The organism is Streptacidiphilus melanogenes, from assembly GCF_000787835.1.
GTDB lineage: Bacteria > Actinomycetota > Actinomycetes > Streptomycetales > Streptomycetaceae > Streptacidiphilus > Streptacidiphilus melanogenes.
In genome coordinates, this window is sequence record NZ_BBPP01000038.1 from 38,603 (window position 1) to 84,051 (window position 45,449).

Sequence of the window (45,449 nt, forward strand, 5' to 3'; positions counted from 1 at the left end):
CCCTCGTCCCAGGGACCCGTGCGTCCGACGCCGCCGACGGTGCCCGCCGTGCCGGAGCCCGCGCCCGTGCCCGCGTTCCACCAGCAGCCCGCCTACGTCTCGGTCGCTCCGAGCGCGGCGCCTGCGCAGCCGGAGGAGCGGCGTCGCGGCAACCGCGCCGTGCTGACGGTCGTCGCGGCGGTCGTCGCCGTGGCCGCCATCGCGGGCACGGCGATCGCCCTGACCGGCGGCGGCAAGCCCGGCACGACCAAAACGACGGCGCAGCAGGGCGGCAGCACCACCGGCGTGGACGGCACGCCGGGAGCGTCCGGCACGTCGGGCGCTCCGAGCGCCCACGCGTCGTCCTCGGCGGCGGCGTCCGCGACGGCCGGCGCGCCGGACACCTCCGCGTCGGCGTCGGCGGCCGGCGCGTCGGGGACCCGTCCGGGCGCCTCGGCGAGCTCCAAGCCGGGCGGCGGGACGTCGACCAGCCCGGCCGGGTCCCAGACCACCCCGGCCGGCTCGCAGACGACGCCCGCCGCGCCGCACACGTCAGCTCCGCCGCCGCCGAGCACGCCGGCCTGGCTCCAGAACTGCACCTACTACTCCGGCAGCGCGGAGACCGACAAGTACGCCCCCAACAACGCCAACACCGCCGCGAACAAGGAGGTGCAGTGCCTGCTCTGGTACCGCGGCTCCAAGTACCAGGCCATCCTCGGCCCGGTCGGCGGCATCGACGGGCAGTTCGGCGACGGCACGGCGAAGGCCGTGGAGGCGTTCCAGAGCTGCATGGGCCTCAGCGCCGACGGCGGTGTGGGCCCGCAGACCTGGCCGGTGCTGCGCAGCCGCAGCAACTGCTAACGCGGTGCCCGCCCCGACAGGGCCAGGGCGCGGGTGAAGGGCGGGGCGTCGGCCGGGACGGCGATCGGGTCGGCGAAGCCGCTGTACTCGCGGAACATCTGCGCCCACTGCTCGACCTGGCCCAGCACCGCCGTGGCGGTCGCGTCGTCCAGGGTGTAGGTCTGGCCGGAGCCCTGCGCCGCCTCCCAGCCGTGGAGGGCGAACTCCAGCAGGATCATCCCGGCGATCGCCGCCGCAGGGACGGCGGAGTCGCCCATCGGCATCTCCCGCTCCCAGACCGACGGGTCGGACCAGGCCGCGAGGGCCTTGTCGACCTGCTGGGCGTAGGCCTCGGCCCAGCCGGGGTCCGCGGTGAAGTCGCGCTCGTACCACTCGGCGGGGACGGAGCCGCCCTCCGCACGCAGGGCGAAGTTGTGGGCGGTCCACAGGACCAGGTGGTTCACGACGGCGCGCAGGTCCCACTCGGCCGAGGGGGTCGGCGCGTCCAGGGCGGCCGGGTCGATGCCCCGCAGCACGCGGACGGTCTCGGCGGCGCAGGCGCGCAGCGCGCCGTACAGCTCGGGAAGCTCGGACGGGTCGTTCCTGTCGTTCGTGTCGTTCATGACCACGACGGTACGGACGGGACGCGGCGCGGTCTTGAAGAAACGCGACACGCACCGGCCTGTCCGGCGGAGCCTTCCGGGCCCGGACGGACCCGAGGAGTTCCGCCGGACAGGGCCTAGGGTGGTGGTCATGGAGCGGAACGGCGGCGGCCGCACGGCGCCCAGGGGCGTGCTGCACCCGGAGCAGGGCGCGAGCCGGTTCACGGTCACGACCGCGCCGCCGGGGCCCGCGCTCGCGCCGTACGTGGAGTACCACTGGATCGTCCGCTGGGACGTGACCGGACACCCTCCCTACGACTCGCAGGTGCTCTCCCACCCGAACGTGCACCTGGTCTTCGAGCCGACCGGGCCGCTGGTCTACGGGGTGATCCGCGGCGTCTACACCCGCCGTCTCGTCGACGCGGGACAGGTGCACGGGGTCCGCTTCCTGCCGGGCGGCTTCCGGGCCTTCGCGGACGGGCCGGTCCAGGAGCTGACCGACCGGGTGCTGCCCGCCGGGACGGTCTTCGGGCCCGACGCGGACGAGCTGTGCCCGCGCGTGCTGGCCGGTGCGGAGACGGACGCGATGGTGGCCCTGGTCGAGGACTTCCTGACCGCCCGCCTGCCGGCCGCGCCGGACCCGCAGGCGGCCCAGGTCGCCGCCGTCGTGAGGGAGATGACGGCCGACCACACGCTGGTCCGCGTCGAGCAGGTGGCGGCGCGGTTCGACCTCCCGCCGCGCACGCTCCAGCGGCTCTTCGCCGAGTACGTCGGGGTGGGCCCGAAGGCGGTGCTGCGCCGCGCTCGTCTGCACGAGGCGGCGCAGCGCGCCGACAGCGGGTCCGTGGACTGGGCGGCCCTCGCCGCCGATCTGGGCTACAGCGACCAGGCTCATCTGACCCGTGACTTCACGGCCGTGGTGGGCGTGCCGCCGTCCCGGTACTCCCGGGGGGAGCGTTGATCAGCCCAGCGCGAGGGCCTGGACGCGGGAGACGTCGCCGTTGAACTTGTCGTGGTCGCCGACGTAGGGGCCGGAGTCGGTGTACTGCCACATCGTGTAGTAGCCCCAGCCGGCCGGGAGGGTGCCGGGGGAGCCGTTGTAGTTGGCGATCCAGAGCGGGTCGTTGGCCGCGAACCCGCCGTAGTTGCCGGTGCACTGGACCCACCAGGAGGTCGCGGTGTAGATCACCGCCCAGCGGCCGGTGCGGGCGTGGTACTCGCCCAGGAAGCTCGAGATCCAGTTGACCATCGCACTCTGCGACAGGCCGTAGCAGGCGGCGCCGTAGGGGTCCCATTCGATGTCCAGGACGCCCGGCAGGGTCTTGCCGTCGGCGGACCAGCCGCCGCCGTGGTTGACGAAGTAGTCCGCCTGGACCGTGCCCGAGGTCGTGTCCGGGGTGGCGAAGTGGTAGGCGGCGCGGATCATGCCGACGTTGTAGGGGCCGTTGTACTGCTGCGCGAAGTCGGGGTTGGTGTAGTAGGTGCCTTCGGTGGCCTTGGTGTAGGCCCAGCGGACGCCGCTGTTCCACAGCGTCGTCCAGTTCACCGTGCCCTGGTAGCTGGAGACGTCCACGCCTTCGGTCTGCGTGACCATCGGCTGGACGCTCCCACCGGCTCCGCCGCCCCCGTGCGAGCGGACGCCGATGCCCATGTAGGCGTCGCCGCGCGGCAGTTTGGCGGCCGCGGCCTGCGCGGGGTCCGCGTGCGCGGGCGCGACGGGGATCGCGGCCGCCAGGCCGAGCGCCGCGAACAGGGTCGCGGCGGCGGTGAGTCTGTGGGGGAGAGAAAGGGAGTTCATTGCGTCGCGCCTCCGTGTTGTCCTCGTGCTGGACGGCAAAGGGCTTGCGAGAACGCTGAACTGACGGCCGGAAAGCTTCTTGTCCCAGCCATGCCACAGGCATGCTACGCATGTAGACCCGGATCGGGAAAGAGTTTTCATGGACTTGCGATGAACTCTTCCAGGGCCGCACCCGGAGCCCCGCGTGTGCCAGACTCGGTCGCATGCAGAGTGATCATCTGACCGTCGGCGACGGCGACCCGGAGCTCGCCGCGCGGCTCTCCGCCGGCCTCGACGAGGTCAACTTCCCGGCGACCGGCACCACGGCGGCCGACCAGGGTCGACTCTCCGTCAAGGTCGTGGACGGCGCGGGGGAGATCGTCGGCGGCCTGGCGGCCTGGACGTGGGGCGGACTGCTCGGCATCGAGATGCTGTGGGTCCGCGAGGACAGCCGCAAGGACGGCTGGGGCAGTCGGATTCTGCTCGCCGCCGAGGAGGAGGCCCGTCGCCGCGGCTGCGACCGGGCCGCCGTCTCCTCGTTCACCTTCCAGGCCCCGGGCTTCTACCAGCGCCACGGCTATCGCGAGACCGGCCGCACGCTCGGCATCCCCGGCGGCGCCGAGGACGTTCACATGTTCAAGGAGCTCACCTAACCTGGGCCGGTGGCAGGCGCATCGGACGAGGACGACGAGGCACGGCGCAATCCGCTGCTGGACCCACGGCTGGCCGGCGCGGGCGGACTGCTGATCACCGCTGCGGCGCTCGCGTTCGTGCTTGCGCACGGCGGCCACCACGCACCGGGGCCCGCGTCCGCGCCCAGCCCGAAGGCTGCCCCGGCGAGCGCGAGCGGGTAGGCCGAAGGCCGGCGTCCGCCCCCGGAGGGGAGTCGGCACCGGCCTTCGGAGTGGGGCGGGGGCTCAGTCGACCTCGGCGACCGCCTGGGCGAACTGGGCCTTGTAGAGCCGGGCGTAGGCGCCGTCCTGGTCCAGCAGCGAGGCGTGGTCGCCCTGTTCGACGATCGCGCCGTTCTCCATCACCAGGATGGTGTCCGCGTCGCGGATCGTGGAGAGGCGGTGGGCGATGACGAACGCCGTGCGGCCCGAACGGAGCTTGGCCATGGCGCGCTGGATCAGCACCTCGGTACGGGTGTCGACGGAGCTGGTCGCCTCGTCCAGGACGAGGATCGACGGCTCGGCCAGGAATGCCCGCGCGATGGTGATCAGCTGCTTCTCGCCCGCGCTGACGCCGGTGCCCTCGTCGTCGATGACGGTGTCGTAGCCGTCCGGCAGGGTGCGCACGAAGCGGTCGACGTGGGCGGCCTTGGCCGCCGCGACGATCTGCTCGCGCGTCGCTCCCGCGGACCCGTAGGCGATGTTGTCGGCGATGGAGCCGCCGAACAGCCAGGTGTCCTGGAGCACCATGCCGATGTTCCCGCGCAGTTCCTCGCGGTTCATCCCGGCCACGTCGACGCCGTCCAGCGTGATCCGGCCGCCCGTCGGCTCGTAGAACCGCATCAGCAGGTTGACCAGCGTGGTCTTGCCGGCACCGGTCGGACCGACGATGGCCACGGTGTGGCCGGGATCGGCCAGCAGCGACAGGTCCTCGATGAGCGGCTTCTCCGGGTCGTAGCGGAACGCGACGTGCTCGAACTCGACCCGCCCGCGCACCACGTCCGGACGCGCCGGCTGCTCGGGCTCGGGCGACTGCTCGTCCGCGTCCAGCAGCTCGAAGACGCGCTCGGCCGAGGCCACGCCGGACTGCACCAGGTTGGCCATCGCCGCGACCTGGGTCAGCGGCTGGCTGAACTGGCGCGAGTACTGGATGAACGCCTGCACGTCACCGATCGACAGCGCGCCCGAGGCGACCCGCAGACCGCCCACGACCGCCACGATGACGTAGTTCAGGTTGCCGATGAACATCATCGACGGCTGGATCAGACCCGAGATGAACTGCGCCTTGAAGCTGGACTGGTAGAGCTTCTCGTTCTCCGCGTGGAACTGCTCGACGGCCTCCTTCTGGTGGCCGAAGACCTTGACCAGCGAGTGGCCGGTGTACATCTCCTCGATGTGCGCGTTCAGCTTGCCGGTGGACTTCCACTGCTGCACGAACTGCGGCTGCGCCCGCTTGCCGACCTTGGCCGCCAGCACCGCCGAGGCGGGGATGGAGACCAGCGCGATCAGGGCCAGGATCCAGGAGATGTAGAACATCATCGTCAGCACGCCGACGACCATCAGCAGCGAGGTGATGATCTGCGACATGGTCTGCTGCAGCGTCTGCGCGATGTTGTCGATGTCGTTGGTGACCCGGCTCAGCACCTCGCCGCGCGGCTGCTTGTCGTAGTAGCTGAGCGGCAGCCGGGCCAGCTTGTCCTCGACGTCCGCGCGCAGACGGTTCGCGGCGCGCTGGACGGCCACGTTGGCCAGGCGCGCCTGGACGATGCCGCACAGGCCGGCGAACAGGTAGATCAGCGCGACCCAGAGCAGCACGGTGCCCACCGCGCCGAAGTCGATCCCCTTGCCGGGAGTGAAGTGGATCGACGACAGCATCTGCTGCTGCTGGTGGTTCAGGTGCGCGTTCAGGGCCGCCGGGTTGGTCCCTGCGGGGATCTTCTTGCCGAAGACGCCGCCCAGGATCAGGTCGGTCGCGTGACCGAGCACCTTGGGGCCGATGACCGAGAGCGCGACGCTGACCGTGGCCAGCGCCAGCACGCCGATGATCAGCGGGCGTTCGGGCCGCAGCCGGCCCAGCAGCCGCTTGCCGGACGCCTTGAAGTCCATCGACTTCTCGGCGGGCTGGCCGCCGCCCATCCAGCGGGCGGGGCCCGTCGCGGCCCCGGGACGGCGCTTGGCCGCCGCCTTCGCTTCGTCGCCGCCGGAGCTCATGCCGCCTCCTCCTCGGTGAGCTGAGACAGCACGATCTCTCGGTACGTCTCGTTGTCGTCCATCAGTTCACGGTGGGTGCCCTCGCCGACGATCTGGCCCTCGTCGAGAACGATGATCCGGTCCGCGTTGCGGATCGTGGAGACGCGCTGCGCGACGATGACCACCGTCGAGTCCTGCGTCTCCTGCTCCAGCGCGGCGCGCAGCCGCGCGTCGGTCGCGTAGTCGAGCGCGGAGAAGGAGTCGTCGAAGAGGTAGACCTCGGGCTTGCGCACCAGGGCGCGGGCGATGGCCAGGCGCTGGCGCTGGCCGCCGGAGACGTTGGTGCCGCCCTGCGCGATCGGCGCGTCCAGGCCCTCGGTGAACGTCGAGACGAAGTCCTTGGCCTGCGCGGTCGCAAGGGCCGCCCACAACTCCTCGTCCGTCGCGTCGGGGTTGCCGTAGCGGAGGTTGGAGGCGACGCTGCCGCTGAACAGGTAGGGCTTCTGCGGGACGAGGCCGATGGACTTGGACAGCACCGCCTCGTCGAGGTCGCGCACGTCGACGCCGTCGACCAGCACGGAGCCGTCGGTGACGTCGGAGAGCCGCGGGATCAGGTTGATCAGCGTGGTCTTGCCGGAGCCGGTCGAGCCGATGATCGCGGTGGTCTCGCCGGGCCGGGCGGTGAAGGAGATGTCGCGCAGCACGGCCGCCTCGGCGCCCGGGTAGCGGAACTCGGCGCCGCGGACCTCGAGGAAGCCGCGGGCGGACAGCTCGCGGACCGGGGTGGACGGCGGGGCGACGGTGGTGTCGGTGCCGAGCACCTCCTGGATGCGCTCGGCGCAGACCTCGGCGCGCGGCACCATCATGAACATGAAGGTGGCCATCATGACCGACATCAGGATCTGCATCAGGTAGCTGAGGAACGCCGTCAGCGCGCCGATCTGCATGCCGCCGGAGTCGATCCGGTGCGCGCCGAACCAGATGACGGCGACGCTGGAGAGGTTGACCACCAGCATGACCAGCGGGAACATCAGCGCCATCAGCCGGCCGACGCGCAGGCCCACATCGGTCAGGTCGTCGTTGGCGGAGCGGAAGCGGTCGCGCTCGTGGGTGTCCTTGACGAAGGCGCGGATCACGCGCAGGCCGCTGATCTGCTCGCGCAGCACGCGGTTGACGGTGTCGATGCGCTCCTGCATGGAGCGGAACAGCGGGCGCATCCGGCTGACGGTGAAGCCGATGATGACGCCCAGGATCGGCACGATGACGACCAGCAGGCTGGAGAGCGGCACGTCCTGGTTGAGCGCCAGGATGATGCCGCCGACGCACATGATCGGCGCGGAGACCATCAGGGTGAAGGTCATCAGCACCAGCATCTGCACCTGCTGCACGTCGTTGGTGCTGCGGGTGATCAGGGAGGGGGCGCCGAACTGCCCGACCTCGCGCACGGAGAAGGACTGGACCCGGGTGAAGACGGAGGCCCTGACGTCCCGGCCCAGCGCCATGGCGGTCCGAGCGCCGAAGTACACGGCGCCGACGGAGCAGACCACCTGGGCCAGCGAGACGCCGATCATGATCCCGCCGGTCGCGAGGATGTAGCCGGAATCGCCCTTGATGACGCCGTTGTCGATGATGTCGGCGTTGAGGGTGGGAAGGTAGAGGGTCGCGATCGTCTGGACCAGCTGGAGCAGGACCAGCAGGGTGATCGGCCTGGAATACGGCCTCAGATGGGCGCGCAGGAGTCGGATCAGCACAACGGATCTCTCAGAGGAGGAGAGGAGCTGGTGGGCGAAGGATGGTGAAGGTATCTGCGTACACCGTACCCGGTTGCGGGGGCGCGGGCCATCCATTTGGAGGCGCGCCATGGTATGGAGCTTACCTGCCGACCGGCAAGTTGTGTGAGCGCCCTCACCTTCTCCCTCTTACGCCCGAGCCCCTAACGTCCTACGCTGATCGTTGCCCGCTGGTTACTCGTGAGTTAAACAGTGGGTCGGAAGTGACGCCCGCAGTCTGCCCGCACCGCAGTCCGCCGTCACCCACCCCCGCAGTCAGCCCCGCCGTCCGCACCGCTTTTCGCCCCTCGGCCGCCCCACACCGGCCGTCCGGGCACCGGAGGTAGCCGTGAGCTTGAAGCCGCTCGTCGCCGAGCCCCTGCTGGACAATCGCCCGGAGTCCGTGGCGCAGCTTTTCCTCGCCCGTGTCGCCTCCACCCCCGACCGGGTGGCCTACCGCTACCCCGTGCCGGTCGACGAGCACGCCGCCGACGGCACGCCCGGCGCCGAGCAGTGGCGTTCCATGACCTGGGGACAGGCGGCCGAGCGGGTCCAGGACATCGCGGCCGGTCTGATGAGCCTCGGCGTCGTCCCGGAGGAGCGCGTCGGGATCTCCTGCTCGACGCGGATCGAGTGGATCCTGATCGACCTCGGCATCATGTGCGCGGGCGCGGCCGTCACCGCCGTCTACCCCAGCACCAACGGCGAGGAGACCGCGTTCATCCTCTCCGACTCCGGCAGCCGCGCGATCTTCGTCGAGGACCGCAAGCAGCTGGTCAAGGTGCTCGGTGTGCTCGGCGAGGCGCCGGAGGTCCGGGTCGTGATCACCGTCGACGGCAGCAAGCCGGAGCCGGGCGCGGAGCCGGACGGCGTCCAGGTGCTCTCGCTCGCCGAGCTGGAGGAGCGCGGCGTCGCCCACCTGAAGGAGCACGCCGACGCGGTCGCCGTGACCGTCGCCTCCCTCAAGCGCGAGCAGCTGGCCACCCTCATCTACACCTCCGGCACCACCGGCCGCCCCAAGGGCGTCCGCCTGCTCCACGACTGCTGGGCCTACCAGGCCGCCGCGCAGACCTCCCTCGGGCTGACCGACGACACCGACGTGCAGTACCTGTGGCTGCCGCTGTCCCACGTCTTCGGCAAGACGCTGACCTCCGGTCACATCCAGCAGGGCTCGGTCATCGCGGTCGACGGCCGGATCGACAAGATCATCACCAACCTGCCGCTGGTCCAGCCGACCTACATGGCCGCCGCGCCGCGCATCTTCGAGAAGGTCTACAACGGCATCGCCGGCCGGGCCCGGGCCGAGGGCGGCGCCAAGTACAAGATCTTCATGTGGGCGGCCGGCGTCGCCCGCGAGTACGCCGAGACGGCGCAGAAGAACGAGATCACGACGGGTTCGCGGACCGTCCCGTTCCCGCTCCAGCTCAAGCACGCGGTCGCGGACAAGCTCGTCTTCGCCAAGATCCGCGCGGCCTTCGGCGGACGGCTGCGGGCGTGCGTGTCCGGGTCGGCGGCGCTGGCCCCGGACATCAACTACTTCTTCTCCGGCGCGGGCGTCCACATCCTCGAGGGCTACGGCCTGAGCGAGACCTCGGCGGGCTCCACGGTCAACCCGGGCGAGAGCTACCGCGTCGGCACCGTCGGCCGCCCGCTGCCCGGCACCGAGGTCCGCATCGCCGAGGACGGCGAGATCCTGCTGCGCGGCCCCGGCGTCATGCAGGGCTACCACAACCAGCCCGAGAAGACCGCCGAGGTGCTGGAGGCCGACGGCTGGTTCCACACCGGCGACATCGGCGAGCTCGACAACGACGGCTTCCTGCGGATCACCGACCGCAAGAAGGACATGTTCAAGACCTCCGGCGGCAAGTACGTCGCCCCGAGCGAGGTCGAGGGCCGCTTCAAGGCGGTCTGCCCGTTCGTCAGCAACATCCTGGTCATCGGCAACGGCCGCAACTTCTGCACCGCGCTGATCACCCTGGACGAGCCGGCCATCATGCAGTGGGCCGGCAGCAACGGTCAGGCCGGCAAGGACTACGCCGATGTCTGCACCTCCGCCGAGACGCACCAGCTCATCTCCGGCTTCGTCGACCAGCTCAACGGCGGGCTGCAGCGCTGGCAGACGGTCAAGAAGTTCACCGTCCTGCCCCGCGACCTCGACGTCGAGCACGGCGAGCTCACCCCGAGCCTCAAGGTCAAGCGCCCGGTCGTCGAGCGGGAGAACGCCGAGCTGATCGAGGCGATGTACGCGGGCGCACGGGAGGCGTAGTTTCCGGAGCGGTCAGGGCGTACCGGACAATAGGCGGTATGCCCTCCGCTCTGCCCGACGGCGAAGCCGTCCCCGCCGACGGCGCGCTGCCCGAGACCGCCCTCGCCGGGCTGGGCGCGCGCCCCTTCGGCTTCTACGTCCACGTCCCGTACTGCGCCACCCGCTGCGGGTACTGCGACTTCAACACCTACACCGCCACCGAGCTGCGCTCCTCCGGCGCCGTCGCGTCGCAGGACACCTACGCCGACCACCTGATCGCCGAGATCCGCCTCGCGCGGCGGGTCCTCGGAGACGCGGACCTGCCGGTTACGACGGTCTTCCTCGGCGGCGGGACGCCGACGCTGCTGCCCGCCCGCGACCTGGTGCGGATGCTGGCCGCGATCCGCGACGAGTTCGGCCTCGCGGCGGGCGCGGAGGTCACGACGGAGGCCAACCCGGAGTCCGTCGACCCGGCCTACCTGAGCGAACTGCGCGAGGGCGGGTTCACCCGCCTCAGCTTCGGCATGCAGAGCGTGCGCCCGCACGTGCTGCAGCTGCTCGACCGCCACCACACCCCGGGCCGCCCGCAGGCCTGCGTCGCCGAGGCGCGCGCCGCGGGCTTCGAGCACGTCAACCTCGACCTGATCTACGGCACCCCGGGCGAGTCCGACGACGACTGGCGCGCCTCGCTGGACGCGGCCCTGGCCGCCGAGCCGGACCACGTCAGCGCCTACGCCCTCATCGTCGAGGAGGGCACCAAGCTGGCCGCCCGCATCCGCCGTGGCGAGATCCCGATGACCGACGACGACGTCCACGCCGACCGTTACCTCATCGCGGAGGAGCGGCTCCGCGCGGCGGGCATGGAGTGGTACGAGGTCTCCAACTGGGCGACCTCGGACGCCGCGCGCTGCCGCCACAACGAGCTGTACTGGACCGGCGCCGACTGGTGGGGTGCGGGCCCCGGCGCGCACAGCCACGTCGGCGGCGTGCGCTGGTGGAACCGCAAGCACCCGGCGGCGTACGCGCAGGCGCTGGAGGCGGGCGCGACCCCGGCCCAGGGCCGCGAACGGCTGGAGGACGAGGACCGCCGCGTCGAGCGCGTCCTGCTGGAGCTCCGCCTCTCCGAGGGCTGCCCGCTGGACCTGCTGCGCGAGGCCGGTCGCAAGGCGGCCGACCGGGCGCTCGCGGACGGACTGCTGGAGGCCGGGCCGTTCGCGGCGGGCCGGGCCGTGCTGACGCTGCGCGGACGCCTGCTCGCGGACGCGGTGGTCCGGGACCTGGTCGACTGACCGGTATCGGCGGGGCCGTGGGTCGGCGGGGCCGCGGCGCGGTAGCGTCTGCCGGGTGACCCCACTCACCCCGAGCGTCCTCGACGCGCTGACCCGCGCGCGCTACGTCAGCCTCACCACGTACCGGAAGGACGGCACGCCGGTGGCCACCCCGGTCTGGCACGCCATGGACGACGGTCGGCTCTACGTCTGGACCGAGGCCGGCAGCGGCAAGGTCAAGCGCCTTCGCCGGAGCGGCGCGGTCAAGGTCGTCGTCTGCGACGTGCGCGGCCGGATCGCGCCGGGCGCGGCCGAGGCCGAGGGCACCGGGCGGCTCCTCGACGCCGAGGGCACCGAGAAGGTGCGCCGCCTGATGGGGCGCAAGTACCTGATGTTCCGACTGGGCGACTGGTGGTCGAGGTTGACGGGCCGTCGGCGCCGGCACCCGATCGCCACCGTGGAGATCGACTTCTGACGGTCCTGACCTGTCGCCCGGGTCTTCTACGATGTCCGCCATGGACACGGGGGGACAGCCGCCGACTCGGCTGATCGACGGTCGCTTCGAGCTGCTGGAGCGGCTGGGCGGCGGGGGCATGGGGCTGGTCTGGCGCGCCCGCGACATCGCGCTGGAGCGCGAGGTGGCGCTGAAGGAGGTGCGCTCGGGCGACCCGGCCCTGGACGCCGCCGATCCGACGGCGGCTGCGGAGCTGCGCGAGCGGGTGCTGCGCGAGGCCCGGGCACTGGCCCGGCTGCACCACCCGAACGTGGCGGTGATCCACCACATCGTCGACAGCGCCGAGTACCCGCACCCGTGGCTGGTCATGGAGCTGGTCACCGGCGGGAGCCTCGGCGACCGGCTGGACCGCTCGCCGCTCTCCGCGACGGAGGCCGCCCGGATCGGCCGGGGCCTGCTGTCGGCCCTGCGGGCCGCGCATGCGGCCGGGATCATGCACCGCGACGTCAAGCCGGGCAACGTGCTGCTGCGCCCCGACGGCACACCGGTCCTGACGGACTTCGGGATCGCCGCGTTCGACGACGCCACCGGCCTGACCAGGACCGGCTCGCTGGTGGGATCGCCCGAGTACATCGCGCCCGAGCGGATCCGCGGCCGGGAGGGCGACCCCTCCTCGGACCTGTGGTCCCTGGGCATGCTGCTCTACGTCGCCGTCGAGGGCCGCCACCCGCTGCGCCGCAGCACCGCGCTGGCCACCCTCGCGGCCGTGCTGGACGAGCCGCTGCCGCCCCCGACGCGCGCGGGCCGTCTCGGCCCGCTGCTGATGGCGCTGCTGTCGAGAGACCCTGCGTTGCGCCCGGACGCCGACCAGGCCGACCGCGCCTTGGCCGAGGCGGAGGCCGGAGTCGAGGTCGGGAACCAGACGCAGGCCTGGGCGGCACCGTCGGCCGACCGGGCGTCGGACGGCGGCACCCGCGTCCTGTCAGGGGCTCCCGCCGCCCCCGCGGACCGTGTGCCCGAGGGCCTCGGCGGCTTCGCTCCGCCGCAGCCGCCGGGCATGCCGCCTCTGGGCACGCCGTCTCTGGGCACACCGCCTCTGGGAAGCCCGTCGCCGGGCATACCGTCGCCGGGCACACCGCCGTTCGGCACGCCCCCGTCCGACGCGCTGCCGTTCGGCACCCCGCCGCTCGGGACCACCCCCTACGGCACACCGCCCTTGGGCACGACACCACCCCTTGCTCCGCCGTTCGGCACGACGCCCTACGGCACGGTGCCGTTCGGAACGGCGCAGACAGGCGCCGTCGCCAGACCTCGGCGACGTGCGCCCATGGCCGCCGTCATGGGCGTCGTGGTGCTCGCCGCGGGCGGCACGCTCGCCTGGGGCCTGCTCGGCTCCGGCCTCGCGGCGGGGAACGGCGGCAGCCCCTCCGGGCTCACCGCCTCCCACACGTCGTCCGCCACGGCGCCGACCGGTACCGCGCCGACCGGGCCGGCCGATGCCGGACCCTCGGGAGCCGACCTGCTGACCCCCGCCGGCCTGCGCCACGCCGTCGCGGCCATGCGGCCGATGATCCCCGGTGACAAGGTCTTCCAACTCGTCGTCTATTCGGGCTACGTGGTCGCCCAGGTGCCCACCGCGGGCGGCCGGGAGTTCGACGAGATCGAGTACAGCGGCGGCCATGTGACCCGCCTGACCGGCGGCGTGGCCGTCGACGAGAAGCAGGTCGACCTGGGGGTCTACGACTGGAACGTGGTCCCGGCACTGCTGCGCAAGGCGCAGGACACGCTCAAGGTGCCGAACGCGACGAGCCGTTATCTCATCGTCGAGCCGGACATGTTCGACGGCACGCCCGTCATCGCCGTCTATCTCTCCGACGCCAACGGCGGGAGCGGCTACCTCACCGCCGACACCAAGGGCGTCGTGCAGCGCACCTACCCCTTCGGCTCCTGAAGCGGATTGGTAGGCTCGCGCTTTCCTGACGGCCCGGCGTGAGGGGAGCGGGTGACGGGCTGGAATCCGGCCGCCGAGCAGGCCTACCACGCCTTCTTCGAGCGCCACCACGCCGAACTGTCGCGGCTCGCCTACCTGCTGACCGGTGAGCCGGACGCCGCCGACGACCTTGCGGCCGACGCCCTGCTGGAGGTGTGGCGCCACTGGGACCGCGTCAGCGCGGCGGACTCGCCCGCGGCCTACGCGCGCGGCGTCCTCGCGAACCTGTGCCGCAACCGCGCCCGGCGGCTGGGGCGTGAGCGTCGCGGTTGGCGTGCGCTGTGGAACGAGAGCGCTCACACCGCGCGGGGTACGGACGTCCCGGCGGTCGTGGACGTGCGCGGTGCGTTGCGGCGGCTGCCGTACCGGCGGCGGGCCTGCGTGGTGCTGCGGTACGCCTTCGACCTGTCGGAGAAGGAGACCGCGCAGGCGCTCGGGATCAGCGTCGGTACTGTGAAGAGTCAGACGTCGCGGGGTGCCGCGCAACTGGCCGCGCTGCTGCGCGGGGTGGACGGGAAGCCGGACGGGGATGCGGACGGGTGGCTCGTGACGGTCGGGGAGGAACGGTGACGGACGATCTGCGCGACGCGCTGCGCGCCGAGGCCGCGCGGCACCGGCCCGACCGGGAGGCGATCCTGGCGCGCGTGGCCGCCGGGCAGGCGCCGGAACGCCGCGCGCGCAAGCGCCGCACCCCGCTGCGGGTCGCCGGTCTGGCGACGGCGTGCGCGCTGCTGCTCGGCACGAGCGTGGCCGGGACCTGGGCGGCCGTCGGCCACTACCTCACCCCTGCGCCTGCGGCCGCGCCGACGACCACGGTGAGCACGCGCCCGTCCACGCCCGTTCCCGGCCCCTCCGGAACCGGGGCCACGGCAAGCCCTGCCCCGAGCGGGGGGTCCGCCGCCGCGGGGGGCCCGCACACCCCGTCGGGCCCGGCCTCCGCCTCCGCCGCGGGCACCGCCGCGGGCTCCACCTCGGTCGCGCCGGGGCAGTCTCCCGGCCCGACCCGGGTCCAGCAGGGTTTCCTCTGGTCGGACGGCTCCGTCGACCCGGGCAGCAGCGACTCCTGGGCGCAGAGCGACGTGACGCTGCAGACCGCGTTCACCGTCACCGCCCTCGACGTGACCCTCCGCGTCGCCCTCACCGCAGGGGTGACCACCACGGGCCAGTGGTCCACCGTCCCGGCGCAGGACCTCGACGTCACGGTGAGCCGCCAGGGCGGGTTCCTGCTCTACGAGTGGACCCTCAAGCCCGGCGCGACGCTCGCCCCGGGGACGTACGCGTTCGCCGGGCAGTACGACCACGCCCCGGGCGGCCGCGACGCCGGCCGGGACAGCTACGCCGCGAAGGCCACCGGCCACGGCCAACCGGCCTCCGTCTACGGGAACTTCTACCCGACGCCTCACTGATGAGGGCGCAGCAGCCCGCGGTTGAACGCCTCGGTGACGGCGGCGGCCCGGTCGGAGACGCCGAGTTTGGCGTAGATGTTGAGCAGGTGGGACTTGACCGTGGCCTCGGTGATGAAGAGCTTGCCCGCCGCCTCGCGGTTGGTGGAGCCGGAGGCGACCAACTGCAGGACCTCCAGCTCCCGCTGGCTCAGCGGCCCGGTGTCCGCCGGGGGAGGTACGGAGGCTGACGGTGCGGGGGCGCGGACCCGCCGCATCAGCAGCGCCGCCGCGGAGGAGGCCAGCACCGACTCGCCCCGCGCCGTCGCGCGGACCGCGCGCACGAGCTCGTCGCGCGGAGCGTCCTTGAGCAGGTAGCCCGCCGCCCCCGCCGCGATCGCGGGCAGCACGTGCGCGTCGGTGTCGTACGTCGTCAGCACCAGTACCCGGGCCGTGCTGCCGCGGCGCACGAGCTCGCGGATCGCGGTGACGCCGTCGGTGCCGGGCATCTGCAGATCCATCAGGACGACATCCGGTCCGTGCGCCTCGGCCAGCCGCACCGCCTCCGCGCCGTCGGCGGCCTCGCCGACCACCTCGAAGCCCGGCTCGCGGGCGAAGAGCCCGGCCAGGCCGTCCCGCACCACCGGATGGTCGTCCGCGACCAGCAGTCTGATCGCCCGGCCCTCCGCGGTGCCCGCGCCCGCGTCCCCGCTCATCTCTCCACCTCCGTCGGTCCGGCCGCCGGCACGCGCGCCGAGATGCCGGTGCCGGAGCCCGGCTCCGACTCGATCTGCAGCGTCCCCGCGACCGACTCGATGCGTTCCCTCATCCCGACCAGTCCGAACCCGCCGTCCGCACGCGGCACGGCGACGGCCAGGCGGGCGGGGTCGAAGCCCTCGCCGTCGTCGACCACGTCCAGGGCGACCTCGGCCTCCAGATACGACAGCGTCAGCGCCACCTGTGACGCGCGGGCGTGCTTGGCCACATTGGCCAGCGCCTCCTGCGCGGTGCGCAGCAGCGCCAGTTCGGTCTCGGGGGAGAGCGGCCGCGCGGTGCCGGTCGTGGCGAGCCGGACCGGCGTCCCGTGGAGGGTGGTCCAGCGTTCGGTCACGCCCGCCAGCGCGTCACCGAGCCGCGCCGTCCGCAGCGGCTCGGGGCTCAGCGCGTGCACGGAGCGGCGCGCCTCGGTCAGGCTCTCCTTGGCCAGCCGTGCGGCCAGGTCGACATGGCGGCGCCAGACAACCGGGTCGGCCTTCGGCCCCTCCGCGGCCTGCTCGGCCGCCCGCAGCTGCGCGATGATGCCGGTGAAGCCCTGCGCCAGGGTGTCGTGGATCTCGCGCGCCATCCGGCGGCGCTCGTCCTGCACCCCCGCCTCCCGCGCCCCGGCCAGCAGCTGCTCGTGCAGGGCGGCGTTCTCCGCGAGGCTCGCCTCCAGCCGCCGGTTGGTCGCCTGGACCTCGGCGAGCGCGCGCTCCCGCTCCTGCTGGTAGCGGTTGCCGCGCTGGGCGTACCAGGAGAAGCCGCACATCGGCGCGATGTTGGCGAGAAGCACGGCGAGGTACTCCGCCGCGCCCAGCGGTGTGCCCTTGTCCACGCCGTAGGCCTGGGCCGTGCCCGCGACCGCCGCGACGAGGCCCACCGCGAGGGGCTCCCAGGGCCACGGGACCACCCGGAACGCGTAGACGTAGCAGGCCGGGGTGAAGAAGCCGAACCACGGGTCCCGGACCACCAGCACGGCCACCACGGCCATCAGGACCGTGAAGAAGACCGCCATCACCCGCGGGCGTTCCCGCCACTGCGGGTGGAGCGTGAAGACCGCGAGCATCCACGCCGCCGCCAGCGCGCACAGCGCCAGGTCGACGGCGAGGGCGCCGCCGCTGCCGCCCTTGTCGGCCACGGTCACCAGGGCGAGTAGGCCGAGGAGGAGGTAGGGCATCACCGTCGCCGCCCACGGCCACCGCCGCGCGGGATCCTCCATGCCCTCCTCCTTCCTCCTGCCGGGCCGCCGCCAATCTATCGGCGCCGCGCGCCGCGTACCGGTGGTCCGGCCGCTCCGGCTCACGCCGCGGCGAACGCGCCGCGCAGGTGCCGGCCGTTCGCAATGGCCACGACGCCCACCAGCAGCACCCCGCACAGGCCCTGCTCGATCCGCATCCACACGGGCAGGAATCCGGGGAGCGAGACGATGACGGTGATGGCCACGACCATCGCCGCCGAGGTGATCCGCAGCCGGCGGAACGCGCGGCGGCTGCCGCGGGCGCTGCGCACCACGAACGACAGCATCAGCAGCGAGGTGACCGCGACGATCCCGCCACGGACCCACACGGTCGCGGTGACCAGGTCGCTGTGACCGCGCATCAGGTAGGCGGCGCTGAGGGTCGCCACGCTCAGTCCGGCGTATCCGGCGACGAGGGTCTTCAGGGTCCGGAACGCCGTGAGGCTGAGCGGGTGCGCCAGTGCGTCGTCGCCGATCGTCCGGGTGGAGGCGGAACGGGGAGCGTTGGTGCTGATCATGACCGGGTCCTTCCGGGGTCGTGTCCTGGCCTTTTCGGCTCCCTTCCAGGGTCGTCACGCGGGGCGCCGCACACATCGACCGGTCCACGGGGTGCGGGGCTGATTCCGTCGGCCCACCGAACGGCTGATCCGCCTCCACCGATCGGCTGGTTGAGCCCTTCAAAAAAGTTCGCGAGCCCGGCAACCTTTCCGGAGCGCCGGACCACCAAGGGTCGTATCTGTTCTTCCGCCAGCACACAACAGGACTGACTCGGTGTCACAGACTCGACGACCTTCCGCCCACCGCCGCTCCGCGCTCGCCCGGCGCTGGCTCGCCGCCGCGGCGACCCTGACCGTGACCGGGGCCGGCATCGCGGCGGTACCGCTCTTCGCGGGCGCCAGCACGGCCTCCCCGGCGGCGACCGCCGCCCACCGCACGCTCGCCGTCGCCGCCGACGGCCACGCGCAGTACCGCACCGTCCAGGCGGCGGTGGACGCCGCCGCGCCGGGCGACACGATCCGCATCGCCAAGGGCACCTACCACGAGGTGGTGACCGTCCCGGCGAGCAAGACCGGACTCACCCTCGCGGGGGCGACCGGCAACCCCGCCGACGTGGTCATCACCTTCGGCAACGCCTCCGGCACACCCAAGCCCGGCGGTTCGACCTACGGCACCCTCGGCAGCGCGACCGCGACCTTCGCCGCGCCCGGCATGACCGTGGCGCACCTCACCGTCGCCAACTCCTTCTCCAGGGCGGCGCAGCCCGGCGTCGCGAACACCCAGGCGGTCGCGCTGGCCGCCGAGGGGGACCGGCAGGTGTACCTCGACGACCGCTTCCTGGGCCACCAGGACACCCTGCTGGCCTGGTCGCCCAAGTCCACCGCGCAGACCCGCCAGTACTTCCGCGACGACTACGTCAGCGGCGACGTGGACTTCCTGTTCGGCAACGCCACAGCGGTCTTCGACCACGACACCCTCGACGCGCTGGACGACGGGGCCCGGCCCGGCGGCGTGAACGGCGTGCTGACGGCGGCGAACACCGAGGCCTCGAAGAAGTACGGCTTCCTGGTCACCGACAGCACGGTGCTGAGCACCGCCAAGGCCGACACCTACTGGCTGGGCCGCCCCTGGCACCCGACGGCCTCGGCCGTGGCCCAGGTGGTGGTCCGGAACACCGTGCTCCCGGCGGCGGTCAGGAGCGCCGCGCCCTGGACTGACATGGGCGGGTTCAGCTGGACGTCCGCGCGGTTCCGCTCCTACGCGAACACCGGCGCGGGCGCCGCTGTGAGCGCTCACAGCGGCGACAGTCCGCAGCTGACCGCCGCTCAGGCCGCGCAGTACACCGCTCAGGCGTACCTCGCGGGCACCGACGGCTGGAACCCGACCGCGACCACTCCGACCACCGCGACCACGACCGCCCCGACCGCCACCACACCCGCCGGGACCCTCGCCACCGGCGACGCCCGCCGGGTGAGCGAGCCGAAGGTGCCGACGACCGTCTGCGCCACCGTCCAGGCCACGCTGGCGATGCCGAACCGCGTCGCGTCGAGCGGCGCCGAGACCACCCCTCCGGACACCGGCCGGATCCAGCGCGCGCTGGACGCCTGCACGCAGACCGGCTCCGGCACCGTCGCGGTGAAGCTCGCCGCCGCCGACGCCTCGCACACCGCATTCCTGAGCGGGCCGCTGACCGTCCACCGCGGCGAGGTGCTGCTGCTGGACCCGACCGTCACCCTCTTCGGCTCCCGCAACCCCGTGAACTACCAGGTCAGCGGCAAGGGCAAGCCGACGTGCGGCACGCTCTCCGCCTCGTCCGGCGACTGCACGCCGCTGATCACCGTCGCGGGCGCGAACGCGGGCATCGAGGCGGTGCGCGCGGCCAGCGGGGCCCAGGGGCGGATCGACGGCCGCGGCGACCAGGCCGTCCTCGGTGGGAGCACGACCTGGTGGGGGCTGGCCACCGCCGCGCAGAAGGCCGGCAAGAACCAGAACAACCCCCGCCTGATCCAGGCCAACAGCTCTGACAACTTCACCCTCTACCACCTGGACCTGCTCAACTCGCCCAACTTCCACGTGGTCTACAACGGCGGCACCGGCTTCACCGCCTGGGGCGTCCGGATCAAGACCCCGGCCACCGCCCGCAACACCGACGGCATCGACCCGGCCGGCGCGACGAACGTGACGATCAACGACAGCTTCGTCATGGACGGCGACGACGGCGTCGCCATCAAGGGCGGCAGCGCCGCGAGCCGCAACATCACGATCGAGAACAGCCACTTCTACGGCACCCACGGGATCTCTGTCGGCAGCGAGACCAACAGCGGCGTCAGCAACGTCCTGGTCCGCGGCAACACGGTCACCGGCACGGACGACGAAGGGAACGTCAGCGGCAGCAGCAGCGGTATCCGGATCAAGTCCTCGCCCGCCAACGGCGGCACGGTCAGCGACGTCAGCTACCTGGACACCTGCGTCACCGCCGTCCGCGCGCCGATGGTCTTCGACACCCACTACTCGGGCGGCTCCGGCTCCTACGTCCCCTGGTTCACCCGCATCACCGTCGACGGCTTCCGCGCGACCGCCTCACCGTCCGGCGCCAGGTCCACCTTCGTGGGCCTCGACGCGGGCCACCCGCTCGGGCTCGCGCTGTCGAACGTCAGCGTGGACACCGGCGCGAACACCGCCTCCTACGCGGCGATCACGGCCTACGACGACAACCTGAAGCCGTCCGGGACGGGTGTGCGGGTCGTCGCCGTCGGCGGCACCGGTTCGCTGCCGTCATGCGCCTTCCCGGCCTTCCCGACCCTCTGACCTGGCGGTCCTTCAGTCCGGCTGCGTGACGAAGTCGATCAGTTCCTCGACCCGGCCGAGCAGGGCCGGGTCGAGGTCCTTGTAGGAGCGGACCGAGCCGAGGATGCGCTTCCACGCCGCCGGGGTGTCCAGCGGCCACCCCAGCCGGGCGCAGACGCCCTTCTTCCAGTCCTCCCCGCGCGGCACCTCCGGCCAGGCGGCGACCCCGACGGAGGCGGGCTTCACGGCGGCCCAGATGTCGATGAACGGGTGCCCGACCACGAGCACGTGTGCGCCGGTGACCTGTGCCGCGATCCGCGCCTCCTTGCTGCCCGGCACCAGGTGGTCCACCAGCACGCCCAGCCGCCGACCCGGCTCCGGGGCGAACTCCGCGACGATCGCCGGGAGATCGTCGACGCCCTCCAGGTACTCGACCACGACGCCCTCGATCCGCAGGTCGTCGCCCCAGACCCGCTCGACCAGCTCGGCGTCGTGCCGCCCCTCGACGTAGATCCGGCTCGGCAGCGCGACGCGCGCCTTCACGCCCTGCACGGCGATCGACCCGGACGCCGTCCGCGCCGGGCCCTGCGGCTTCACGGCCGCGCCCGGCTGTGGGCGCACCAGCGTCACCGGCCTGCCGTCCACCAGGAACCCACGCGGCGTCATCGGGAAGACCCGGAGCTTGCCGTGCCGGTCCTCGAGGGTGACGGTGAACCCCTCGGCGGTCTTCTCGCAGCGCACCACCGCGCCGCAGAAGCCCGTCGTGGCCTCCTCCACCACCAGGTCCCGCTCCGCGGGCACCTCCGGCACGGCGGAGGGTCGCTTCCACGGCGGCGTCAGGTCCAGCGCGTCATATCGGCTCACCCGCCGATCATCGCAGAGGCGGGGCCGGTGGGCGTGGGGGACGGCGGCGCGCGGGTTGATTGGCCATCATGGGCGGGTGGCCGCACCGTATGGCGAGACGACGCTCGAACCCCTCCGGGGTCCGCTCACGGGTTACTGCTACCGGATGCTCGGCGCCGCCGGCGAGGTCGACGACGCCGTGCAGGAGACGCTGCTGCGCGCCCACCGCAACCTGCACCGCCACGACGCGAGCCGGGCGAGCCTGTCCACCTGGGTGCACAGCATCGCCACCAACGTCTGCCTCGACCTGCTGCGCAGCGCGCGCCGCCGGGCGCTGCCGTGGGATCTGGGCCCGGCCTCGACCAGCGGCGAGCTGGGCGCGCCGCTGCCCGACGCGCAGTGGGTCGAGCCGCTGGCGGACTCGCGCCTGCCGCACGTCGCCGACCCGGCCGAGCTCGCCGTGCGCCGCGAGTCGGTGCGGCTGGCCTTCGTCGCCGCGCTGCAGTGGCTCCCGCCCCGGCAGCGGGCGGCCCTGGTGCTGCGCGACGTGCTGGGCTTCAGCGCGGCCGAGACCGCCCAGATCCTCGACTGCACCACCGCCGCCGCCAACAGCGCGCTCCAGCGCGCCCGCGCCACCCTCGAGGAGCACCGGCCCCCGCCCGCCGACGCCACGGCCCCGGACGACGCCGAGCAGCAGCGGCTGCTGCGCGACTACGTGGACGCCTTCGAGTCCCACGACGTGGACCGCCTGATCGGCCTGCTCGCCGACGACGTGCGCTCCGGCATGCCGCCGTTCCTGTGGTGGCTGCACGGTCCGGCTGCCATCGGGGTGGCCGTCGAGGCGGGCGCGGAGTACTGCGCCGACGACCGCATGCTGCCGGGCGCCCCCGCCAACGGCAGCCCGACCATCGGCCAGTACCGGCCGGACGCGGACGGGGTGCTGCGGCCGTTCGCACTGCTCGTGCTGGAGGTGCGGGGCGGCCGGATCAGCGAGATCGTCACCTACCTCGGCGCGGGCGAGCGCTTCGCCGAGTTCGGCCTGCCGCCGCATCCGTGAACCGGTTCTGCGGAGAGCGATGAATTCCCGGCCTCCCCGTCGTACCAGGAGTGACAGAAGGCCGTTTTCGGGAAGCGAAGGTACGACCATGACCAGTCGGCAGACTGACCGGAAAGCCCCGACGTATCTGAAGGCCCAGACGCATCTGAAGGCCCAGACGTATCTCAAGGCCCAGACGTATCTCAAGGCCCAGACCTACGCCGAGCGCGAGCGCCTCGCCGCGCTCCTCGCCGAGCTCACCCCCGCGCAGTGGGACGCACCGTCGCTGTGTGCGGGCTGGCGGGTGCGCGAGGTCGTCGCGCACATCACGTTCCCGTTCCGGACCAGGCCGCTGCGCTTCTTCGCAGGCTTGGCGGCGGCGGGCTTCTCCTTCAACCGCTACTCCGACACGGCCGCCCGCCGGGACGCCTCCCGCATGTCCGCGGACGAGCTGCTGCGCTCCCTGCGCGACAACATCCGCGACCCCTGGCGGCCCCCGCGCGGCGGCCAGGCGGGGGCGCTGAGCCACGACGTGATCCACGGCCTCGACATCACCGAACCGCTCGGCCTCCCGGCTGCCCCGCCGGACCGCGTCGCCCTCGTCCTCGCCGACACCGACACCGACGCACGCTCACTGGCCTATTTCGGCGTCGACCTCACCGGCTTCACGCTCCGCGCCACCGACGCCGAGGTCGCCATCGGCACGGGAGCGCACGTGGTGGAGCTCCCGGCCAAGGACATCCTGCTGACCGTCACCGGCCGCAGCCCGCTCCCTGCCGTCAGCCCATGACCGGGTAGTCGCGCGGCTTGCCGGTCCAGTCGTTCTCCGGGTTCTTCGGTGACACCAGCTCGACCGCCGCCAGAGCCCTGCTGTTCCAGCACCTCATCGTCGGGCGGACGGGGGCTACAGCCCCGGCGCGCCCCACACGGGGAACCAGCGGTTGAGGTCCTGCTCGATGCGGAGGTCGTTGGCGAGCATCGCCTTGATCTGGAGCTCGAGGGGGTTGTCCCGCTTCTCGCCCGGGAGGGGGGCGAAGGGGTAGAAGCTGCCGCGCTTGTAGAGGTAGACCAGGGCCAGGCGGCGGCGCTGGGCGTCGGTGAAGTTGACCAGCGTGCACAGCAGCTGGGGGCCGAAGCCCTGGGACTCCAGGCCCGAGTTGACCGCGTGGACGTCGTTGACCAGGGAGACGATGTCGTCGGGCGACTGGCGGGCGGTGATCCAGCTGTAGCCGTAGGAGTCCCGCTGGGTCACCTCGATCGGCTCGCCGCCGCGGTTGGTGTCCGCGTCCAGCAGGGCCTGGATGTCCTGTTGGACCTGGGCGAAGGCGCCGCCCTCGGCCGCGGCGAAGCAGACGGAGCCGACGCCGGTCGGCTTGAACCCGGCCGCGGCCTCCAGGGTGATCGCGGCCGAGGGGAGGCCGAACAGTTGGTCGAGATCGGGCTTGACCGGCTTGGTGCGGCCCAGCAGGGCGTCCAGGAAACCCATCGCTACGTCTGTCCTCTCGGCCTTGCGGCGCTGCTTCTTCTGCTGCTGTTCTAGCGCATCGCTCAGCTCTTGCCGAGCTCGGCGGAGATCTTGCCCAGCTGCTCCAGCCGCTGCTCCAGCGACGGGTGGGTGGAGAAGGCGTTCGCCGCGACCTCGCGGGCCGACAGGGCCGGGGCGAAGTAGAAGGCGTTGTACGGCTGCGCCTGGCGCAGGTCCTTGGTCGGGATCGCGGCGATGTCGCCGGTCACCTTGGTCAGCGCCGAGGCCAGCGCCGAGGGGCGGCCGGTCAGCAGCGCGGCCGAGCGGTCCGCGGACAGCTCGCGGTAGCGCGACAGAAGCCGGGTGAGCAGGAAGCTGATCGCGTAGACGACGGCGCTGACCGCGATGACGACCAGAGCCGCGACCGCCGCGTTGTCGTTGTCGCGGTTGTCGCGGTCGTTGAAGCCGCCGAACATGCCGAACTGGATGCCGACGCGGGTGATGATGCCCGCCAGCACGCCGAGGAAGCCGGCGATGGTCATCACCATGACGTCGCGGTGCGCGACGTGCGAGAGCTCGTGGGCGAGCACGCCCTCCAGCTCCTCCGGCTCCAGCCGGCGCAGCAGGCCCGTGGTGACGCACACCACGGCGTTCTTCTCGTTGCGGCCGGTGGCGAAGGCGTTCGGCATGTCGGTGTCGGCCACGGCGACCCGCGGCTTCTCCATGTCGGCCAGCGCGCAGAGGCGGTCGATGGTGCCGTGCAGCTCGGGGTATTCCTGCGGGGAGACCTCACGGGCGCCCATGCTGAACGCGGCGATCTTGTCGCTGAACCAGAACTGGGCGATGAAGAGCCCACCGGCGACGATCACCACGATCGGCCATGCGCCGCGCAGCAGCACCAGCAGCAGGCCGACGAAGGCCACGAACAGGAGGCCGATCAGGAACATCGTGATCAGCATGCGCGTGGTCAGCCCGCGGTCCGGAGCGAAACGAGTCCTGGACATGAGGTCCCTCCTGGGCGGTGAACTGCCGATCGCAATTCTGCCGTGCCGCCTTCGGTATGTGGTACGTCTGACGAGGTCCAGACGTTCCGGTCGCGGACCGTCGCGCTTTACACTGACAGCTGACGGAGGCTGGCACTCGAATGTCCAGAGTGCCAGAGCCGAGGTAGGGACGGGATCAAGGTCCGGCTGGAGGTGCGTGCCCGTGCGTGAGGAGCGTCAGCTCGACGAGCGCAAGCTCGCGGTGCTTCGCGCCATCGTGCAGGACTATGTGGGCACGGAGGAGCCGGTCGGCTCCAAGGCCCTGGTCGAACGCCACAACCTGGGCGTCTCCTCGGCGACGGTCCGCAACGACATGGCCGTGCTCGAGGACGAGGGGTTCATCCACCAGCCGCACACCAGTGCCGGCCGGGTGCCCACGGACAAGGGCTACCGCCTCTTCGTGGACCGGTTGACGGAGGTCAAGCCGCTGTCGGTCGCGGAGCGCCGGGCGATCACCAGCTTCCTGGACCACGCCGTCGACCTCGACGACGTGGTGGCCCGTACGGTCCGGCTGCTCGCGCAGCTGACGCGTCAGGTCGCGGTGGTCCAGTACCCGTCGCTGACCCGGTCCACGGTGCGGCACGTCGAACTGGTCGCGCTGAGTCCGAGCCGGGTCATGCTGGTGCTGATCACCGACACCGGCCGGGTCGAGCAGCGCCTGGTGGACTGCCCGCAGCCGGTCGGCGAGGCGATGCTCCAGGACCTGCGCACCCGTCTCAACGCGGGCGCGGGCGGCCGGCGGTTCGCCGAGGTGCCGCGGCTGCTCCAGGATCTCCCCGAAAGTTTCACACCTGCGGACCGCCCCGCCGTGTCGACGGTGCTGTCCACTTTGTTCGAGGCGCTGGTGGAGCAGACCGAGGAGCGCGTCGTCCTCGGCGGCACCGCCAACCTGACCCGGTTCCCGCACGACTTCCCGCTCACCATCGCCCCCGTGCTGGAGGCGCTGGAGGAGCAGGTCGTCCTGCTTCGGCTGCTGGGTGAGACCGCGGATCCGGGCGTGATGGTCAGAATCGGTCACGAGAACGCCTACGAGGGCCTCAATTCCACCTCCGTCGTCTCGGTGGGCTACGGTTCGGGCGACGAGACCGTCGCCAAACTCGGCGTGGTCGGCCCGACTCGCATGGACTATCCGGGAACCATGGCCGCCGTCCGGGCGGTTGCCCGGTATGTCGGCCAGATCCTGGCGGCGTCCTAGGCGGCAGCGACGACGCGACGAGCGACCCAGCAGGGACCGACGACAACGGCCCGACGACCGGCACGAGCCTCAGACGGAACTAGCGGAGCATTTTGGTGGCCACGGACTACTACGCGGTACTCGGCGTCCGACGGGACGCGAGTCAGGACGAGATCAAGAAGGCTTTCCGCCGTCTGGCGCGCGAGCTGCACCCTGACGTCAACCCGGACCCGAAGACGCAGGAGCGGTTCAAGGAGATCAACGCCGCGTACGAGGTCCTCTCCGACCCGAACAAGCGGCAGGTCTACGACCTCGGCGGCGACCCGCTCTCCGCGTCCGGCACGGGTGCCGGCGCGGGCGGCTTCGGCCAGGGCGCGGGTTTCGGCTTCAGCGACATCATGGACGCGTTCTTCGGCGCGGCCGGCGGCCAGCGGGGCCCGCGTTCGCGGACCCGGCGCGGCCAGGACGCCATGATCCGGATCGACATCGATCTGGAGGAGGCGGCCTTCGGCACGACCAAGGAGATCCAGGTCGACACCGCCGTCCGTTGCAACACCTGCAACGGCGAGGGCGCGGCCCCCGGCACCTCGGCGCAGACCTGCGACATGTGTCGCGGCCGCGGTGAGATCTCGCAGGTCACCCGGTCCTTCCTGGGTCAGGTCATGACCTCGCGCCCCTGCCCCCAGTGCCAGGGCTTCGGCACCGTCGTGCCGACCCCCTGCCCCGAGTGCGCGGGCGACGGGCGCGTGCGCGCCCGTCGGACGCTGACGGTCAAGATCCCGGCGGGTGTCGACACCGGCACCCGGATCCAACTGGCCGGCGAGGGCGAGATCGGCCCCGGCGGCGGCCAGCCCGGCGACCTGTACGTCGAGATCTCCGAGAACCCGCACAAGATCTTCCAGCGGCGCGGAGACGACCTGCACTGCACGGTCACCCTGCCGATGACGGCGGCGTCGCTCGGCACGAAGGTCCCGCTGGAGACGCTGGACGGCGCGGCGGAGATCGACATCCGTCCCGGCACGCAGTCCGGCCAGTCCATCCCGCTGCACGGGCGCGGCATCACGCACCTGCGCGGCGGCGGCCGCGGCGACCTGATCGTCCACGTCGAGGTCCTCACCCCGAGCAAGCTGGACGCGGAGCAGGAGAACCTGCTGCGCCAGCTGGCGAAGCTGCGCGGCGAGGAGCGGCCGTCCGGGCAGTTCGCGCCGGGCCAGCAGGGGCTCTTCTCGCGTCTGAAGGACGCGTTCAACGGGCGGTAGTCGCACTATCCAGGGGCGCGAGGAACTGCGCGACAAGCCACTGAGGTGGTTGGTCGCCGAACGCGCAAGGCCATCCGCATAGGGTGGTTCTCGCGCAGTTCCCCGCGCCCCTGGGTTGTCTCCTTCCGAAAGCTGAGCGCACACCGTGACCGCACCCGTCTTTCTCATCCCCGCTGACCGTCTCTCGAACGCGCGGGTCGGCGGGACGGTGCGGCTCGACGGTGCGGAAGGGCGGCATGCCGTCTCCGTGAAGCGGCTGAACCCCGGCGAGGAGGTCGTGCTCACCGACGGCGAGGGCGCCGGGCTGCGCGGGACCGTCGCCGCGGTCGAGGGCAAGGACATCCTCGACGTCACCGTTGCCGAACTCCTCTCCGAGCCGGAGCCGGACCTGCGGATCGTCGTGGTGCAGGCGCTGCCCAAGGGGGACCGCGGGGAGCTCGCCGTGGAGCTGATGACCGAGGTCGGGGTGGACGAGATCGTGCCCTGGCAGGCGTCCCGCTGCATCACGCAGTGGAAGGGCGAGCGCGGCGAGAAGGCCCTCGCGAAGTGGCGCGCGACAGCGCGCGAGTCGGGGAAGCAGTCGCGGCGGCTGCGCCTCCCCGTGGTGCACCCGCCGATGAGTAGCCGTCAGGTCGGCACCCTGCTGGCCTCGGCCACCCTCGCGGGGGTCCTGCACGAGGAGGGCGCGGCCCGCCTCGCCTCCGCGGACCTGCCGTCGTCCGGCTCCGTCGTCCTGGTCGTCGGCCCCGAGGGCGGCGTCTCCCCGGACGAGATGGACGCGTTCACCACGGCCGGCGCCGGCGCGTACCTGCTCGGACCGTCCGTGCTGCGCACCTCGACCGCGGGCGTCGCGGCCGCCTCGCTGCTGCTCGGCCGCAGCGGCCGCTGGGGCTGAGGCCTGCCCTGGTTCGACCACGGAAAAACATCTCGAATCTCGGAGGCCCGCTCGATAGCGTGCGCGCGTGACAGAGACGCAGACGCACACTCAGCAGCAGACACCGCGCACCGACGGCTACCTCCGGCATCCCGACATCCACGGCGACCTGGTCGCCTTCGTCGCCGAGGACGACGTGTGGGTCGCCCCCGTCGTCGGCGGGCGGGCCTGGCGGGTGAGTGCCGACCATGTGCCGGTGGCCGGCGTCCGGTTCTCGCCGGACGGGACGATGCTGGCGTGGGCGTCGACGCGGGACGGTGCTCCCGAGGTGCACGTCGCGCCGGTCGACGGCGGGCCCGCGCGGCGACTGACGTACTGGGGGAACCCGAACACCGTGGTGCTCGGCTGGACCGCGGACGGCGAGGTCGTCGCCGCGAGCGCCCAGGGCAGGCGGTCCCGGGCACAGGTGTGGGCGCACGCGGTGCCACTGGACGGCGGCCCCGCGCGGACGCTGCCGTTCGGGCGGCTCGGCGGCCTCGCACGGCAGCCGGACGGGGACGGTGTGCTGCTCAGCTCCTCCGGCGCGCGGGAGGCCGCGCACTGGAAGCGCTATCGCGGCGGCCGCGCCGGCAAGCTCTGGATCGGCGCCGAAGGCGGTGAGTTCACCCGCCTCCACGCCGCTCTGGACGGGAACCTCGAATCGCCGCTGTGGGTGGGCGAGCGGGTCGCTTTCCTCTCCGACCACGACGGCGTCGGCCGCCTGTGGTCCAGCCTGCCGGACGGCTCCGACCTGCGCGCCCACGGCCGGCACGACTTCTACGCCCGCAACGCCGCGACCGACGGCGAGCGCGTCGTCTACCACGCGGGCGGCGACCTGTGGCTGCTGGACTCGCTCGCCGAGGGCGCCTCGCCGCGTCGGCTGGAGATCCGCCTCGGCGGGCCGCGCAGCCGGCGGCAGCCGTATCCGGTCGAGGCCGGGGCCCACCTCGGCGCGGTCGCCGTGGACGGCGACGGACGGTCCAGCGTCGTCGAGGTGCGCGGCACCCTGCACCGGGTCACCCACCGTGACGGGCCGGTGCGGGAGTTGGCGGCGAAGCCCGGCGTGCGGCACCGCCTGCCGGTCGCGCTGCCGGACGGCGCCTCGGCATGGGTGACGGACGCCGAGGGTGACGACGCCCTGGAGTTCTCCGACGGCCGCCGCGTGCTGGCCGGCCGCCTCGGACGCGTCGAGGAGCTGGCGGCCTCGCCCGACGGGCGGCTGCTCGCGGTCGCCGACCGGCAGGGCCGGATCCTGCTCATCGCGACCGGCGACCCCGAGGGCGAGGCCGGGCTGCGTGAGCTGGACCGCAGCGAGCACGCCCAGGCGTCCGGCCTGGCCTTCTCGCCCGACTCGGGCTGGCTCGCCTGGTCGCACTCGCTCAGCGTGGAGGAGACGATCACTCAGATCCGGCTCGCCCGCGTCGACACCGGCGAGGTCGTCGAGGCGACCCCGGCGCGGTTCCGCGACTGGTCGCCCGCGTTCACCGCGGACGGCCGCCACCTCGCCTTCCTCTCCGCGCGCGACTTCGACCCGGTCTACGACGAGCACGCGTTCGACCTGTCGTTCCCCGCCGCCTCCCGTCCGTACCTGCTCACCCTCGACGCCGAGAGCCTCTCGCCCTTCGGGCCGCTGGCGCAGGGCCGTTCCGTCGGCGGGTCCGCCGACGGCGAGCCGGCTGCGGACGCGGCCCCGGGGACCCTGACGACGGACGTCGACGCCGACGGCCTCGGCGCCCGGGTGCTGGCCTTCCCCGTCCCCGCCGGCCGCTACGGCCACCTGCACGCCGTCAAGGGCGGCGTCGCCTGGCTGCACCACCCGCTGGTCGGCAACCTCGGCCACGGCCGCGCCACCCCGGAGACCGCACCCGAGCGCAGCGCCCTGGAGTACTACGACCTGACCGCCCGTCGCCTGACGGTGCTCGTCGACGCGCTCGACGGGTACGCGGTCTCCGGCGACGGCGGCCGGGTCGTGGTCCACGACGGCGAGTCGCTGACCGTGCTGCCCGCCGACAGCCGCGTCGAGAAGGACGACAAGGACGACACCCGCGTCGAGGTGGACCTGTCCCGGATCCGGGTCACCGTCGAACCGGCCGCCGAGTGGCGGCAGATGTTCGACGAGACCGCCCGCCTGATGCGCGACAACTTCTGGCGACCCGACCTGGGCGGCATCGACTGGGACGCGGTCCAGGCCCGCTACCGGCCGCTCGTCGAGCGCCTGGGCAGCCACGGCGACCTCGTCGACCTGCTCTGGGAGCTCCAGGGCGAGCCCGGCACCTCGCACGCCTACGTCACCCCGCCCGCGTCCGGCCACGGCGCCTCGCGCGGCCTCGGCTTCCTCGGCGCGGACCTCGCCCGGGACGACCAGGGCGTGTGGCGGGTGACGAGCGTGCTGCCCGGCGAGTCCTCCGACCCGCAGGCGCGCTCGCCGCTGGCCGCGCCCGGCGTGGCGGTCCGTACCGGCGACGCGCTGCTGGCCGTGGACGGCCGCCCCGTCGACACCCTCACCGGGCCCGCACCGCTGCTCGTCGGAACGGCCGGCAAGCCGGTCGAGCTGACGGTCGCCCCGGCGGACGGCGGAGCGCAGCGCACCGTCGTCGTGGTGCCGCTGGCCGACGAGGCGTCCCTGCGCTACCACGTCTGGGTCGCCGGCCGTCGCGCCCACGTCCACACCGCGTCCGGCGGCCGCCTCGGATACCTGCACGTGCCGGACATGGTCAGCAACGGCTGGGCCCAACTCCACCGCGATCTGCGGACCGAGATCCGCAACGAGGGCCTGGTCGTGGACGTCCGCGAGAACCGCGGCGGGCACACCTCGCAGCTGGTCATCGAGAAGCTGAACCGCCGCGTCATCGGCTGGGACATGCCCCGCGACAGCGTCGCGGTCACCTACCCCTCGGACGCCCCGCGCGGCCCGCTGGTCGCCGTGACGGACGAGTTCGCGGGCTCCGACGGCGACATCGTCGGCGCGGCGTTCCAGGCGCTGCGCCTCGGCCCGGTGGTCGGGGTCCGCAGCTGGGGCGGGGTGGTCGGCATCGACATGCGCTACCACCTGGTCGACGGCACCGCGGTCACCCAACCGCGTTACGCGACCTGGATGGAGGGCTACGGCTTCGGCCTCGAGAACCACGGCGTCGACCCGGACGTCGAGGTCGTCTGCCCCCCGCACGCAGCAGCGGCGGGCCGCGACCCCCAACTCGACGAGGCCATCCGCCTCGCGCTCACCGCGCTCGAATCCCACCCGGCCGCGAACCCGCCGTCCATCCCGGAGCTGTGACCATCCGGGGGCGCGGGGCTCTGCTCGATCAACTGCGTGCACGACAACCCACCCAGTGTGGTGAGTCGCCGCGCGCGCAGGGCCATTCGCACAGGGTGGTTGCTCGCGCCCACGCGGCGGAGCCGCACATCGGGCACAGCCCCGCGCCCCTGGGAGCTGCAACTTCGTCATCGGGCGAGGTCGTCGCGCCCACGCGGAGCCGCACATCGGGCGCGGCCCTGCGCCCCTGGACGGTGCAACGGCATCCATCAGGGCATCGGTACGATTCCGTTCTGAGACCCCCAGACTTCAGGAGCGTGTGATGGCCGGCGAGGCCCAGGCGGACTGCGTGTTCTGCAAGATCGTGGCCGGGGAGATCCCCTCCACCAAGGTGCGCGAGACCGAGCACACGCTCGCCTTCCGCGACATCAACCCGCAGATGCCGACGCACGTCCTCGTCGTGCCGAAGGCGCACTACCCCGACGCCGCCGCGCTCGCCGTCGCGGACCCGGGGCTCGCGGGGGCCGTGCTCGCCGAGGCGGGGCGGGTCGCGGAGGAGGAGAAGGTCGTCGACAGCGGATACCGGCTGATCTTCAACACCGGTTCCGGCGCGGGCCAGACGGTGTTCCACGCCCACGTGCACGTGCTCGCCGGGGGCGGGCTGCACGAGAAGCTGGTCTGAGCCGCGTGTCCGCACGCGAGCTGGTCGTGCTCGGCACGGCCAGCCAGGTCCCGACGAGGCATCGCAACCACAACGGCTACCTGCTCCGCTGGGACGGCGAGGGCCTGCTCTTCGACCCGGGCGAGGGCACCCAGCGGCAGATGCTGCACGCCGGGGTGAGCGCGCACGACATCACCCGGATCTGCGTCACGCACTTCCACGGCGACCACTGCCTCGGCCTGCCGGGCGTGATCCAGCGGATCAACCTGGACAAGGTGCCCTACCCGGTGCCGGTGCACTACCCGGCCTCGGGCGAGCAGTTCTTCGAGCGGCTCCGGCACGCCAGCGCGTTCTTCGAGTCCGTCGAGCTGCGGCCCGAGCCCGTCTCGGGCGAGGGCGGGCCACTGAAGGCCACCGGCCGCGAGCGGACGCCGTTCACGCTCGAGGCCGCGCGCCTGTCGCACCCCGTCGAGTCCTACGGCTACCGCCTCGTCGAGCCCGACGGGCGGCGTCTGCTGCCGCACAAGCTGCGCGAGCACGGCATCTCCGGCCCGGACGTGGGACGGCTCCAGCGCGAGGGACGTCTGGGCGACGTCACCCTCGGCGACGTGAGCGAGACGCGGCGCGGTCAGCGGGCGGCGTTCGTGATGGACACCCGGCTGTGCGAGGGCGTGTCGGCCCTCGCCGACGGCGCGGACCTGCTGGTCATCGAGGCGACCTTCCTCGACGCGGACGAGCACCTCGCGCAGGAGCACGGCCACCTGACCGCCGCGCAGGCTGCGCGGGTGGCGGCCGAGGGCGGCGTGCGGACGCTCGTGCTGACGCACTTCTCGCAGCGCTACCCGGACCTGGAGGCCCACCTCACGGAGGCCCGACGGCACTTCGACGGCGAGATCGTGGTCGCCGCGGACCTGATGCGCGTCCCGGTGCCGCCCCGCCACTGAAATGAACAGCGGAACAAATCACTGGCGCATCCCCGCTGACCCGCGCAGCATCGTTGTCCCAGGCCGTATCGTCCGTCGTACCCTTTTCCTATCCGAATCGGTGGGAACCGATGGACCCGACAGAGAAATGGGATGAGGCAGGCCCCAGCGCCGACCTATGACTTCTCAAACGCAGACTCAGACGCCTCAGTCGCAGACCCAAGCGCGCATCGTCATCCCTGAGAAGCACCCGATGGTGACGGTGCTCGGTACCGGGGACTCACTCCTCCGCGTGATCGAGAACGCCTTCCCCTCCGTCGACATCCACGCCCGTGGCAACGAGGTCACCGCGACCGGTGAGCCGCGCGAGACCGCGCTGGTGCAGCGTGTGTTCGACGAGATGCTGCTGGTGCTCCGCACCGGGCAGCCGCTGACCGAGGACACCGTGGAGCGTTCCATCGCGATGCTGCGCAAGGCCGCAGAGGATCCGAACAGCCCCGAGGCGCACGAGAGCCCCTCGTCCGTCTTCACGGCGAACATCCTCTCCAACCGCGGCCGCTCGATCCGTCCCAAGACGCTGAACCAGCAGACCTACGTGGACGCGATCGACCGTCACACCATCGTCTTCGGCATCGGCCCGGCCGGTACCGGCAAGACGTACCTGGCCATGGCCAAGGCCGTGCAGGCGCTGCAGGCCAAGCAGGTCAACCGGATCATCCTGACCCGCCCCGCCGTCGAGGCCGGCGAGCGGCTCGGCTTCCTGCCCGGCACCCTCTACGAGAAGATCGACCCGTACCTGCGCCCGCTCTACGACGCGCTGCACGACATGATCGATCCGGACTCGATCCCGCGCCTGATGGCGGCCGGGACGATCGAGGTGGCCCCCCTCGCCTACATGCGCGGTCGCACCCTCAACGACGCGTTCATCATCCTCGACGAGGCGCAGAACACCAGCGCCGAGCAGATGAAGATGTTCCTGACCCGTCTCGGCTTCAACTCCAAGATCGTGGTCACCGGTGACATCACGCAGATCGACCTGCCGGGTGGCACGGTCAGCGGTCTGCGCGTGGTCCAGGACATCCTGGCCGGGGTGGACGACATCCACTTCTCGCGCCTGACCAGCGCGGACGTCGTCCGGCACAAGCTGGTCGGCCGCATCGTGGACGCGTACAGCCGTTACGACGCGCACACCGCGCACACCGCGCACGGCTCCGCGGCCCCGCCGCAGCAGCACCGCAAGTGAACCCGCACCGCCCCGCAGACAACTGATCAGGAAGCCGAGAACCCCACTCGCCATGGCGATCGACATCAACAACGAATCCGGTACGGACGTCGACGAGGAGGCGCTCCTCGACGTCGCGCGCTTCGCACTGGACCGGATGCGCATCCACCCGCTCTCCGAGCTCTCCGTCATCGTCGTGGACGAGGAGGCCATGGCGGCGCTGCACGTGCAGTGGATGGACGAGCCCGGGCCGACGGACGTGATGTCGTTCCCGATGGACGAGCTGCGGCCCGGCAAGGAGGACGAGGAGCCTCCGCAGGGCCTGCTCGGCGACATCGTGCTGTGCCCGGAGGTCGCGGCCAAGCAGGGTGCGGCCAACGGGCACTCCATGGACGCCGAGCTCCAGCTGCTCACCGTCCACGGCGTGCTGCACGTCCTCGGCTACGACCACGAGGACCCGGAGGAGGAGCGGGAGATGTTCGGCCTGCAGAAGCGCATCCTGGACGACTGGCGCGCCGCCCGCGGCGAGACCGGACCGTCCCCGGCCCCCACCACCCGCTGAGCGCGTACAAGCCGAAGACGAAGAAGACGAAGAAGAGAAAACGCCACAGAGATGAGCGGCAGTAGTACCAGCTTCAGCACCTCCTTTCTCATCGGGGCGGTGCTGCTCGTCATCTGCGCGTGGCTGGCCGCCTGCGCCGAGGCGGGCATCTCGCGCGTCTCGCGCTTCCGCGCCGAGGAGGCCGTGCGCAACGGCAGGCGCGGCGCCGAGCGGCTGCTCGCCCTGGCGAGCGACCCGATCCGCTACCTGAACCTGGCGACGCTGATCCGCGTCACCTGCGAGATGGCCGCGACGGTCATGGTCGCCGTCGTCTGCCTGCGGAACTTCCCGCACACCTGGCAGGCGGTCCTGGTCGCGATCGGCGCGATGGTGCTGGTCTCCTTCGTCGCCGTCGGAGTCTCGCCGCGGACGATCGGCCGACAGCACCCGCTGAACTCCGCCACCGCGGCCTCCTACCTGCTGCTGCCGCTGGCCCGCGTGATGGGCCCGGTCCCGCGCCTGCTGATCCTGCTCGGCAACGCGCTCACCCCCGGCAAGGGCTTCCGCGAGGGCCCCTTCGCCTCGGAGGCGGAGCTGCGCGCCCTGGTCGACCTGGCCGAGAAGGACGACCTGATCGAGGACGACGAGCGCCGCATGGTGCACTCCGTCTTCGAGCTCGGCGACACCATCGTCCGCGAGGTGATGGTGCCCCGGACCGACCTGGTGATGATCGAGCGCAGCAAGACCATCCGGCAGGCGCTGACGCTCGCGCTGCGCTCCGGCTTCTCCCGCATCCCCGTGGTCGGCGAGAACGAGGACGACGTCGTCGGCATCGCCTACCTCAAGGACCTGGTGCGGCGCACCCACACCAACCGCGACGCGGAGTCCGAGCCGGTCGGCTCGGTGATGCGACCCGCGACCTTCGTCCCCGACAGCAAGCCGGCCGCGGACCTGCTGCGCGAGATGCAGCGCGACCGCATCCACGTCGCCGTCGTCATCGACGAGTACGGCGGCACGGCCGGGCTGGTGACGATCGAGGACGTGCTGGAGGAGATCGTCGGCGAGATCACCGACGAGTACGACCGGGAGACCCCGGCCGTCGAACCGCTGCCCGACGGCTCCTACCGGATCACCGCACGCCTGCCGGTGGAGGAGCTCGGCGAGCTGTTCGGCCTGGAGCTGGAGGACGAGGACGTCGACACCGTCGGCGGCCTGCTGGCCAAGGCCCTCGGCCGGGTCCCGATCCCGGGCAGCGACGCGGAGGTCCCACTGCCGGACGACGAGGACCTGCCGATCGCCGCTATCCGCCTCACCGCGGAGAGCACGGCCGGCCGCCGCAACCGGATCGGGACGCTGCTGGCGTCCCCGGTCCCGCGCGTCGACCGCCGCGAGGAGCACGAGGCCGAGGAGCCGCACGCCGAGTCGGCGTGATCCTCCGTCCGGTGACGTCTGCCGGTGACGTCTAGGGGTGCATCCGCGCGCCCTTGAGCACCTTGTCGACGACGTTGCGCGGCCCGTACACGGCGATCCCGACCAGGTCCAGGTCCTCGCGGCGCACGGCGCGGACCGCCGCGCGGTTGTCGGTGTCGTTGCCGGTGACGAACAGGTCCGAGGTGAACACCGCCCGCGGCAGCGCGCGGGCCAGGGCGCGGCCGTGCGCGGCGGTGAGCGTCTCCTTCGACCCCTCGAAGACCAGCACCGGCTGGCGGAACATCCGCAGGTAGGGGGTGTCGTCGGCGTCGGCGTAGGGCTCCCCGATCACCTCGGGCGCCTCCGTGCCCAGGCCGCTCACCAGGAACGCGGTCACGTTCAGGCGCTGCCAGGTCTGCAGGTCGTCCCGGAGCAGCACGGCGATCTTGGTGTCGAAGCGGGCGGGGGCGTTCTCTCGGTCGCTCATGGACTGAGACTGCCGCTCGTCCGCCGGTCCGGTCTTGTACGTTCTTTGCATGGCCGCACGCGAGGAGGTCTTTGCGTGGCGCCCGCGGGTCCCGGGTGTCACCGAGGTCTTCCACGCCCACTTCACCGAGCACGCCTACCCGATGCACGTCCACGACGTCTGGACGCTGCTGATCGTCGACTCCGGTGCGGTCCGCTACGACCTGAACCGGCACGAGTGCGGCACGTTGCACGAGACCGTCTCCCTGCTGCCGCCCCACGTGCCCCACAACGGCTCCCCGGCGACGCCGGAGGGATTCCGCAAGCGGGTGCTGTACCTGGACGCCTCCGTGTTGGACACCGCCCTGATCGGCTCGGCGGCGGACAGCCCGGACGTGACCGATCCGCTGCTGCGCCGCCGGGTCGGCCAGCTGCACGCGGTGCTGGCGCACCCGGGCGACGAGTTCGAGGCGGAGAGCCGCCTCGCCTTCGTCGGCGAGCGCCTGCGGCAGCACCTGCGGGCGCGGTTCGAGCCGACGGCCCGGCGGCAGGGCGTGGCGGACCGGCTGCGGGAGCTGCTCGACGAGCGCGTGCTGACCGGCGTCACCCTGGCCGAGGCGGCCGAGCTGCTGCAGGCCCACCCGACGCATCTGGTCAGGGCGTTCAGCACGACGTTCGGCCTCGCCCCGCACCAGTACCTGACGGCCCGCCGGGTGGAGCGCGCCCGCTCGCTGCTGCTGGACGGCCTTCCGCCCGCCACGGCGGCCACCGCGGCGGGCTTCTACGACCAGGCCCATCTGGGCAGGCACTTCAAGCGAGTTGTCGGCGTCTCCCCGGGACGGTTCCGCTCGAAGCGCTAGTTCCTCGCACCCCTCAGCGCCGCTTCGCGGCGGTCAGTCCGAGTGCGACCGTCACGGCCAGCGCCGCGACCGCGATCGCGTCCGCCGCCAGGCCCAGCCGCACGCCGCTGAGGACGTCACCGCGGGTGGAGGCCAGCGCGGCGAGGAGCGGGATGCCGACGGTGATGCCGACCTGCTGGGTCGTGGTGGTCAGGCCCGTCGCCTGGCCCTGTTCGTCGTTCGGCAACCCGGAGGTCGCGGTGACGTTGTAGGAGACCATCGCCGCCATGTGGCCGATGCCCGCCAGGGAGATGACGACCAGGAAGATCCACGTGCCCGTGGTGCCCGCGCCGATCGCGAGGAGGCCGAAGGTCAGCGCTGCCTGCAGCAGCAGCCCGCCCGCGAGGACCTTCGCCGAGCCGACCCGGGCGACCCAGCGCGGAGCCAGCGTGCCGGTGACCGCGCAGCTGACGCCGAGCGCGCCGAAGACCAGCCCGGTCAGGACCGGGGAGAGGTGGTTGACCTGCTGGAGGTAGAGCGTGCCGAGGAAGACCGCGGCCGTCATCGTGGCGATGGTGGTCAGCCCGCCGAGGTTGCCGAAGGCGACGGTGGGGCGGCGCAGGATGCGCAGCGAGACCAGCGGTTCGGCCGTGCGGGCCTCGATCGCCACGAACGCGGTCAGCAGCACCGCGGCCGCGATCAGCGTCACCAGCACCGGGACGTCCCCGAAGCCGCGCTGCGCCGCCGTGGACAGGGCGTAGATCAGCGACAGCAGACCGCCGGTGACGGTGACCGCGCCGGGGATGTCCATCCGGGGCCGGACCTCGTTGCGGGACTCCGGCAGCAGCCGCGGCGCGGCGAACAGCACGGCCGCGCCCATCACCACGTTGAGGGCCATCGTCGAACGCCACGTCAGCAGCTGGGTGAGCACGCCGCCCAGCACCATGCCGCAGGTGAAGCCGACGGCCATCAGGCTGCCCATGATGCCGAGCGCGCGGTCGCGTTGCGGGCCCTCCCGGAACGTCGTGGTCAGCAGCGCCATCCCGGCGGGCACGATCGCCGCCGCGCCGAGCCCCTGCAGCGCGCGCCCGGCGAGGAAGCTCGCGGGCGACCACGCCAGCGTGGCCAGCACGGACGCGGCGGTGAAGAGCGTCAGCCCGCCCAGGAACACCCGCTTGCGCCCGACCGCGTCGGCGACCCGCCCGAACAGCAGCAGGAACCCGCCGGAGGGCAGCGCGAACGCGGTCATGCCCCACTGCAGGTTCGCCTGCGACAGGTGCAGCGACGCGCCGAGCGACGGCAGCGCGATATTGAGGATGGAGAAGTCGAGGGCCACCGCGAACTGGGCGGCACAGAGGACGAAGAGGACCAGCCTGGCCCGTACCGAGAGCCTCCCGCCGCCCTCGGGGCCGGCCGGCAGTCCGGCGGTGCTGGTCGTGGAGTGGGTCTGTGCTGTGGTGTCGATCGCCATGACCATCATGGTTCAGCGGATCAACAGCCCTTGGAGAGAGGGCGCTTATCCTGTTGGCGGCACCACCAGGCAGCGCGTTCGCCCGGCTCGGGTCTGCCGGAGGCGCTTGACTACCCTGGAGGCACCGCATCAGCCAGGGGGGACTGTGGACGTTCGCACCAACACCGCCGAGGTCCGGCGTCGGGCCGACCTGCGGGAGTTTCTGATGGGTCGGCGCGCCCGGGTCAGTCCCCGCGAGGCCGGGCTGCCCGACGGCGGTGCCAGACGACGGACGCCGGGGCTGCGGCGGGAGGAGGTGGCCGTGCTCGCGGGGGTGGGCGTCAGCTGGTACCAGTGGCTGGAGCAGGGCCGCGACATCACCGTCTCCGGTCAGGTGCTCGACTCCGTCGCCCGGGTGCTGAAGCTGGACGAGCCCGAGCGGCGCCACCTCTACGTGCTGGCCGGCCTCAACCCGCCGCTCGTCGCGGTCCCACAGGAGCAGGCCCCGGTCAGCGGCTCGATCCAGCGGCTCATCGACTCGTGGATGCCGCTCCCGGCCAACGTCATCGACCGCTACTGGAACAACATCGCCTACAACGCCGCGGCCACGGCCGTCTTCGACTTCAACGAGCGGTGGCTCAACTGCCTCTTCGCCTTCTTCGGCAGCCCCATCTACCGTGACCGGCACATCGGTTGGGACAAGGACGCGGCGCTGATCGTCGCCGAGTACCGGGCCGCCGCCGCGGAGTTCCCCGGCGACGAGGGCTTCGCGGCGATCGTGGACGAGCTGAGCGCGGAGTACGAGCTGTTCGCCGAGCTCTGGGCGCGCGGCGACGTCAGACCGCCCGGCACCCGGCCCAAGCACGTCGACCACCCCGTCGTCGGCGAGTTGTCCTTCGAGAGCACGCAGCTGCGCATCCCGGACCGGCCCGACCTCACCGTGGTCCTGCACAACGCCGTCCCCGGGACGGACACCTTGAGCAAGCTGGAGTGGCTCGCCTCCCCGGAGGGCCGCAGGGCCGCCCTCCGCCCCGTCGCCGGCTGATCCTTGCGCGCGGCCGCGCGCTGCGGCTGATCCGTGCAGGCCGCTCGGCCTCCGGCCGGACGGGGCGAGCATGGGCGCGCCCCTGATCGTCCCGCCGGAGGAGACGCCGATGCCCCCCACCCTCGCCGAGTCCGCCGTGTTGTTGCTGCCGGAGTTGGTGGCTTTGCGGCGGTCGATCCATGAGGAGCCGGAGATCGGCTTGGAGTTGCCGTTGACGCAGGCGAAGGTGTTGGCGGCGTTGGAGGGGTTGGGGCTTGAGGTTTCGGTGGGGGAGAAGCTGAGCAGTGTGACGGCGGTGTTGCGGGGTGGTCGTCCGGGTCCTGCGGTGTTGCTGCGCGGCGACATGGATGCGTTGCCGGTGCAGGAGACGTCGGGGTTGCCGTTCGCGTCTCGGGTCGCGGGGGTGATGCACGCGTGTGGGCATGATCTGCACGTGGCGGGGTTGGTGGGTGCGGCGCGGCTGTTGGTGGAGCGTCGGGAGGAGCTGGCCGGCTCGGTCGTCTTCATGTTCCAGCCCGGCGAGGAAGGCGGGGGCGGCGCTCAGCTGATGGTCGACGAGGGCGTCCTCGACGCCGCCGGCACCGGCGTCGTCGCCGCCTACGCCCTGCACGTCGCCGCGGCCCTCCTGCCCGCCGGCTGGGTCGCCTCCCGCCCCGGCCCGGTCATGGCCGCGTCCGACACCCTCCACGTCACCTTCCGCGGCCGCGGCGGGCACGGCTCCATGCCGCACGCCGCCCTCGACCCGCTGCCCGCGGCGTGCGAGGCCGTGCTGGGCCTGCAGACCATGGTCACCCGCCGCTTCGACGCGTTCGACCCGGTCGTCGTCACCGTCGGCACGTTCCACGCGGGCAGCGTGGAGAACGTCATCCCGGAGACCGCGACCTTCGCGGCGACCATCCGCTCCTTCTCGGTCGAGGCCCGGGAGAAGGTCGCCCAGGAGGCGCTGCGCGTCGTCCGCGGGATCGCCGACGCCCACGGCCTCACCGTCGAGGCGGAGATCGAGGGCGGCTACCCGGTCACGGTCAACGACCCGTCCGAGGCGGCGTTCGCGGCGGACGTCGTGACCCGCGAGCTCGGGGAGGGCCGTTACGTCGAGATGCCGCACGCCGTCGCCGGTTCCGAGGACTTCGGGGTGCTGGACAAGCTCGTCCCCTCGTCCTACCTGATGCTCGGCGCGACCCCGGCCGACCGCGACCCGTTCACCGCGCCCTACAACCACGCGCCGGAGGCCCGGTTCGACGACGGCGTCCTCGGCGACGGCGCGGCCCTGCTGGCCGGTCTGGCGATGGGACGTCTCGCCCGGGGCTGATCCCCATGACCCGGGGGCGCCCGCCGGCCGATCGGCGGATCACCGAGCGGGCGCCCCCGCCCTACTCCTCCTGCCACGGGTCCAGCGCCACATAGCCCCGGGCCCGGCCCTCCCGGTCGAGGGTGTGGCCGACCAGCTTCACCGTGCGCAGGCACACCTGGCGGGCCGTCACCCGTGACGCCGGGGACAGCGAGCCCAGCTGCGCCTCGATCCGGCGCGCGTCCGCGACCTGGTGCGTCATCACGTTCACCACCACGTTCGCCGTCGCGCCCGCGACCACCCCGCACATCCGCACCGCGGGCAGCTCGACGAGCCAGCGCGTCGTCGCGTCCAAATCCCGTGCGGGGACGTCGAGCCAGAGCCAGGTGCCGACCGAGTGGCCGTTCAGGCGCGGGGACGCGTCGCACCGCAGGACCAGGCGGCCGCTGCGGCGCAGCTCCTCCACACGGCGGCGGACCGTCGTCGCCGGGAGGCCCGTGCGTTCGGCGAGCTCGGCGAACGGCATGCGGCCGTCGGCCCCCAGCGCCTGCATCAGCGTCCGGTCGTCGAGGGCGCGCCGCAGGGCGCCGCCCCGCGAGGGGGCGGGCGCGACGGAAGGGCCGAGGCCCGCGCCGATCGCCTCCTGCTGGGAGCGGTCCAGGGCGCCCTCGCGCCAGCGGCTGCCCTCCCGCAGGGTGCGCTCGACGAAGGCCGTGCGGGTGCGCAGCACGCCGGGGACACGGCCGACCCGGTCCAGGACGTAGGCCGTGACCTGGCCGGGTTCCAGCGCCGCCACGGTGAGCATCAGGTCGGCCTCGCCGGTCACCACCTCGACGGTCGGGGTCCGCGGATCGGCGGCCAGCGTCGCCGCCACCGTCAGCACGGCGTCGGCCCGGCAGTCCACCGCGACCAGCGCGGTCAGGCCCACCCCCATTCGCTCCGCCGAGGGATAGCAGGTGACCCAGGCGTCCCCGTCCGCCGTCAGCCGCGCCCAGCGGCGCGAGAGCGTCGCCGGGTCCACGCCCAGCGGTCCCGCGAGCCGGGACCAGGACGCGCGCGGGTCGACCCGCAGCGCGTCGACGAGGGCGAGGTCGAGTTCGTCGATCACGCCCTCACCCTTCCGGCCCCTTGGCTGATTCGTGCGCGCGCGGGCACGCTCTTGCCGATCCGTGCGGCGGCGGCCCCGCGCGGCCCAGGTTAGCGATCCTTTCGCCCACTCGCTCGGCCGCGTTGACGTCCCCCGCTCAGCCTGTCCCCTCCGACCCGCACCGTTCACCCCACCGCCGGAACGGAAGTGCCGCCCATGCCCCGCCCCCTCGCCCGCCCGCTCACCGGACCCGGCGCGCTCGTGGGACTCCTCGTCCTCGTCGAGTTCTTCAGCGGCACGATCCAGGGGGCGTTCCCCGTCCTGCTGCCGGACCTCGCACGGACCCTGCACTTCGACGCGGGCGCGCAGGCGCTCGTGCTCGGGGTGAACTTCCTGGTCGCCGGCGTCACCGTGCCGCTGGGCTCGCGGCTGGGCGACCTGCTCGGCCACCGCCGTCTGCTGCTGGTCACGCTCGCCCTGACCTGCCTCGGCTACGCGCTGTCCGCCTGCGCGACCGCGCTGCCGCTGCTGCTCGCCGGGCAGGCCCTCGCCGGGGTGCTCGCCTGCTGGCTGCCGCTGGAGTTCGCGCTGCTGCGCGACCGCCTCGGCGAGCAGCGCGGCGGGCGCGCCGTCGGACTGCTGGTGGGCGCGCTGACGCTCGGCACCGTCGCCGGCGCCGTGGCCCGGCCGGGCCTGTGGATCCTCGCCGCGCTGCCCGCGCTCTCGTTCGCCGCGGTGTGGATGTTCGTGCCCGAGTCCGCGACCCGCGCGGCCGGACGGTTCGACCGGAGCGGCGCCGTCCTGCTCAGCTGCGGTCTCGGGCTGCTGTTCGGCGGCTTCAGCAGCGCCGGAAAGGCCGGCGGCGCGATGCTGACGGTCGCCCTGCTGCTCGGCGCGGCCGCCGTGCTCGCGCTCTTCGTCCGCCAGGCCCTGCGCTCCGACGCGCCGGTCGCCGACGTGCGGATGCTCGCCCGCCGGGAGACCGCACCCGTCTTCGGCCTCAGCCTGCTGCTCGGCTTCGCCCTCTACGGCGCGCAGTCGCCGACCCTCTCGTTCCAGGCGGCCAAGCCCGCGGAGGTCGGCTACGGCCTCGGCGCGGACTCGCAACTGCTCGGCCTGCTCTCGCTGCCCGCCGTCCTCGGCGCGATGCTCGGCGCCCTCCTTGCGGACCGGACGGCCCGGCGGTTTGGCGCCCGCCCGCTGCTGGCGTCCGGCTTCGCGATGAGCGCCCTCGGCTACGCGGTCATCGCCGCGAACCACGCCAGCACCGCCGCCTTCGTGCCGCCCAGCGCCCTCGCCGGCTTCGGCGCCGGCCTCGGCCTGAGCCTGCTGCCGGCCCTGCTGATGCGCCGTCTGCCCGCCGACCGGACCGGCATCGGCACGGGCGTCTACAACACCCTGAAGACCCTCGCCGGAGCGGCCGCGGGCGCGGCCGGCGCCGCCGTCCTCGACGCGGTGCTGCTGCGTCCCGGCGTCCCCACCGAAGGCGCCTATGTGGCCCTGTGGACCGGCTGCGCGCTGCTGTGTGCCCTCGGTGTGCCCGTCGCGCTCGCTCTGCGCACGACCCCTGACGCCGTGGAGGCCGGGCCGCTAGCCTCGGAACAGCCGGTGTGATCATCGACTACGCGCCTTACCGCATGCCGTCCTACCCGCATGTCGTCCCGTGCCCCACACCTTTGGGAGGCCCGTTCCATGGTTGCCACGTCCGACCCGTCCACGCTGTCCGGCCTCGCCGAGTCCGCCGTGTTGTTGCTGCCGGAGTTGGTGGCTTTGCGGCGGTCGATCCATGAGGAGCCGGAGATCGGCTTGGAGTTGCCGTTGACGCAGGCGAAGGTGTTGGCGGCGTTGGAGGGGTTGGGGCTTGAGGTTTCGGTGGGGGAGAAGCTGAGCAGTGTGACGGCGGTGTTGCGGGGTGGTCGTCCGGGTCCTGCGGTGTTGCTGCGCGGCGACATGGATGCGTTGCCGGTGCAGGAGACGTCGGGGTTGCCGTTCGCGTCTCGGGTCGCGGGGGTGATGCACGCGTGTGGGCATGATCTGCACGTGGCGGGGTTGGTGGGTGCGGCGCGGCTGTTGGTGGAGCGTCGGGAGGAGCTGGCCGGCTCGGTCGTCTTCATGTTCCAGCCGGGTGAGGAGGGCTGCGGCGGCGCGAAGGTCATGATCGACGAGGGCCTGCTGGAGGCAGCCGGCACCGAGGTCGTCGCCGCGTACGGCATCCACGTCACCAGCGGTCTGCTGCCGGGCGGCGTCGTCTCCGGCCGCCCCGGTGCGGCCATGGCCGCCGCCGACACCCTCCACGTCACCATGCGCGGCCGCGGCGGCCACGGCTCCGCCCCGCACGCCGCGCTCGACCCGATCCCGGCCCTGTGCGAGGCGGTCATCGCCCTGCAGACGATGGTCACCCGGCGCTTCGACGCGTTCGACCCCGTGGTCGTGACGGTGGGCCACATCCACGGCGGCACGATCAACAACGTCATCCCCGATGACGCCGCCTTCGCGGCCACGATCCGCACCTTCTCGGCGGAGGCCCGGGCCCGCGCCGAGGAGGAGACGCTGCGCGTCGTCCGCGGCGTCGCGGCCGCCCACGGCCTGGAGGTCGACGCCCGCTACGAGCGCCTCTACCCGGTCACCCGCAACGACGAGACGGAGGCCGCGTTCGCGGCCCGCACGGCACGCGACCTGCTCGGCGAGGAGCGCTTCCGTCCCATGCCCCAGCCTCTCGCAGGCGCCGAGGACTTCTCCTACGTCTGCGAGCAGGTCCCCTCGGCCTACTTCTTCCTCGGCGCCTGCCCGCCCGACCGCGACCACGCGACGGCCCCGTACAACCACAGCCCGGAGGCCTTCTTCGACGACTCCGTCCTCCCGTCCGGCGCCGCGCTGCTGGCCGCGCTGGCGCTGGGCCGCCTGGCCCGGGGCTGAGCCCCCCAGGCGGCTGCGCCGCTCCCCGCCCGGCCGAAGCCGCCCCCGGCGGCACCCTCGGCCAGGGCGGCCCACTCCGCCCTCGCAGGGCGAGTAGCACGCACGGACGGGAACGGGTGCGGCCGACTCTGCCATGGTCGACCGTTCCCGGGTAGCGGTGCAGTGGCC

At 72.7% G+C, this 45,449-nt stretch carries 40 protein-coding genes; 27 read left to right on the forward strand and 13 right to left on the reverse strand.

What is annotated here, in order from left to right:
- Positions 1-840: peptidoglycan-binding domain-containing protein (locus tag TR49_RS30315; protein WP_236653592.1), on the forward strand; the 840-nt coding region annotated here is incomplete at its 5' end.
- Here TR49_RS30315 and TR49_RS30320 read toward each other — a convergent pair.
- Positions 837-1,442: a TIGR03086 family metal-binding protein gene (locus TR49_RS30320; protein WP_042387278.1), complete on the reverse strand. Its 606-nt coding sequence runs from the start codon at positions 1,440-1,442 to the stop codon at positions 837-839. The genes TR49_RS30315 and TR49_RS30320 overlap by 4 nt on opposite strands.
- A gap of 130 nt (positions 1,443-1,572) precedes the next feature.
- Between TR49_RS30320 and TR49_RS30325 the strand changes: the two genes are divergently transcribed.
- Positions 1,573-2,382: a helix-turn-helix domain-containing protein gene (locus TR49_RS30325; RefSeq protein ID WP_042387225.1), complete on the forward strand. Its 810-nt coding sequence runs from the start codon at positions 1,573-1,575 to the stop codon at positions 2,380-2,382.
- Here TR49_RS30325 and TR49_RS30330 read toward each other — a convergent pair whose 3' ends face one another.
- Positions 2,383-3,219 carry a lysozyme gene (locus tag TR49_RS30330; protein ID WP_042387226.1) on the reverse strand — a complete coding sequence of 279 codons (837 nt, stop codon included), beginning with the start codon at positions 3,217-3,219 and terminating at the stop codon, positions 2,383-2,385.
- A 203-nt stretch (positions 3,220-3,422) separates the two neighbouring features.
- Between TR49_RS30330 and TR49_RS30335 the strand changes: the two genes are divergently transcribed.
- Positions 3,423-3,851, forward strand: a complete 429-nt coding sequence (locus tag TR49_RS30335; RefSeq protein ID WP_042387228.1) for a GNAT family N-acetyltransferase — start codon at positions 3,423-3,425, stop codon at positions 3,849-3,851.
- Positions 3,852-3,860: 9 nt separating this feature from the next.
- Entirely contained in the window at positions 3,861-4,052 is a 192-nt protein-coding gene (locus tag TR49_RS30340) for a hypothetical protein (RefSeq protein WP_042387230.1), read from the forward strand.
- Positions 4,053-4,115: 63 nt separating this feature from the next.
- Here TR49_RS30340 and TR49_RS30345 read toward each other — a convergent pair whose 3' ends face one another.
- Positions 4,116-6,080, reverse strand: coding sequence for an ABC transporter ATP-binding protein (locus TR49_RS30345; RefSeq protein ID WP_042387231.1), 1,965 nt, complete (start codon positions 6,078-6,080; stop codon positions 4,116-4,118).
- The gene (locus TR49_RS30350; protein ID WP_042387232.1) at positions 6,077-7,810 is read right to left on the reverse strand and encodes an ABC transporter ATP-binding protein; all 1,734 of its coding nucleotides are present in this window, start codon (positions 7,808-7,810) and stop codon (positions 6,077-6,079) included. The genes TR49_RS30345 and TR49_RS30350 overlap by 4 nt, the downstream gene beginning before the upstream one ends.
- A 367-nt stretch (positions 7,811-8,177) precedes the next feature.
- On the opposite strand from TR49_RS30350, the gene TR49_RS30355 reads away from it, so the two are divergent.
- The 6 genes from TR49_RS30355 to TR49_RS30380 are packed head-to-tail and all read left to right on the forward strand — an operon-like array spanning position 8,178 to position 15,191.
- Positions 8,178-10,094, forward strand: coding sequence for an AMP-dependent synthetase/ligase (locus TR49_RS30355; protein WP_236653593.1), 1,917 nt, complete (start codon positions 8,178-8,180; stop codon positions 10,092-10,094).
- A gap of 38 nt (positions 10,095-10,132) precedes the next feature.
- Positions 10,133-11,362, forward strand: coding sequence for a radical SAM family heme chaperone HemW (gene hemW, locus TR49_RS30360; protein WP_042387233.1), 1,230 nt, complete (start codon positions 10,133-10,135; stop codon positions 11,360-11,362).
- Between the two features lie 55 nt (positions 11,363-11,417).
- Positions 11,418-11,816, forward strand: a complete 399-nt coding sequence (locus TR49_RS30365; RefSeq protein WP_084725603.1) for a PPOX class F420-dependent oxidoreductase — start codon at positions 11,418-11,420, stop codon at positions 11,814-11,816.
- Positions 11,817-11,856: 40 nt separating this feature from the next.
- Positions 11,857-13,746, forward strand: coding sequence for a serine/threonine-protein kinase (locus tag TR49_RS30370; RefSeq protein WP_052434761.1), 1,890 nt, complete (start codon positions 11,857-11,859; stop codon positions 13,744-13,746).
- 51 nt (positions 13,747-13,797) lie between these two features.
- Positions 13,798-14,355, forward strand: a complete 558-nt coding sequence (locus TR49_RS30375) for a SigE family RNA polymerase sigma factor (RefSeq protein WP_042387236.1) — start codon at positions 13,798-13,800, stop codon at positions 14,353-14,355.
- On the forward strand, positions 14,352-15,191 hold the full coding sequence (locus tag TR49_RS30380; RefSeq protein ID WP_042387237.1) for a hypothetical protein: 840 nt from the start codon (positions 14,352-14,354) through the stop codon (positions 15,189-15,191). The genes TR49_RS30375 and TR49_RS30380 overlap by 4 nt, the downstream gene beginning before the upstream one ends.
- Here TR49_RS30380 and TR49_RS30385 read toward each other — a convergent pair.
- The 3 genes from TR49_RS30385 to TR49_RS30395 all read right to left on the reverse strand — a co-directional run bounded on the left by TR49_RS30385 (position 15,185) and on the right by TR49_RS30395 (position 17,681).
- Entirely contained in the window at positions 15,185-15,883 is a 699-nt protein-coding gene (locus TR49_RS30385; protein WP_042387238.1) for a response regulator transcription factor, read from the reverse strand. The two genes, TR49_RS30380 and TR49_RS30385, sit on opposite strands and share 7 nt — an antisense overlap.
- On the reverse strand, positions 15,880-17,145 hold the full coding sequence (locus TR49_RS30390) for a sensor histidine kinase (protein ID WP_042387239.1): 1,266 nt from the start codon (positions 17,143-17,145) through the stop codon (positions 15,880-15,882). The genes TR49_RS30385 and TR49_RS30390 overlap by 4 nt, the downstream gene beginning before the upstream one ends.
- A gap of 80 nt (positions 17,146-17,225) precedes the next feature.
- On the reverse strand, positions 17,226-17,681 hold the full coding sequence (locus TR49_RS30395) for a hypothetical protein (RefSeq protein ID WP_042387241.1): 456 nt from the start codon (positions 17,679-17,681) through the stop codon (positions 17,226-17,228).
- A 253-nt stretch (positions 17,682-17,934) separates the two neighbouring features.
- Between TR49_RS30395 and TR49_RS41850 the strand changes: the two genes are divergently transcribed.
- Positions 17,935-20,469, forward strand: a complete 2,535-nt coding sequence (locus TR49_RS41850) for a pectinesterase family protein (RefSeq protein ID WP_084725604.1) — start codon at positions 17,935-17,937, stop codon at positions 20,467-20,469.
- Positions 20,470-20,481: 12 nt separating this feature from the next.
- Here TR49_RS41850 and TR49_RS30410 read toward each other — a convergent pair whose 3' ends face one another.
- Positions 20,482-21,312 carry a DUF3097 domain-containing protein gene (locus TR49_RS30410; protein ID WP_042387243.1) on the reverse strand — a complete coding sequence of 277 codons (831 nt, stop codon included), beginning with the start codon at positions 21,310-21,312 and terminating at the stop codon, positions 20,482-20,484.
- A 76-nt stretch (positions 21,313-21,388) separates the two neighbouring features.
- Here TR49_RS30410 and TR49_RS30415 point away from each other — a divergent pair, with 76 nt between their 5' ends.
- A complete protein-coding gene (locus TR49_RS30415) occupies positions 21,389-22,348 on the forward strand; it encodes an RNA polymerase subunit sigma-70 (protein WP_052434762.1) in 960 nt (319 codons plus the stop codon).
- An 88-nt stretch (positions 22,349-22,436) separates the two neighbouring features.
- The gene (locus TR49_RS30420; RefSeq protein WP_084725605.1) at positions 22,437-23,117 is read left to right on the forward strand and encodes a maleylpyruvate isomerase family mycothiol-dependent enzyme; all 681 of its coding nucleotides are present in this window, start codon (positions 22,437-22,439) and stop codon (positions 23,115-23,117) included.
- A 114-nt stretch (positions 23,118-23,231) separates the two neighbouring features.
- Here TR49_RS30420 and pspAB read toward each other — a convergent pair whose 3' ends face one another.
- Together pspAB and htpX are read right to left on the reverse strand one after the other, a co-directional pair.
- Positions 23,232-23,813, reverse strand: a complete 582-nt coding sequence (gene pspAB / locus TR49_RS30425; protein WP_042387245.1) for a PspA-associated protein PspAB — start codon at positions 23,811-23,813, stop codon at positions 23,232-23,234.
- A gap of 62 nt (positions 23,814-23,875) precedes the next feature.
- Positions 23,876-24,796, reverse strand: a complete 921-nt coding sequence (htpX, locus tag TR49_RS30430; RefSeq protein ID WP_042387246.1) for a zinc metalloprotease HtpX — start codon at positions 24,794-24,796, stop codon at positions 23,876-23,878.
- A gap of 202 nt (positions 24,797-24,998) precedes the next feature.
- On the opposite strand from htpX, the gene hrcA reads away from it, so the two are divergent.
- From hrcA to TR49_RS30475, 9 genes are all read left to right on the forward strand, one after another.
- Positions 24,999-26,030, forward strand: coding sequence for a heat-inducible transcriptional repressor HrcA (gene hrcA / locus TR49_RS30435; protein WP_042387247.1), 1,032 nt, complete (start codon positions 24,999-25,001; stop codon positions 26,028-26,030).
- Between the two features lie 95 nt (positions 26,031-26,125).
- A complete protein-coding gene (gene dnaJ, locus TR49_RS30440) occupies positions 26,126-27,268 on the forward strand; it encodes a molecular chaperone DnaJ (protein ID WP_042367929.1) in 1,143 nt (380 codons plus the stop codon).
- Between the two features lie 145 nt (positions 27,269-27,413).
- Positions 27,414-28,163: a 16S rRNA (uracil(1498)-N(3))-methyltransferase gene (locus tag TR49_RS30445; protein WP_042387249.1), complete on the forward strand. Its 750-nt coding sequence runs from the start codon at positions 27,414-27,416 to the stop codon at positions 28,161-28,163.
- A 67-nt stretch (positions 28,164-28,230) separates the two neighbouring features.
- Positions 28,231-31,455 (forward strand): S41 family peptidase, encoded by a 3,225-nt coding sequence (locus TR49_RS30450; RefSeq protein WP_042387250.1) that lies wholly within the window; start codon positions 28,231-28,233, stop codon positions 31,453-31,455.
- A gap of 301 nt (positions 31,456-31,756) precedes the next feature.
- Positions 31,757-32,116, forward strand: a complete 360-nt coding sequence (locus tag TR49_RS30455) for a histidine triad nucleotide-binding protein (RefSeq protein ID WP_042387251.1) — start codon at positions 31,757-31,759, stop codon at positions 32,114-32,116.
- 5 nt (positions 32,117-32,121) lie between these two features.
- The gene (locus TR49_RS30460) at positions 32,122-33,039 is read left to right on the forward strand and encodes a ribonuclease Z (RefSeq protein ID WP_042387253.1); all 918 of its coding nucleotides are present in this window, start codon (positions 32,122-32,124) and stop codon (positions 33,037-33,039) included.
- Positions 33,040-33,196: 157 nt separating this feature from the next.
- The gene (locus tag TR49_RS30465; protein ID WP_052434763.1) at positions 33,197-34,261 is read left to right on the forward strand and encodes a PhoH family protein; all 1,065 of its coding nucleotides are present in this window, start codon (positions 33,197-33,199) and stop codon (positions 34,259-34,261) included.
- A 52-nt stretch (positions 34,262-34,313) separates the two neighbouring features.
- Positions 34,314-34,802, forward strand: coding sequence for an rRNA maturation RNase YbeY (ybeY, locus tag TR49_RS30470; RefSeq protein WP_042367920.1), 489 nt, complete (start codon positions 34,314-34,316; stop codon positions 34,800-34,802).
- Positions 34,803-34,853: 51 nt separating this feature from the next.
- Positions 34,854-36,212: a hemolysin family protein gene (locus TR49_RS30475; protein WP_042387256.1), complete on the forward strand. Its 1,359-nt coding sequence runs from the start codon at positions 34,854-34,856 to the stop codon at positions 36,210-36,212.
- A gap of 31 nt (positions 36,213-36,243) precedes the next feature.
- Here the strand turns inward: TR49_RS30475 and TR49_RS30480 are convergent, their stop codons facing one another.
- Positions 36,244-36,678 carry a DUF2000 domain-containing protein gene (locus TR49_RS30480; protein WP_236653594.1) on the reverse strand — a complete coding sequence of 145 codons (435 nt, stop codon included), beginning with the start codon at positions 36,676-36,678 and terminating at the stop codon, positions 36,244-36,246.
- Positions 36,679-36,727: 49 nt separating this feature from the next.
- Here TR49_RS30480 and TR49_RS30485 point away from each other — a divergent pair, with 49 nt between their 5' ends.
- Positions 36,728-37,516: an AraC family transcriptional regulator gene (locus TR49_RS30485; protein ID WP_042387259.1), complete on the forward strand. Its 789-nt coding sequence runs from the start codon at positions 36,728-36,730 to the stop codon at positions 37,514-37,516.
- Positions 37,517-37,529: 13 nt separating this feature from the next.
- Here the strand turns inward: TR49_RS30485 and TR49_RS30490 are convergent, their stop codons facing one another.
- Positions 37,530-38,966: an MFS transporter gene (locus TR49_RS30490; protein ID WP_042387291.1), complete on the reverse strand. Its 1,437-nt coding sequence runs from the start codon at positions 38,964-38,966 to the stop codon at positions 37,530-37,532.
- Positions 38,967-39,171: 205 nt separating this feature from the next.
- Between TR49_RS30490 and TR49_RS30495 the strand changes: the two genes are divergently transcribed.
- A complete protein-coding gene (locus tag TR49_RS30495; protein WP_042387293.1) occupies positions 39,172-39,990 on the forward strand; it encodes a helix-turn-helix transcriptional regulator in 819 nt (272 codons plus the stop codon).
- Between the two features lie 109 nt (positions 39,991-40,099).
- Entirely contained in the window at positions 40,100-41,299 is a 1,200-nt protein-coding gene (locus TR49_RS30500; protein WP_042387295.1) for a M20 metallopeptidase family protein, read from the forward strand.
- 61 nt (positions 41,300-41,360) lie between these two features.
- On the opposite strand, the gene TR49_RS30505 is transcribed toward TR49_RS30500, so the two are convergent.
- Positions 41,361-42,386: an AsnC family transcriptional regulator gene (locus tag TR49_RS30505; RefSeq protein ID WP_042387260.1), complete on the reverse strand. Its 1,026-nt coding sequence runs from the start codon at positions 42,384-42,386 to the stop codon at positions 41,361-41,363.
- Between the two features lie 195 nt (positions 42,387-42,581).
- Here TR49_RS30505 and TR49_RS30510 point away from each other — a divergent pair, with 195 nt between their 5' ends.
- Both TR49_RS30510 and TR49_RS30515 read left to right on the forward strand, forming a co-directional pair.
- Positions 42,582-43,979, forward strand: coding sequence for an MFS transporter (locus TR49_RS30510; protein ID WP_042387262.1), 1,398 nt, complete (start codon positions 42,582-42,584; stop codon positions 43,977-43,979).
- A gap of 78 nt (positions 43,980-44,057) precedes the next feature.
- Entirely contained in the window at positions 44,058-45,281 is a 1,224-nt protein-coding gene (locus tag TR49_RS30515; protein WP_042387263.1) for a M20 metallopeptidase family protein, read from the forward strand.
- Positions 45,282-45,449: the final 168 nt, after the last annotated feature.

Excerpts from the sequence above, each read along its gene's own strand:
- hemW (WP_042387233.1), top strand. The coding sequence starts at position 10,133 with ATGCCCTCCGCTCTGCCCGACGGCGAAGCCGTCCCCGCCGACGGCGCG.
- ybeY (WP_042367920.1), top strand. The coding sequence starts at position 34,314 with ATGGCGATCGACATCAACAACGAATCCGGTACGGACGTCGACGAGGAG.
- TR49_RS30395 (WP_042387241.1), bottom strand. The coding sequence starts at position 17,681 with ATGATCAGCACCAACGCTCCCCGTTCCGCCTCCACCCGGACGATCGGC.
- TR49_RS30345 (WP_042387231.1), bottom strand. The coding sequence starts at position 6,080 with ATGAGCTCCGGCGGCGACGAAGCGAAGGCGGCGGCCAAGCGCCGTCCC.
- TR49_RS30455 (WP_042387251.1), top strand. The coding sequence starts at position 31,757 with ATGGCCGGCGAGGCCCAGGCGGACTGCGTGTTCTGCAAGATCGTGGCC.
- htpX (WP_042387246.1), bottom strand. The coding sequence starts at position 24,796 with ATGTCCAGGACTCGTTTCGCTCCGGACCGCGGGCTGACCACGCGCATG.
- TR49_RS30490 (WP_042387291.1), bottom strand. The coding sequence starts at position 38,966 with ATGGCGATCGACACCACAGCACAGACCCACTCCACGACCAGCACCGCC.
- TR49_RS30385 (WP_042387238.1), bottom strand. The coding sequence starts at position 15,883 with ATGAGCGGGGACGCGGGCGCGGGCACCGCGGAGGGCCGGGCGATCAGA.
- pspAB (WP_042387245.1), bottom strand. The coding sequence starts at position 23,813 with ATGGGTTTCCTGGACGCCCTGCTGGGCCGCACCAAGCCGGTCAAGCCC.
- TR49_RS30370 (WP_052434761.1), top strand. The coding sequence starts at position 11,857 with ATGGACACGGGGGGACAGCCGCCGACTCGGCTGATCGACGGTCGCTTC.
- TR49_RS30420 (WP_084725605.1), top strand. The coding sequence starts at position 22,437 with ATGACCAGTCGGCAGACTGACCGGAAAGCCCCGACGTATCTGAAGGCC.
- TR49_RS30500 (WP_042387295.1), top strand. The coding sequence starts at position 40,100 with ATGCCCCCCACCCTCGCCGAGTCCGCCGTGTTGTTGCTGCCGGAGTTG.
- TR49_RS30480 (WP_236653594.1), bottom strand. The coding sequence starts at position 36,678 with ATGAGCGACCGAGAGAACGCCCCCGCCCGCTTCGACACCAAGATCGCC.
- TR49_RS30320 (WP_042387278.1), bottom strand. The coding sequence starts at position 1,442 with ATGAACGACACGAACGACAGGAACGACCCGTCCGAGCTTCCCGAGCTG.
- TR49_RS30330 (WP_042387226.1), bottom strand. The coding sequence starts at position 3,219 with ATGAACTCCCTTTCTCTCCCCCACAGACTCACCGCCGCCGCGACCCTG.
- TR49_RS30390 (WP_042387239.1), bottom strand. The coding sequence starts at position 17,145 with ATGGAGGATCCCGCGCGGCGGTGGCCGTGGGCGGCGACGGTGATGCCC.
- TR49_RS30325 (WP_042387225.1), top strand. The coding sequence starts at position 1,573 with ATGGAGCGGAACGGCGGCGGCCGCACGGCGCCCAGGGGCGTGCTGCAC.
- TR49_RS30335 (WP_042387228.1), top strand. The coding sequence starts at position 3,423 with ATGCAGAGTGATCATCTGACCGTCGGCGACGGCGACCCGGAGCTCGCC.
- TR49_RS30485 (WP_042387259.1), top strand. The coding sequence starts at position 36,728 with ATGGCCGCACGCGAGGAGGTCTTTGCGTGGCGCCCGCGGGTCCCGGGT.
- TR49_RS30475 (WP_042387256.1), top strand. The coding sequence starts at position 34,854 with ATGAGCGGCAGTAGTACCAGCTTCAGCACCTCCTTTCTCATCGGGGCG.
- TR49_RS30510 (WP_042387262.1), top strand. The coding sequence starts at position 42,582 with ATGCCCCGCCCCCTCGCCCGCCCGCTCACCGGACCCGGCGCGCTCGTG.
- TR49_RS30515 (WP_042387263.1), top strand. The coding sequence starts at position 44,058 with ATGGTTGCCACGTCCGACCCGTCCACGCTGTCCGGCCTCGCCGAGTCC.
- TR49_RS30465 (WP_052434763.1), top strand. The coding sequence starts at position 33,197 with ATGACTTCTCAAACGCAGACTCAGACGCCTCAGTCGCAGACCCAAGCG.
- TR49_RS30495 (WP_042387293.1), top strand. The coding sequence starts at position 39,172 with ATGGGTCGGCGCGCCCGGGTCAGTCCCCGCGAGGCCGGGCTGCCCGAC.